We start from the raw sequence: 55,845 nt of genomic DNA, 5'->3' as shown, positions 1-55,845 counted from the left end.
GGCGGTAGGCGTCAATCTGCTCATCGGTGAGTTTGAGTTCCGTCTTGTAGGCGGGGGTAACCACCACACCGGGCGAGACCACGTTGACACGGATGTCGCGGCCCTTGAGATCGGTGGCCCAAGTTCGCGCGAACGAGCGCAGAGCCGCCTTCGTCGCGGCGTAGACGCCAAAGGCGGGCATGCCCTGGATCGACGCGATCGAACCGGTGATCACGATGGCGCTGCCGGGCCGCATCAAAGGCAGCGCATTCTGGACGGTGAACAACGTCCCTTTGACGTTGATGCCAAAGTACTTGTCGAACTGGGCCTCGGTAATCTGACCGAGCGGCGAGAATTCGCCGCCGCCGGCGTTGGCAAACAGAATGTCGAGATGCCCGTGCGCCTCGGACACCGTCAGGAACATTCGCTGCAGGTCTTCCGCCGATGAGACGTCAGCGCGTATGCCGATTGCGCCATGGCCGATGCTTTGGACTGCGGCATCGAGTTCGGCCTGACGCCGGCCGGAAATATAGACGGTTGCGCCTTCGCGCGCGAAGCGCTCGGCGGCGGCAAGGCCGATGCCGGAACTGCCGCCGGTGACCAGAACGATTTTGCCGGCGTGACGGCTTGCGTCGATATGACGGGTAGCGAATGCATTCATTGCGTGCTCCTTATGCGGTGTGAAGGTGAGCACAAGCTTATTCCCCCATCCTGTTCTATAAAGACGTATTCTTTACGTTCTTTATGCACCGATGTGCACAATCAAGGAAGGAAACCGCCCGATGGATCATTTGCAAGCCATTCGGATTTTTGCGCGCGTGGTGGAAACGGGCAGTTTCACCCGGGCCGCGCTTTCGCTCGACATGCCGAACACGACGGTCAGCAAATGGGTCCGCTCGCTCGAAGCTCATCTCGGCGTGAAGCTTCTCGAACGAAGCACGCGACGCGTGACGGTTACAACCGACGGCGCCGCGTATTACGAGCGTACGCGCTTCCTGCTGAGCGAACTGGACGATGTCGAAGCGACATTAGGCCGTGCGCATGGCAGTCCGCGAGGCGCACTCAGGATCGACACCGGCGGGTCGGTGGCGAGCAACATTCTGATACCGGCACTTCCGTCGTTTCGTGCGACGTATCCCGACATCCAGCTCCTGTTGAGTGTGACGGATCGAACGGCCGATCTGATTGCCGAAAATATCGACTGCGCCGTCCGCAGCACGGCGAACGACCCGGCGCTCGTTACACAGCGCGTGGGCACACTGCGCTGGGCGACCGTCGCCAGTCCCTCTTATCTCGCGACGCACGGCACGCCGTCTCATCCACGGCAGATCGTCGATGACGGCCATTCGGTGGTCGGGTACTTTTCGGCAAGCAGTGGTGCTGTCCACCCGCTTAGATTCGCATGCGGTGCCGAACGGGTCACCCTGGACGGTGTGCGCAACGACGTCCTGGTCAGCGAAAGCAACGCGCATCTTGCGACTGCGACTGCAGGTCTCGGCATCATCCAGACACTCGAATTCATGGGGCTCCCGGCGATCGCGCGCGGCGAACTCGTTTCCATCCTCACCGAGTGGAATCCCGAGCCGCTCGACGTTTATGTCGCGTATCCGCCGAGCCGTCGATTCAGCACGAAAGTGCTGGTATTCGTCGATTGGGTTAAAGCGCTCTTCGCTTCGCTGGGTTCCTAGAGTCGTGCTGGACCCGACGCTGGGCAATTGATGGATGAACTGCATCCGACTGCACCCTTGTTCGTCCTTCCGCATGCATCTCTTACCGCCTGCGACGCGCCCGCTCCCCCTTCCCCAGCTACCGAAAATCTGAGCAGATTCGTTTGAGCCGAATGAGCATGTTTTTGAATCGTTCGAGGATTAGCACGACGGACGCCGAACCGTACAGTGGGAACTGTGCAGTGCAACCCAATCCTACTGGACGGCAACGGTGAGCGGCACAAACCGCTAACCTTCACCACTCGCCCGTCCGAACGAGAGACATCATGAAGACGCTTCATATCGATGTGGCTGTAATTGGCGCCGGCAGCGCCGGTCTGCCCGCTCTTCGCGCTGCGAAAGCAGCAGGAGCGAGTGTCGTGCTGATCGAAGGAGGCGCTTACGGAACGACGTGTGCACGCGTCGGCTGTATGCCGTCGAAGCTGCTGATTGCCGCCGCCGAAGCAGCGCATGCAGCGCGCAGCACGGCGCCGTTCGGCGTGCACGTCGACGGCGCCGTGCGGATCGACGGACGCGAAGTGATGGCGCGTGTCAAAGGCGAACGCGACCGCTTCGTGGGTTTCGTCGTCGAGGCGACGGGAAACATTCCCGCTGAGGAGCGGCTGATCGGCTATGCGCACTTCATCGACGACAATGTGCTTCAGGTCGGCGACCACACCCGCGTGCACGCGAAAAGCATCGTCATCGCGACAGGCTCGTCGCCGTACGTGCCGGCGATGTACCGTGCGCTCGGCGACCGCGCGATCGTCAACGACGACGTGTTCGCGTGGGACGATCTGCCGCGCAAGGTGGCCGTGGTCGGCGCGGGCGTCATCGGGCTGGAGTTGGGCCAGGCGCTCGCGTGGCTCGGCGTCGACGTGACGATGCTCGGCGCGCGCGGCCGTGTCGGTCCGTTGAGCGACCCGGCGATCAGGCGCTACGCGCAGCAGGTGTTCAGCGAATCGTTCCATTTCGAGCCGCATGCCCAAGTGGAAGCGGCCACGCGCGAAGGCGACAGCGTGCATCTGCGCTATCGCGACAGCGAGGGCGAACTGCGTGAAGACACGTTCGACTACGTGTTGATCACGGCGGGCCGTCGGCCCAATGTCGACAAGCTTGCCCTGCACAACACGACGCTCGAACTCGATGCGCGCGGCGTGCCCATCTTCGATCCCGTGACGTTGCAAGCCCCCAGGCATCCGGTGTTCATTGCCGGCGACGCGAACAACGTGCTGCCACTCCTGCACGAAGCCGCCGACGAAGGCCGTGCCGCGGGTGAAAACGCAGCGCAGTATCGTGACGCGAATCCGCTCGTGAAGCCGCTCGTGCGCCGCGCGCCGATCTCTGTGGTGTTCTCGGAGCCTGGCATCGCGATGGTCGGCACGCGTTACGCCGATCTCGCCGCCGATTCGTTCGTGACGGGCGAAGTGAGCTTCGAAGACCAGGGCCGCAGCCGCGTGATGTTGCGCAATCGCGGACTGATGCACGTGTACGTGGACAAGGCGACGCGCCGCTTCGCGGGAGCGGAATGGATCGGGCCGGACGCCGAACATATTGCGCATCTGCTTTCCTGGGCGCTGCAGATGCACCTCACTGTCGATGCAATGCTGGCGATGCCGTTCTATCACCCCGTCGTCGAAGAAGGATTGCGTACTGCATTGCGTCATGCCGCGGCCCAATTGCAGAAGGATGAGGAGTGACCGTGGCCATCCCCGTGGGCGAGCCACTGGCCTACTCTCCCACAGAGGCAGGTTGATGCAGAACAGGGAGGCTCTTCCATCGTCCTTCAACGGCAACATGTATTAAACGCTCTTCCACAAACGCCCATTCACAAGTCAGGTTGACTCGGGCTGCTTCATGAAGCCTGGGCCGACATCGAAGCCTAACGCTGTTGACGCGATCATGATCCAGGCCTGACAGCTTCGACTCACGTAGCTGCCGGAACGCCGGACGAGTGCAAGTTCAGATGGCGCAACGCGGCCCCCGCTTGATCGAAGCGATTATCGAGTAATCGTTCCACTGGGCGAAGCGTTCGTTCATGCCTGCCGCGCTAGCGGCGCGGTTATCGTCGCTTCCGAGTTGAACCCGCCACTCGCCCAGCCGAGGTGGCCGAGCGCTACGGTTCCATTCCTTTGTGTCCCCGTACGTCCTTGAGTCGCTCAAGCATTCAAGCCATAGGTCGAATGGCGCCGGATAGCGATTATCAAGGTGCATCGATCGCCAGTGGTCCGGGCGCGACCGCCACGTTCGTCTCCGGAAATATCCTCGGGTAGAGGAAGCCTGCAATGCAGGCTCCGATAAGGGGCGCGACCCAGAAAAGCCAGAGCTGCGACAGCGCCGCCCCGCCGACGATCACTGCGGGCCCCGTTGAACGTGCGGGATTCACAGACGTATTCGTGACCGGAATCGAGATGAGGTGAATCAAGGTCAGGCAAAGGCCGATCGCGAGCGGCGCGAACCCCGAGATTGCTCGCCCGTCTGTCGCGCCGAGAATGACGATTACGAAGAAGAACGTCATCACCACTTCGCATGCAAGGCACGCCAGCAATGAATAATGTCCGGGCGAATACGCGCCGTAGCCGTTTGTTGCAAAGCCGCCTGCCGCCGCGTCGAAGCCGGGCGCTCCATTTGCAATGACAGAGAGCACGAACGCACCGAGTATGCCGCCGACAACTTGCGCGACGACATATGGACCCAGATCACGAATCGGAAGGCGTCCTGCAACGGCGAGTCCGACGCTCACTGCGGGATTCAAGTGCGCTCCGGAAATATGGCCGAGGGCGTAGGCCATCGTCAGGACCGTCAAGCCGAAGGCAAGCGAAACACCCGCAAAGCCTATCCCCGTTTCAGGGAATTTCGCTGCGAGTACGGCGCTGCCGCACCCTCCGAGAACGAGCCAGAAAGTACCGAACATTTCCGCGAGAAAACGCTGTTTCATTTGCATGTTGCGCTCCGATTCGCAAACATCAGAATTACATTGGAAGAGGTGATGTCGCATTCGAAAACGCGATGCACCGGCTCGACTTTGATAAGACTTATTGTTCGCGTGTCGGATCGCTCAATGACATGCAACTGACACGGTGGAAAGCGGCGGGAGATGATTCGTTCGACAAGCGGCGCTGGGTTTGGTTAGCGAACACGCTGGAGACTGATCCTGCAAGCGGATGACTCGCGCTTGTCGACCTGTTCTTTATAGATCATCGATTCGGTTAATCAAGTTCGAAAGTTTATTTCAGCGACGTTGTGATCGATCCATACGCTGGACGCCAATCACCTGAACTTCGACACGGCCGAATTAAGCAAGAACACAGCGAGTTGCACGCAACCTTACGCCAGCACGATCTGTGCAAACGTGCGTCTCACCGCGCCCAGATAGTGAGAAACGGCGATTGGACGTACTTCGGTTTTGTCGCGATAACGCGCCAGATATCATGTGCGCGATGCGAATGTTGCCAGTCCTTCGATTATCACGCAGCCGCGATTTTGCAATCTGGATTACGGCATCGCTCGCCACGCGCTTCAGTGTGATGCGAGAAGCTGCGCGAATATCACGGCTTGACGATTGCGACGGAAACCGTTCGGCACCTGATGAGGCGCAGCTTCTGTTCTCTCTCGCATAACCGCCATTGAGCATCAGGCAAAGACTGGATCGTGCAGCTTCCGCCCGCGGGGGCATGCTGCACGTCCAGTCCTGGAAACAGCCGTTTCGCGGCCGCCTGCCGCCTATACGCCGCTGCCGCCCACGGTCCGAAGACTCTTCCACTGCCCTTGTTCGACCTCGAAAAGCGTATAGGGCGGTTTGATCAGATCGCCGTTCGGATCGAACGTGATCTTGCCCGTCACCCCCGTCACATTGACCTTCGCCAGGCTCTCCACGATCTTGGCGCGATCGAGTGAATTCGCATCGTGAATCGCCTTGATCATGGCCAGCACGGCGTCATACGCGAACGGCGCATACAGCTCGACGTCCTGATTGAAGCGCACCTTGTAGCGCTTGCCGAACTCCTGCGCGGCAGGCAGCTTGTCGAGCGCCGGGCCCGGCTCCAGATCCTGCGTGCCGTTGCCTGCCGCGCCGGCGATCTGCAGGAACGCGTTGCTCTTCAACGCGCCCGCGCCAAAGAGTTGCGCCTGCATGCCGAGCGAGCGCATCTGCTTGACGAGCATCGCGCCCTGCTCATCCAGCCCCCCGAAGAAGATCAGGTCGACGTTCTTGCTCTTGAGCGTGGTCAGGATCGCGCGAAAATCGACGGCCTTGTCGTTGGTGAACTCGCGCGCGACGATGTTGCCGTTCGCTTCCTTCGCGCCTTTCTCGAAGGCGTCCGCGAGGCCTTGCCCGAAGGCTGTCCGGTCATCGATGATGCCGATGCGCTTCGCCTTCATCTGTTCGACCACGAAGTGTCCCGCCACCACCCCGCCCACGCCGTCATGCCCCATCGTGCGGAACACGTTTCTGAAGCCCTGCTTCGTCAATTGGGGATTCGTCGACCCCGGTGTGATCATCGCCACATTGGCCTGATGATAGACCGTCGACGCCGGAATGCTGCAGCCCGAGTTGTAGTGGCCGATCACACCCACCACACCGCTATCGACCATCTTCTGCGCGACCTGGATCGCGACGCGCGGATCGGCCTGATCGTCGTACACATCGAGTTCGAATTTGACCGGCTTGCCGCCGACGGTCGGGTGCTTCGCGTTCTCCTCGTCTATCGCGAGTTGCGCACCGTACTGCAGATCCTTTCCGACGCGTGCGACCGGACCGGTCAGCGGCCCGGCAAAGCCAATCTTGACGACTTCCGGATCGGCCGCCCAGGTTGCCTGCATGGGCGCGACCGCCAGACATGCGGCCAGACTCAAAAGCCAATGACGGCGATTCATGATGCGCTCCTGTATGAGTGAAGTCGCGCGGTGTTGAGGTACGGCTGATTCGATGCGCGACGCGTCGAGGCCGGTGTTTCGGTTAATTCGAAAAGCTGTTCAGCGAAAGCGCGCCGCGCCATAGCGCGTCAGGTCAAGTGGAGGCGTTCGTCGCGCGACCAGATCGGCGACGATGCGGCCGCTCACGCCAGCAAGCGTCAATCCGAGATGCTGATGTCCGAACGCATAGACGATCCGCTCGCTCGCACTGGAATGGCCGAGTACCGGCACGCCGTCGGGCAGCGTCGGACGAAAGCCGAGGCAGTCACTGTCCGGTGTGCCGAGCGCGGGCAGCGCGCGCTTCGACGAAAAAGTCAGCAGGTCGAGGAGCGAACGGTTGCGCGTCTCACTGAAACCGGCGAGTTCGACCGTTCCGGCCACGCGAAGTCCGTCTGCCATCGGCGTCATGTAGAAGCCGCGTTCGGCCCAGCCGACAGGCCGCGAGATCAGTTGCGACGCGCCGGGATAACGAACGTGATAGCCGCGCTCGGTATCGAGCGGCACCTTGTCGCCGCACTGTGCGGCGAATTCGGCGGAGCGGGCGCCCGTCGCGATCACGACGTGGTCGAAGCGCCGGACTGCGCCGTCGACGGTCAGCGTGGCGCCATCTGCGGACGGCTGGACGGCGTTGACCTTCGAGCGTTCAAGCGAAAGCCCCTGAGCCGTGAGCCGTTGGTACAACGTCTGCAAGAAACCTTGCGGGTCCGAGAAATGCCAGCTATCGGTGAACAACACGCCGCGCGCGAAGATCGGCGCGAGTGCCGGTTCAAGCGCGCGGATGTCGTCGCCGCCGAGCACGTTGAACGCGACGCCGAACTTCTTTCGCAGATCGAGCGCGGGCCGGGCGGCATCGAAAGACGCCGCATTCGAATAGAGATAAAGGCACTCGCGCAGGCGCACGAAGCTCGCCAGTTCAGCGTCCGCGAGCAACGGCGCGTAGCCGTCCTGCGCGCATTCGAGCAGCGCCGCCAATGCGCCGACGCTCGCCTCATAGCGGCGCGGCAGCGAACTCATCATGAAACGCGCGAGCCACGGCGCGAGATGCGGCAGATATCCCCAGCGCAATCGAAACGGGCTGTCGCTCGACATCAGAAAGCGCGGCAAATCACGAAACACCGAGGGGTTGTTCACCGGAATGCACGCGTAGTGCGCGAAGGTTCCGGCGTTGCCGAACGACGCGCCCTGCCCGACGCCCGATGGATCGAAGATCGTGACGCGGTGGCCGTCGCGCATCAGCCAGGCGGCGCTCGCGAGTCCGATGAATCCCGCTCCGACAATGGCAACGCTCGACATCACTGGCGCCCTCCGAGCGCTGGCTTCGCGCTCTGCGAGCGGTAGCCGGTGGCCGTGTCCTCCGACCCGCTCGTCCCGGCTCGCGGATGACGCTTCGCCGCCAGCAGATAAGCCGCCGATGCCACTGCCAGACTCGCGAGGCTCGCCATCAGTTGCGGGCGCAGCGCGGAATCGGCACCCATCGCGGCCAGCACGCCGATAATCGCCGCCACCACCGCATACGAAAGCCACGGAAAAAGCCACATCTTCAGCGTCAGACGCTCCGGCGAGTCGCGCTCGATGCGACGGCGGATGCGAATCTGCGCCAGCGCGGTAGCGAGATACACGAACAGCATCACGGCGCCGGACGCGTTCACCAGGAACAGGAACACGCCCTGCGGCGACACGATGGCCGCAACGATCGCCACATAGCCGACGACACTGCTCAACAGAACCGCAAGCCGCGGCACCTTATTGGGCGTCAGGTTCAGCAGCGATTTCGGCGCGTCGCCGCGCTCGGCGAGCCGGAACAGGATTCGCGACGATACATACAGGCCCGAATTCAGCGCGGACAGGACGGCCACCAGCACGATCGCGTTCATGATGTCGGCTGCGCCGGGGATCCGCATTGTTTCGAGCGCGGCGACGAACGGCGAATGTCCGGTGACGATGCTCGTCCACGGCACGATGCAGGCAATCAGGAACATCGAGCCGACGTAAAACGTGATGACGCGCAGGATCACCGAGCGCGTCATCGCGGCGACGCTCTTGGCGGGATCGTCCGACTCGGCGGCGGCGATGGTCGCGATTTCCGCGCCGCCGACCGCGAAGATGACCGTCGGCACGGCGGCGAACACGGACATCGCGCCGAACGGCAGGAAGCCGCGATGGGCCGTGAGATTCGCTGCCGCATCGCCAGCATGGCCGAAGCCGAATACGTACGACGCGCCGATCGCGATGAAAACGATGATCGCGGCGACCTTGATCGACGCGAACCAGAACTCGAATTCACCGTATGACTTCACGGAAAGCAGGTTGACCACGGTCAAGACCGACAGCAGCACGAGCCCGATCACCCAGACCGGAGCCGGAATCCAGCGCTGAAGGATCGCCGCGCCGGCCACGGCCTCGACGGCCACGACGATCACCCAGAAATACCAGTAGAGCCAGCCGCTCGTGAAGCCCGCCCAGTTGCCGAGGCCGATGCGCGCATATTCGGTGAAGGAGCTGACGCCCGGCACCGCGAGCGCCATCTCGCCGAGCATGCGCATGACCATCAGCACGACGATGCCCGCGACGAGATAAGACACGCACGCGGCCGGGCCGACCGAGTTGAGCGTCGCGCTGCTGCCGACGAAGAGTCCTGCGCCGATGATGCCGCCGAGCGCGATCATCGTTACGTGGCGCTGGCGCAGCGCGGAGCCGAGCTTCGGCGGGTTTTCGGATTGATTCGATTCGGAAACGGACATCGGGACGCTCCTGCGAAAGGTTTCAGGCACTGTCCGGCCATACACTCGAACCGGATGGTTCAGGCACACCAGACAAACTCTGATATCAGAATCACACAATATTTTTTTGTGTGCAATTAAAAACCACATTGTGTGGCCTCAGCATTTTCCCTAGACCGCGCCCGGTACGCTGTTTGCCGGCATTGGACACCCGGTTGCCCAATCTGTGAGCCTTGCAGCGAGTCTTATGTAGGTTAGAATCTGCAAAACCTCCGCATGATGCGGACAAAGCATGTTTTGTATGGAGACACGACAGCCCATGGCTTCCAACAAAGATCCGGCGCGCAGCGCCAACGGCGCGCCGGCCACGGCCAAGCGGTCGACGTACATCGAGGTGTCGAGTTCGATCGAGAGCGAGATTCGCAGCGGCGTCTACCCGCCCGGCAGCCGGCTGCCGCCGCAGCGCCAGCTCGCGAGCGAACTGGGCATCAACGTGTCGACCGTGTCGCGTGCGTACAAGGAATTGCAGTTGCGCGGGCTCGTGATCGGGAGCAAGCGGCGCGGCTCGCTCGTGACCGGCGGCGCGATGCCGAGCGTCGAGCAGGCACAGCAGCCTGCAAGCAATGGCGCGATCGACCTGACCGTCAACCGGCCCGCCACCGGCGAGTTCCTTGCGTGCCTCGCCCGAACGCTCGCGGAGTTGCCCCGCGACCCCCGTTATCCGCAGTTGCAGGAATACCAGCCGCCGCAGGGGCCGTCGTGGGCGCGGGCCGCCGGTGCGCGATGGATGGCGGCGCCCGGTTTCTCGCCGGCAACGGAGCACGTAGTGGTCACCAGCGGGGCGCAGCACGGCCTGTATGCGGTGCTGAACAGCCTGATCGGAACGGACGGCGTGATCCTCGCCGACCAGCTCACCTACTACGGCCTGAAAGCGCTCGCGCCGGTATTCCAGTTCGAGATCGTCGGCATCCCGAGCGACCGCGACGGTCTCCTGACCGATGAAGTGGAACGGGTCTGCCGTCGCATGCCGGTGAAGGCGATCTTCACCGTGCCGAACCTGCAGAATCCGACGGTCACGACGATGAGCCTCGAACGCCGCATGGCCCTCGTCGATATCGCGCGACGGCACGGCGTGGCGATCATCGAGGACGATGTCTACGGTCCGCTGGTTTCGCAGCGCCTGCCGACCATCGCGAGCCTGTGTCCCGAACTGACGTTCCATATCGCCGCGACATCGAAGGTGCTCGCGCCTGGCTTGCGGCTCGGTTATCTGCTGAGCCCGCCGGACAATTCGGCGCTCTGTGCGGAGGCCGTGCGCACCACCGCATGGATGCCCGCGCCGATGTCGATGCTGATCGCGTCGATCTGGATTGAGGACGGCACCGCGCAGCACATCATGGATGCCCAACTCGCGGAAATTCGCGCGCGCCAGGATCTGGCGCGCGAACTGTTGCCGCAGGAACTGCTGCAGGCGGACCCGGCGTGCATGTTTGTCTGGCTCAAGCTGCCGCTGCCGTGGCGCGCCGACGATTTCGCCGCGAACGCCAAAGCGCGCGGCGTCGTCGTCATGCCGTCGTCTGCGTTTGCGGTGGATCGTTCGGAAATCGAGCACGGCGTGCGGATCAACCTTGCATGCGCAAGCAGCCGTGAGCAACTTGTGAGCGGGCTACGGCTCCTGGCAAGCACGCTCAAGGACCGTCCGCGTGCGCTATATGGGCGAATCTGATACGCGCGGCTCGTTGGTCGGAGGCGTTCACATCAATTCAATATCTGAAGACGGAACGGCTGCGGTCCCTCATGTGGCTTGAGCGATTTCAGGGAATCTCAAAGAGCAAGCTCCGGCAGCAATGTCTCAAGTGATTCAGGAACGAAACCGTCCGCCTTTAGCATCACCAATCCGTGCAACTGGGCCCACACTGCCGTTGCGGACCCGACAGGCTCCCTACTACCACGCCGCGAGACGCCCGCCAGGAGCAGTTGGTAGCTTTCCTCCGCCGCGCTGCCTAGCGGGCTATCTGGCGGAGCGTCGGGAACCAGACGCGAAGCGAACATCAATCGATAACGTTCCACATTCCGCTCGCCGAACTTGAGGTAGGCGACTGCCATGCACCTGACGCGACTATCGTCGCCTCCAGATTCCGCCGCCCTGCGCAGTTCCGCCGAAAGCTCCTGAAATCCCTCCACCGCTACCGCAATCAACAGGTCATCCCGGTCCACGAAGTGGCGGTAAGGCGCCGACTGGGCGACGCCGGCACGCCGTGCAAGGGAAGCGAGCGTCAGGCTCTGGGCGCCGTTGGTCGCGACCTCTTCGCGTGCCGCGTCGAGCAATGCACGACGCAGATCTCCATGGTGATAGGTCTTTCGGGCCCGCTCGCGCTTCGCGGGTGTCTTTGTCGCGGTGTCTTTGCTCATCGTGGTGTGTCGAAGCGAATGTGATAGGTAATAACTTTTTCTTGACTCGAGGTCTGGAGGCCAGCAAAATGATACCTCATCACATTACGAGTGACCAACCCAATGAACCGCGAACCTGCCCACGACTTCACATCGGGAAGCCCTTACCTGACTGCTAATTTCGCGCCAGTCGAGGTCGAAACCACGGCTTTTGACCTGAAGGTGACTGGAAGCATCCCGGCAGAGCTTGCCGGTCGCTTCCTTCGGATCGGCCCCAATCCGGCGACACCGCCCGATGCGGCGAGCTACCACTGGTTCGCAGCGACAGGCATGGCGCATGGCCTGCGGCTTCGCGACGGCAAGGCCGAATGGTTTCGGAGTCGCTTCGTGAAGGATGCCGCTGCGTCTACGGCCATGGGTCGCGAGCCGATACCGGGCCCGGCGCCGCAGCGCCGCGACGGGCCAGTGAACACCAACTTCACCCGGGTCGGGGACAAGGTTTATGCAATCGTCGAGGCTGGCAGCTTGCCGGTCGAGCTCGACTACGAACTGGAGAGTGTCGCGCGCTCTGACTTCGACGGGACGCTGGAGACCGGCTTCACCGGGCATCCCAAGTTCGACCCCGTCACCGGCGAACAACACGCCCTGACCTACGAACCCGGAGAACCGGTCAGGTATGTTTCGGTCGGCCGGGATGGTCGCGCTACCACCAAAGCCCGCATCGACCTGCCCCATATCCCGCTGATCCACGACGTTGCGTTCACGGCATCCTTCATCGTCGTGCCCGACCTGCCTGTGACCTTTCAGCCGCAGACCGCGCGAACCGCTTTCCCGTGGCTCTGGGATGAAAGTCGCGAATCCAGAATCGGTCTGTTGCCACGCAACGGCGACGTCTCGCGTCTTCAATGGTTTTCAGCGCCTCGCTGTTTCGTCTTCCACTTCGTCAACGGAACATCCGAGGTGCATGACTTCGGCCCCGGCCGGATGACTCTCGAGCCGGTGTTCGTGCGACGCCCGGGCGCCGTGCAGGAGGACGACGGCTGGATCATGTCCTACGTCTACGATGGCAATCGCAACCTGAGCGACGTGGTCATTCTCGATGCACAGGACTTCGCCGGCGAACCCATTGCGACCATCCATTTGCCGGTGCGCGTGCCTTTCGGTTTCCACGGGGGCTGGGCGGCGGATACGCATCTGTCCCGTGAAGCACCTGACGCATCTTGAGGAGCCAGCTAAATGGGAAGCATCAGTGCAGTTGTAGCGGCGGCAGTCGCCTTCGTGGGCAGCCACTTTCTCTTGTCCCATCCGCTGCGCAGTCGCCTGGTCCGCGCAATCGGCGACAGGGCCTTTCAGGGGCTCTATTCACTGGTCGCGATCTTGACGTTCGGCTGGCTGATCCTGGCTTACCGAAAAGCCCCCCTGACGGCAGCGCTATGGCCGGTAGGAAATGGACTCTGGGCGGTGGTGACCGCGGTCATGTTGATCGCGTCGATTCTCCTGATGGGTTCGCTGATCCGAAACCCGGCGCTTCCCACCGGCGGGCGGCCGGGCTCGTTCCCGGAAACGGCACTCGGCGTGTTCGCGGTGACGCGTCACCCGATGATGTGGTCGTTCGCTCTTTGGGGGCTGTGTCACATCGCAGTGTTCCCGGTGGCCAAGAACATCATCGTCGCGACGGCAATGGTCATCCTCGCGCTGGTCGGCGCCGCGCTGCAGGACCGCAAGAAGGAGCGGCTCCAGCCCGATTTCTGGCCAGCATGGGAATCGAAGACGAGTTATCTGCCGTTCGCGGCGATCGCTGCCGGCCGTGCGCGGTTCGGCGGGTTCGGCTTGCACACGCTGCTGGGCGGTCTCGTGGTCTGGCTCGCGGCAAGTTGGGCCCATCTCCCGCTCGCCGGTTGGGGCGCGGGGATCTGGCGCTGGCTGTAGTCGCGCGGGCTCCCGAGCGCCAGCAACACCCCCGCTCACCCACCCACATCGGTTTCAAGAATCGCGCCCTCTTCCTTCAGCGCCCGGATGCGCGCATCGCTGAAACCGTACTCGGCGAGCACTTCCGACGTGTGCTGCCCCAGGAGCGGCGCGGGCCGCGACGATTCCGCGCGGCCATCGGAGAAATGAATCGGCAGTCCGATCCCGCGCATGCGGCCCGCGAGCGGATGCTCCGTCTCGACGATCATCCCGCGCGCAACCGCCTGCTCGTGCGCGGCCGCTTCCGGCACTTCGAGCACCGGCCCCGAAGGCAAACCGATTGCATCGAACAGCGCGAGCCACTGATCCGTCGTCCGCTCGACGAGCCGCGCCGTCAGGATGTCGACGAGCGCGCCGCGATGTTTCAGGCGGCCCGCGTTGGTCTGGAAGCGCTCGTCCGTGGCAAGCCCCGGAATCTCCAGGACGCCGACGAGCCGCTCGTAGTTGCTCTGGTTCGCCGCGCCGATGTTCACCCAGCCGTCGCGCGTGCGAAACGCCTGATACGGCGCGCTCGTCGGGTTCGCGGAACCGGCCTTCGGCAACACGGTGCCATCTGCGAAGTAATTGGCGAACGCCCAGTACATCTGCTGGAGGCCTGCTTCGAAGAGCGACGTGTCGACCATCTGCCCGAGCCCGGTCTTCTGCTTGCCCGCGTAGGCCGCGCAGATCCCGAGCGCGGCGAGGATGCCCGCGTTGATGTCGGTGACGGGCGAGCCCGCCTTGATCGGCGCCTGGCCCGGCTCGCCCGTCATGCTCATCAGTCCGCTCATGCCCTGCGCGATCAGGTCGAAGCCGCCCTTGTCGGCCATCGGGCCGCTGCGCCCGAAGCCCGAGATCGCGCAATAGATGAGGCCGGGGTTGTCGCGTTTAAGGGCCTCGTAGCCCATGCCGAGCTTTTCCATCGTGCCGCGACGGTAGTTCTCGGTGACGACGTCCGCGGTCGCGAGCATCTTGCGCAGCACTTCGCGGCCGCCCTCGGTCTTGAGATTGAGCGCGATGCCGCGCTTGTTGCGATTGACGATCAGAAACGACGCCGATTCGCCGCCTTCGAGGATCGGCGCAAAGCGGCGGCAGTCGTCGCCGCCGGGGACCTTCTCGACCTTGATGACGTCGGCGCCCATGTCGGCGAGCATCATGCCGCAGATCGGCCCCGACATGATGTGCGCCAGCTCGACGACCTTCATGCCGGCGAGCGGTCCTTGTGCGTTGCTGGTCATGTCAGCGTCCCTTGAATTGCGGCTTCACCTTGTCGAGGAAAGCCTGATAGCCGGTGCGGAAATCTTCCGTGCCATAGCATGCGAAGCCTTCGTCGCGTTCCTCTGGCGAGAGCGGCGCAGGGTCCATCACGCGCCTGACGCACTGCTTGTGCCAGCGCGCGACGAGCGGTGCGCCATCCGCGATGCGACGCGCGGTTTCATAGGTCTCGGCGGTGACCTTGTCGTCGGGTACGATGCGCGTGACGAGCCGCTTCTCGAACGCTTCGCGCGCATCGAAAACGCGGCCCTCCAGCAGGATCTCCAGGGCGACCGCTGGTCCCGCGAGCCGCACGAGGCCTTCGATTTCCGCATGCGCCATCACGAGTCCGAGGTTCTTGATGGGCACGCCGAAGCGGCTCGATTCGCCGCAGATACGCAGATCGCACATCGCCGCGATCTCCAGCCCGCCGCCCACGCAAATGCCGTGAATCATCGCGACGAGCGGATGGCGGCAGTCCTTCAGCGCGGAGAGCGTGCGATGCATGATCGCGCCATACGCACGCGCCTGCTCGACATTCGAGCGGTCGGTGCGAAACTCGGCGATGTCGTTGCCCGGTGAAAACGCTCTCTCGCCCGCGCCGCGCAGCACGATGCAACGCAGCGACTCGTCGGCGGAAAGCGTTTCGATGGCGTCGCCGAGTGCATGCCACAAGGGCTTCGTCATCGCGTTCAGCTTCTCCGGCCGGTCGATGACGACGGTCGCGATGGTCTCCTCGCGCTCTATGGTGATGGATGCGTCTGCCACGTTGGCTCTCCCTTCAAACGAACTTGCGCGCGTCGCGGGCCGCCGCTTCTTCGCCCTCGACTTCGAGCGCGCGATCCGGGCGCATCGTGAACGAGAGCACGATGCCCGCCGCCATCAGCACCATCGAGACGGTGAACGGCAGGTTCCAGTTTCCGGTACGGTCGATCAGGAAGCCCCCCACCACCGGGCTGATGATCGCTGCAAGCGCCGAGCCCGAGTTCATGATGCCGCTCGCGGTGCCCGCGTGCTTCGGCGCGATGTCCATTGGCACGGCCCACATCGGTCCGATCGTCATCTCGTTGAAGAAGAAGCCGCCGGACAGGCACAGCGCCGCCATCGTGATCGAGATGTCGGACACGAGCATGATCGGTGCGAGCGAGAGCAGCGTGAGCAGCATACAGACGCCGACCATCACGTTGCGAGCGAGCCGCAGGTTTCCGCTCTTCCTCAGGATGCGGTCGGTAACCGAGCCGCCGAGCCAGTCGCCAAGCACACCCGCGAAGAACACGCCCGAGGCGAAGAGCGCCGACTTGCCGAGCTGCATGTGATAGTTGTGCAGGAAGTACTGCGGTATCCAGCCGAGGAAGAGCCACAGCACCCAGCCATAGCAGAAGTACACGGCGGTGACGGGCGCCATGCGGCCGAGCAACGCGCGCCACGGCACCGGCAACCGCTCCTTGATGCCGGAATAGTTCGAAAGCGTCGCGCATTCGGGTTCGGTGATGCGCGGATGCTCGCGCGGATTGTCGCGGAAGTACCAGATCCAGGCCACCGCCCACAGGAAGCTCACGATGCCCGTGATGATGAACGCGCCGCGCCAGCCCGTCGCGACCATCAGCCAGACGATGAGCGGCGGCGCCACGGCATTGCCGATGCGCGATGCTGCGTGCGTGGTGCCCTGAGCAAAGCCACGCTGGTCGGCGGGAACCCAGTTGGACATGGCGCGCGTCGCAGTCGGGAACGTCGCGCCTTCGCCGAGGCCGAGCAACAGGCGCGCGACGATCAGCGAGACGAAGCCGCCCGCCATGCCCGTCATGACCGTTGCGCCGGCCCAGATGACCGCGCAGACGGCGAGCGTGCGATGCGGACCGAAGCGGTCGCCGACCCAACCGCCGATGATCTGGAACACGAGATACGGATAGGCGAATGCGGAGAACACGAAGCCGATCTCCGTGTGCGACAGGTGCAGTTCCGAGGCGAATGCGCTCGCGGCGGTACTGACATTGACTCGATCGACATACGTGATGAAATACATCGCGCATAGCAGCAACAGAACGCGCGTCGTGGCTCGACGGAACATCGTTGTCTCCTTGGGGCTGCGTGATTCGCGGGGCGCGTGCGTGCGCCTGAAGCGGACTTTCGTGCTCGTGTTGACCTGCTGCGGGTCACTGCATCCGGCGTGCGAAGGTGCGGATTCTGGGTTTGCGCGGTCGTGTCATCGCTTGTCTCCTGTGCTGCTGGTTTTTGTCGATTCAATCTGCCAACGCAGCGGCCAGCACCTGCGCCACGTGCAGCGCATGCTTTTGCGTACCGTCCGCGATCTGATGCCGGCAACTCGTGCCATCGGCGACGATCACCGCATCGCCCGCTGCGCGAACGGCGGGCAACAGCGACAGTTCCGCCATCGCCTTCGATGCCTCGAAATGCTCCGCCTCGTAGCCGAAGCTGCCCGCCATCCCGCAACACGACGATTCCACCACCGACACTTCCAGTCCCGGAATCCAGCCGAGCACCGTCTGCACGGGACGAAACGCGTCGAACGCTTTCTGATGGCAGTGCCCGTGGACGAGCGCTTTCGGCTTGTCGAGCGGCTTGAGCGAGAGGCGCATGTGGCCCGCCGCCCTTTCGCGCACGAGAAATTCCTCGAAGAGAAACGACGACTTCGACAGCCGCACGGCTTCATCGCCATAACCGAAGCCCAGGAACTCGTCGCGCAGCGACAGCAGACACGATGGCTCCAGCCCGACGATCGGCACGCCGCGCTCGACGTAGGGCAGGAGCGCGTCGAGCGTGCGGCGCGCTTCCGCCTTCGCTTCGTCGACGAGTCCTGCCGCGAGAAACGTGCGCCCGCAGCAGAGCGGCCGCTCGTCCGGCTTCGTGTTGAAATGCACCGCGTAGCCGGCCGCTTCCAGCACGCGTTTCGCCGCGCGCGCGTTGTCCGGCTCCATGCAGTTGTTGAACGTATCGACGAAAAGCAGCACTTCCTTCGTGCCGACGGGCGGCTTCATCGGCTGAACCGCGCGTTCGAGAAACGAACGTGTGAAGCGCGGAAGCGAGCGCCCGGCGGCCAGACCGAGCTGTTTCTTCAGCCATGGCATCCTGTCGATCGCGCCGAACAGCGACGGCATGCGGCTCGCATACGGCGCATAGCGCGGCAGGAACGCGACGAGCCGCTCGCGCATGCGCAGGCCGTGGCGCCCGTTCCAGGCAGCGCGCGCTTCGATCTTGATGCGCGCCATGTCGACGCCAGTCGGACAGTCGCGCTTGCAGCCCTTGCACGACACGCACAGGTCGAGCACGTCCTTCACGTCCTGGCTCGCGAGCCCTTCATCACCAAGCTGGCCGGACAAGGCGAGCCGCAGCGTGTTCGCGCGGCCGCGCGTCACATGCTGTTCGTCCTTCGTGATGCGATAGCTCGGGCACATCGTGCCTGCGTCGAACTTGCGGCAATGGCCATTGTTGTTGCACATCTCGACGGCCTTCGCGAGCCCGTTGCTCAGGTCGCCGCCGGAGCCGGGAGCGCCCTCCTCGCCCGTCAGCGGATCGCGCGTCACGTTCCATGCCGACCAGTCCAGTTGCGTCTTCAACGCGCGCTCGCGATACGTCGGCGGGAAACGGAAGTACGCTGCATCGTCCATCTTCGGCGGATTCACGATGCGATCCGGGCTCATCCGGTTGTCCGGATCGAAGAGCGCCTTGATGTCGCGAAACGCCTCGTTGATGCGCGGGCCGTATTGCCACGCGACCCATTCGCCGCGGCACAGGCCGTCGCCGTGTTCGCCCGAATAGGCGCCCTTGTATTCGCGAACCATCGCCGCCGCTTCTTCTGCAATCGCGCGCATCTTCTGCGCCCCGTCGCGGCGCATGTCGAGAATCGGCCGCACGTGCAGCGTCCCGACGCTCGCGTGCGCGTACCACGTTCCTTCCGTGCGGTGCCTGCGAAAGACCTCGGTCAGCCGCCCCGTGTATTCCGCGAGATGTTCGAGCGGCACGGCGCAGTCTTCGATGAAGGACACCGGCTTGCCGTCGCCCTTCATGCTCATCATGATGTTGAGGCCCGCCTTGCGCACTTCCCAGAGCGCCTTCTGCGGCGCCGCGTCGGGCATCTCGACCACCGATCCGGGCAGGCCGAGATCGCCCATCAGTTCGACGAGCTGCGCGAGCTTTGCGAACTGCGTGGCCTTGTCCGCGCCCGCGAACTCGACTAGCAGCACCGCCTGCGGCTCGCCGACCAGCGCCTTTTCGATGACCGGACGAAACGCGGGATTGCCCATCGACAGATCGATCATCGTGCGATCGACCAGTTCGACCGCGACCGGCCCGAGCTTCACGATGTGCTGGGTCATGTCCATCGCGTCGTGGAAGGTCGGGAAGTTCACGACGCCGAGTGTCTTGTGCGCGGGCAGCGGCGCAAGCTTCAGCGTCAACTGCCGGCTGAACGCAAGCGTGCCTTCCGATCCGACCAGAAGATTCGCGAGGTTCGGCTCGTCGCCTGCGCTGAATGGCAGCGGGCTCTGGCAATCGAATAGATCGATGTTGTAGCCCGCCACGCGCCGCAGCACTTTCGGCACGCGCTCGCGGATCTCGTCGCGTTCTCGCTGCGCAATCCGCGCGACGCCTTCGATCAGCGCGCGCGTGCGGGCATCGGCGGGCATCTGCGAGAGTTCGGCGAAGCGCGTCTCGTGACCGTCTGCGAGCACGGCGTCGATCGCCTCGACGTTGTGCACCATGATCCCGTATTCCATCGAGCGCGAGCCGCACGAGTTGTTGCCCGCCATCCCGCCGATCGTGCATTGCGCGCTCGTCGACACGTCAACCGGGAACCACAGCCCATGCGGCTTCAGCCACGCATTCAGGTGATCGAGCACGACGCCCGGTTCGACCGTCACGGTGCACGCGTCCTTGTCGAAATGGACGATGTTGTTGAGCCACTTGCTCGTATCGACGACGAGCGCCTCGCCGACGGTCTGTCCGCACTGGCTCGTGCCCGCGCCGCGCGCGAGCACGGCGGTCCTGCTGTCGCGGGCGATGTCGAGGGCGAGCCTGAGATCGGCCTGGTCCTTCGGCACCACGACGCCGAGTGGCATGATCTGGTAGATCGACGCATCGGTGGCGTAGCGGCCGCGCGCGGCGCGCTCGAACAGCACGTCGCCCTTCAGCTCTTTTTGCAGGCGCGCCGCGAGCGGCGTGAGCGCGGCACGCGCGGACGCGGGCAGCAAGTGGATCGGTTTGACGAGCGCTTCGGAGGTTCGGGTCAGCATGGCTTCAGGCAGCGGCCTTCAACTGAGGCTTCGCGACGTGGCTCGTCAGATAGTCCATCGCGGCGGCCACGCCGCTGCCTTCGAGCTTTACGCCCGCGAGCTTCAGCCCCATCTCGCAGCCGGCGAGCGTCGCCATCAGCGTGAGGTCGTTGCAGTCGCCGAGATGCCCGATGCGGAACATGCGCCCTTTCAGCTTGCCGAGTCCCGTGCCGAGCGACATGTCGAAGTGCTCGTAGATGAGCTTGCGCACCGAATCGGCATCGACGCCTTCGGGCGTCATCACGCCCGTCAGCACGGGCGAATACACCGACGGGTCCGCGCACTGGATCGGCAGGCCCCACGCGTTGACCGCCGCACGGCAGGCTGCCGCGAGCCGCTGATGGCGCGCGAAGACCTGTTCGAGCCCTTCGTCGAGGATCATGTCGAGCGCTTCGGCGAGGCCGTACAGCAGGTTCGTACTCGGCGTGTACGGCCAGTAGCCCTGCTTGTTCATCTCGATGATCTCGTCCCAGCCCCAGAACGCGCGCGGCAGCGTCGCGGTTTCGCTCGCCTTGATCGCCTTCTGCGACACCGCGTTGAAGCTGATCCCGGGCGGCAGCATCAGGCCCTTCTGCGAACCCGACACGGTCACATCCACGCCCCATTCGTCATGGCGGTAATCGGCGGAAGCGAGGCCCGAAATCGTATCGACGAGCAGGAGCGCAGGATGCCCCGCCGCATCGATCGCACGGCGCACGGCGGCGATATCCGAGGTGACGCCCGTCGATGTCTCGTTGTGCACGACGCACACCGCCTTGATCGCGTGGCCGGTGTCTTCGGAGAGGCGCGCCTCGATCATGTCCGGCTGCACGCCGCGCCGCCATCCTTCGATGCCGGGCAGCCCGAGGAACTCGGGCTTGAGGCCGAGGTTCTCCGCCATCTTCTTCCAGAGCGTCGCGAAGTGACCGGTCTCGTACATCAGGACCGTATCGCCCGGCGAAAGCGTGTTGGCGAGCGCGGCTTCCCACGCGCCCGTGCCAGACGCCGGATAGATCACGACCGGCTGCGTCGTCTTGAAGATCTTCCTGATGCCGTCAAGCACCTTCAACCCGAGCGCGCCGAATTCCGGACCGCGATGGTCGATCGTCGGATAGCTCATCGCGCGCAGGATGCGGTCGGGCACCGGGCTCGGCCCCGGAATCTGCAGGAAATGGCGTCCGGCGGGATGAAAGTCGAGCTTGAACATGTTGCGCGTCCTTTTGGCATTTTGCATGCAAAATACTCTAGCTCACGGATCACCGTCCGCAAAGACGTTTCGCTTAGGGGAAAACCCCGCCGTGTCGACTGTCGATATTGGCGTGCGGCGGTGCGGTAAAATCGCGTGAAAAGAAGCGTGGAGTATTGAATGCAAAATGCTGACCTGCCCGAAGCGCAGTTCGAGCTGGCCCTGCCGAAAGTCGAGCGCCAGCGCCTGCACGACACGGTCGTCGACCATCTGCGCACCTTCATCGTCGAGGGACGGCTCGCGCCTGGCGTGAAGCTCAACGAGCGCAAGCTGTGCGAAACGCTCGGCATTTCGCGCACGCCGCTGCGCGAGGCGCTGAAGGTGCTGGCCGCCGAAGGCTTGATCGACATCTCGCCGAACAAGGGCGCGTCGGTTTCGCAGATGAGCGAAGCCGAGATCCGCGAAACCTTCGAGCTGATGAGCGGACTGGAAGCGTTTTCCGGCGAACTCGCGTGCGAGCGGATCACGGCGGCCGAGATCGCGGAAATCAAGGCGCTGCACTACGCGATGCTCGCGTGCCGCCAGCAGAACGACCTGTCCGGCTACTACGCGCGCAACCAGGCGATCCACGACAAGATCAACGAAGCCGCGCGCAATTCGGCCTTGCGGCAGACGTATGTGTCGATCAACCGGCGGCTGCAGGCGCTGCGCTTTCGCTCGAACTTCCAGACGCCGAAGTGGGACAGCGCCATCCGCGATCACGAAGAGATGATCCAGGCGCTCGATTCGCGCGACGGCCGCCGCATGGCGACGATCCTGCGTGCGCATTTGCTCGCCAAACGCGACGCGGTGCTGGCCGAGCGCACGTTGACGACCGTGCGTCCGACGGCCGATCGCAAGGAGCCGTGAAGTAAAACGCGCGGCGTCACGGGTGTTACTCTTGACGAATGACGCTGCCTTTCCCCGAACCCGGCTCGCTGTGGCCCGCCGTCCTGCGGCAGTCGCGCCACGCGCTCGCCTGCGGCGCGCTACGCCCGATCGAGACGGTTCAGGCAACCATCGACGACGCCGGCGTCACGTTTCTCGTGCGGCAGGTATCGAGCGTCGCGCGCAAGGATGAGGACCGCGCGAAGCGCGAGTCCGCGCCGGCGGGTGCGGTGCGGATCAACCCCTTCCTGCCGTGCGACGGCGATCTGGTCGTCGCGGATATCGGCGACAGCCACATTCTCCTGCTGAACAAGTTCAACGTGATCGACCAGCATCTGCTCGTCGTCACGCGCCGCTTCGAACCGCAATCCGCGCTGATCGATCTCGCCGACTTCGTGGCGCTCTTCGCATGCCTCAGCCAGTTCGACGGACTGGGTTTCTACAATGGCGGACCCGAAGCGGGCGCGAGCCAGCCGCACAAGCATCTGCAGATCGTGCCGCTGCCGCTCGGGCGGCCCGGTCCCGCGTTGCCGGTTGAGCCGCTTTTCGCGTCGGCGCGCCTGCGCGATGGAACCGGCATCGTGCCCGGGCTGCCGTTCGCCCATGCGTTCGCCCGCTTCGACGTATCGCGAGGCATGAATGCGCCCGAGACGGCGCAGAGCGCGTGGGAACGATACCGCGCGCTGCTGGATGCGGCAGGCGTGCCGCCCGTGGAAGTCGACGGGAAAGCGCATCAGTCGGCGCCGTACAACCTGCTCGTCGCCCGCGACTGGATGCTGCTCGTGCCGCGATCCGTCGCGCTCGTCGAAGGCATTGCGGTCAACGCGCTCGGCTATGCGGGCTCGCTCTTCGTGCGCGACGAGGCGCAGATGCGCACGATCGAACGTATCGGACCGATGAGCGTGCTGGCACGCGCGGGGCGGTGAACCGGCGTTGCGACATGCTCGTCGTCGCGAACCGCACGCCGCTGTCTTGAAAACATCGCGTCCGCCCCGCATGTCGGTATCCGATTATTGCGGAGCCCCATCATGGGAAGCCGTCCCCGTTTCATCGACGATCTGTCGCGGGGCGCGCCGGACGCAGCCGAACCGCTCGCGCTTGGCGACCTCGCACTCCTCGACGCCTACTCCCGCACGGTCATCGGCGCGCTCGCACGCGTGCAGCAGGCCGTCGCCTTCATCTCCGTCGAACGACGCCTGCCCGGCGACGCGAGCGGCCGCGGCACGCGCGGCGGCACGGGCTCCGGGTTCATCTTCACGCCCGACGGCTATCTGCTGACCAACAGCCACGTCGTGCACGGCGCGACGCACATCCGCGTGACGCTCGCGGATGGCGCGAAGTTCGATGCCGATCTGGTCGGCGAGGACCCCGACAGCGACCTCGCCGTGCTGCGCATCGGCTCACCGGAGCCGCTGCCGCACGTGGAACTCGGCGATTCGTCGCGGCTCTCGGTCGGACAGATCGCGATCGCCGTCGGCAATCCGCTCGGCCTCGCGCAGACGGTCACGACAGGCGTCGTCTCCGCGCTCGGGCGGTCGCTGCGCTCGACCTCGGGCCGCATGATCCCCGACGTGATCCAGACCGACGCCGCGCTCAACCCGGGCAATTCGGGCGGGCCGCTCATCAACTCGGCCGGCCAGGTGATCGGCGTGAACACGGCGGTCATCCAGGGCGCGCAGGCGATCTGCTTCGCCATCGCAATCGATACGGCCAAGTGGGTCATCATGCAGATCTTCGCGCACGGGCGCGTGCGGCGCGCGTATATCGGCGTCGCGGGCACTACGGTGCCGGTCTCTCGGCGTGTGCAGCGCTATTTCGAACTGAACTCGGCGAGCGGCGTGCACGTGATGGAGCTCGTCAAGGGCAGTCCGGCCGCGCTCGGCGGCATTCGCAACGACGACCGGATCGTCGCCATCGACGGTCTCACGGTCGACAGCGTCGATGCCCTGCAGCGGGCGCTCGGCGGATCGCGGATCGGTCGCGCGGTGACCATCACCGTGTTGCGCGGCACGCAGAAGCTCGACCTCGTCGTGACACCCGTCGAACAAAACGCGTAGGCGCGGCCTGAGCCGACGTCATCGGAACCCGGGCGACCGGTCGGCCGGCTCGGCCAGCTTCTCGAGCAGCGCGGCCGCGTGACGGACCACGGTCTCGGTCGCGTCGGGCGACTTCATCAGCGCATGAATGCGCTTTCTCCAGTACTCGGGCTGCATGACGGGATTGTGCGCCGCCAAGCCACGGCGACGCCCCGGCATGCGCTCGAGCTCAGCGATCATCCGCTCGATATGCACGAGCTCCTGCTGCTGAAACGCTTCCGAACTCACGAGCTCCTCCTCGCCGTTTGCGTGCAACGGTAACGCATCGGTTCTGGTTTTCTTGTTCTGATTCCCGCCGGGCCGTCCCGCATGAACGCGATGCGCGAACGCCGGCCCATCCACTAAACGGACGAAGCATCGGCTTTATTCCATGAACGCGGCGCATCCGCGTGCGGTGTCACTCCGAAGGCGACGGCTTCCCTTCGGCGCGCGTATCCGTATGAGCGTTTGTGTGCGCTAGCAGCCGGTATCGGGCGCGGCGCTGCGGCCTAATCCAGTGCAAGCACTCCGGGACGGCAAACCATCGGTCCATGGCGCGTGCCCTCGCGGAAGAAGGCCCTGGAAAAAGGATCGCCATGCCGATACAAACAGACTGCCCGCCGTCCACGCGTGAAGCGTTTCGCTGCACCGGCCAGCAATTCGATGCGATCGTTCGGTTTGCCGAGGAACGAGGACTGGAGCACCAGCCGTTGCAATTCGTGGTCGCGCAGTGGTGCCGCTTGCAACCGCCTTCGTTGTGAAAGCGATGCGCTCAGGGGACGCCGCATTCATTGCCCCGACAGCACGCGCTCCTTCAACACCCAGATGGCAGTCGGCACCGCGTAGTAGCCGCTCACGTTCCCCGTGACAAGCTTGCCGGTCAATTGAATGCGCGAGTTCTCGGTGGGCGTCGTATCGACGATCTGCACGAGGTCGATCGAGCTTTGCTGCTTCTGGCCCGCCGCTGCGCCGGGCGAATTCACGCAGATGGGGCTTGCGAGCGAGAGGACCCAGACGGGCTTGGCCGAGGCTTCGGCGGCGCGCGCGGCCTGGTGCGTGGCGGTGCCTTCGAGCGTGACGATGTCGCCGTCGGAATAACATGGGGCCGCTGAAGCAGAAGCCGTCAGCAGCAAGAATGCATAAGCGCAGGCCTTCCCTGTCATTCCAACCTCGCGTCGATGCGATGAGGGGCTGTGGACTTCTTGATGCAGCACTGCATGGAGCTTAAGTGATCGGGCCCCCGGCCGCAACCCGGCGCAGCCCTCGCACGCGCGAGCTTGCGAACACCAATCCGCCCGCGATCCATGCGATCAATGCCGCTTTCGCAGCGGCGTCAACTATCCGCTCGCAGTTCCTTCGGCAACTCATACCAACCTTTATCGACGATTCTTCGCCCTCGGGAATGCCGGTTGCTTTAGTTCCTCTGACGAAAGGCGGCGCATGAGAGCAGAAAGACGCCGACGCGCCGCATCGGACCGGGCCACCGACAGGCCCGGCCGCGCCGTCGCCAATCGACGTGGGAGGTCGATAATGAATCAGGTCATAGTGGGTGTGTTTGCCTCGTATCGGGATGGACACGAAGCCCTGCGTGCGTTGCAACTGGCGGGGCTCAGGCGCGACGACGCCCACCTTTATCGCGCGGGGCAGCCAGGCGCCCCACAGATCGACGAGGAATGCCTGCCGACGACGGATGCGCACCGCGAGGATGAAGCGGAATATGCCGCTCATGGCGAGCATCAGGGCGTGGTGGGCGCCCGCAACCGCTTCTCGACGGCGAGCGCGAGGCTGCCCGAGCCGCTGCCGGCGAGCGAAGATGCCCCGCCTGCGGAATACCGTGGCCGCACCCTGCTCGTGATCCGCCTGAGTGACGAGATCAAGCCCGGCGCGGTGGGCGAAATGCTGCACGAATACGGCGCCATCGCCGTAAAGGACGGCGCGGGCCACTGGCGCTTCTCCCCTTATCGCAGCGGGTCAAGAACGCCGCGATAGCCAGCACGATCGTGCCAACGCACGATCAGTGATAGCCGGTGCCTCGCTTGACTGCCTCGACCGGACGCACGTCGCTGCTCGTCTCCGGCGCCTCGTGCGTTTCTTCCTGCAACACGGCGTCCGCTTCGGCTTCCGCCGCGGCGAGGCGCATCGCCTCCTGGGTCGCGACTGCACGCAGTGCCCTGCAATGCGCTGCATGCCTCATGTCCGCCAGCATGCGCACGACCTGACGCGTCCTCGTTCTCATCGCTGCCTCCTGCAACAACCGTCCGACATCCTGAGAAATCACTTTAAGTGTAGGTCGCAAATAACCGAACGCAAAGCCTCTTCGCGAAATAGCAACGCTCGTCGAGTCGCGCTGTGCAACGCACCGGATCGCGGCCCGCGCAGACGTCGCGCGAATTAACGATCTCGTACACCCTGCTCCGACGATAGCGGCGCGTGACAGCGGCCGTCGGTGCGCGCGTTCACGTTTCGGTTCGCACGTGTGTTCGTTGCAGCACATCCGAAGGCGTGTGGCTCGCCGTAGCCGAAGGACGCGCCTTGCCTCGCGCGTCCGATCACCGGAGAATCGCGTTGACGCGGCGCCGCCCGTCCGTAGAATGAACCATATGGTTAAATCGGACGCGCGGGCGTGCCCATGCCCGGCGGTCGATCGCAATGCAAGGTGCTTCGCGGGGGAGAAAGCAGATTGACGGACACGACATGGCAGCATTAGAAGAAGGCCGCGCGCGATACCGCATCGATGCAGAAGGGCCCGGCGCCGGCATCGCCATCATGATTCTCACCACGGCGGCGTTCGCGGCAAGCGACTCCACCGTGAAGCTGATCGGCGCGACCGTGCCGCTTCTCGCACTCCTGTGGGTGCGCTATCTGTTCCAGATGATCGTGCTCGGTGTGTGGCTCGCGAAGCGCGGCGCCTTCGGGCTCTTTCGCACGGCGAGCGTGAAGCTGCAATGCCTGCGCGCGGTCCTGCTGCTCACGAATTCCGCATGCACGTTCGCGGGCCTGAGGCACCTTCCGCTGCCCGTGACCACCTCGCTCGCGATGCTCGCGCCGCTCATCTCCACCCTGCTCGCCGCGACCCTTCTGAAGGACAACGTGCCCCGCAGCAAGTGGGCGATGGTCGTGATCGGCTTCATCGGCATGCTGCTCGTCGTGCGGCCGGGCGGCAACGCGTTCAGCTGGACGGTGATTTTTCCGATCGCGGCGGCGACGACCTTCGCGTGCTTCCAGGTATTGTCGAGTCACCTGTCTCGCACCGAAGATGCGATCACGACGAACTTCCTGACCGCGCTCGTCGCGACCATCGTGCTGTGCGTGCTCGTCTGGATGGATCAGGCGGAGACGCTGCCCGCGCTCGGTCAGGTGCGCATCGGAAGCTGGGCGCTCGTCGTGTTGATGGCGTCGATGGCCACGCTCGGGCAACTGCTGATGCTGCAGGCGCTGCGCCGCACGCCGCTGTCCGTGCTGACACCGTTCGGCTATGCGCAGCTCGCATTCGCTTCGCTGTTCAGTTGGGCGTTCTTCGGCCAGGCGCCCGACATGTGGATGTCGATCGGCATGGCCGTGATTGCCGCGAGCGGCATCGGCACGGTGCTGCTGCACGGACGCACGCCGGCGCCCTAGCCGGCGCGCGGATTCTCTCTCGAAGGAGCGTCACATGGACACGCGTTCGATACTCGGCATGCTGCACGCGGAAGAGGCCCTGCTGGTTTCCATCGTCCGATCGATGCCGCCCGACGTGCGCGACCGGATCGTCGGCGACTTTCACGAGCAGGCCTCGATGGCCGAAACGTCGCATGTCGCGACGAGCGAGCGCGAAACGACCGACGCCTTCAAGGCGCATGTGCGACGGCTTTCGAACGTCCTCGCGTCGCTGTCCTAGCGAGCGATTACGGCGTTATGGCACCGCCTGCGATGAATTCGACTGGCCCGTGCAGAGCCAGTGAACGTCGACGTCGAGCGTGCGCGCAATACGCGTGAATGCGGCGAGCGGCGGAACCGTGATGCCGCGCCGCCAGAACTGCACGTCGTGTTCGCTCACGTCGAGCCAGTTGGCCGCTTTCGCGGAACTGACGCCGGCCTTCTGAAGGGTTCTGTCGAGGCGCGCGGCAATCGCGCGCCGAAGTACGTTGTCCTCGTGACTACGTTCGAGGTGTCCGATGGTTTGGGAATATCGCCCCATTTGCTTCAAGTCTCTCGATTTATATTTTTGGCATTGAGCGCCGCGTTTTGCAGCGTCAATTAAATGCTAACTGCCGACGATGACCTCGTCATGACACCGATTAAATCCTACTAATTACACTTTTCTCGCCCGTTCTTACGTGTTTTTCTGGGCTTGCTGCAATGCATGAATTTTCGAGAGCCGGTATGCACCTGTCAACTGCAAAAATAATTTCTAACGATTTCACGCGTAGGTGTTTACTCTCATTGATCTCCAATTACCAAAGCGTGCCGAAAGGCTATCCGGGGAATCCCTGAACAAGCGCTCAAGACCGCGCAGCAAGGGAAATACGACGAACGGCCGTTAATTAATAATCGGCTTCATTCATTGCGGATCTGCATATCAAAGTGTCCCGAGGCCGGTCAAGCAGGGAAAACGCAGTTGACACAAATCGATTAATCCCTAGAATTGATTCTTTCGTTGCGCCGCAACAAACGGCGCGGCACATCACGCTACAAACAGGCCGTTATTTTTAACTGGAGAGTTCACAGATGAGCAGTCTTGCCCCGGAACAAATTGTTGCCTCTCAGAAAGCGGGCTTCGACACGCTGTACGGTCTCGCCGCCAAAACGTTTGAAGGTTTTGAAAAGCTGGTCGGACTGAATGTGCAGGCCGTCCATACGTCGCTGGCAGAAAGCCAGGAGCTGGTGGGCAAGGCGCTGTCGCTTCGCGATCCGCAGGAATTCCTCGCGTTGCAGACTGGCCAGTCGCAGGCTAGCGTCGAGCGCGTGCAAGCCTATTGGCGCGATGTGTACGCCGTCGTGAACGAAACGCGCAGCGCATTCGCCTCCGCGGCCGAAGCGCAACTGAAGAAGTCGCAGGACGACGCCCAGTCGTATGTCGACAGCCTCGCGAAGAACGCGCCGGCCGGCAGCGAAGCGGTCGTGACGGCATGGAAGTCGGCGTTCGGCGCAGCAGCGGAATCGGCGAACTCGGCTTACGAGGCCGCCAAGAAGGCCGCGAAGCAAGTGGTCGAAGCCGCTGAAACCAACGCGAACGCCAGCGCCGCCGCCGCAACCAAGGGCGCGACGCAACTGGTCGAAGCTGGCAAGGCAGCCAGCGCGAAGAAGTAAGCGCGGGCAGTCGCCAGCCACGAAAAAAGCGAGCCGCCCGGCTCGCTTTTTTCTTTTGCGCGGCCCTTCATGGGCCGAGGTTCTTCAGCACGAGTTCGTGAGAGCGCCCGATCCACACCGCGGCGTCGCGATGGTCGCGCAATGCGTCGCCGGTATTGGGGTGCAGGAAAACGTCGAGCAGGCCGTGATTGAGCGTCAGCCATTCGACGATCTCCGCAAAGCGCGCGGGCTCAAACGCCAGCTGATACGACCACATCGGATGCGGGCCGACTGGCCGCTCGTGAAAGCGCCCCATCGTGAGCCTGCCCGCGAAGTGCGCTTCGATCGTCCCGCGAAGCTGCCACGCGGCATCGCGGCTCGCCGCATCGAAGTAGACGTGAGCGTGCCAACTGCTGATCGCCGATGCGTCTGTCGGGGTCATCGTGATTCCTCTTTCAGTGCGATGGCAGGCCGCGTGAAGGGTCCCTGAACCGATTCTAACGATGCTCGCCGACAACCCGCCCGGTTTTTTTCGGCGCCGCTTTTCGTGAGATAGTCGGAGCCTGCCGGAGCGGTCCGGCGGACACGATCTACCCTACTCATCACTCACGTTCAGACGACGCATGAATACATCGAAGCTCTCGTTGCGATCAAGTGCAGTTGCGTTGAGCCTGTTGAGCGCGCTGGGCACACTTGGCGCGCTCTCGTACGCGCCGGCGACCCACGCCGACACGCTCGACGACATCGAAAAGCGCGGCGTGCTGCGCGTCGCTGTACCGCAGGATTTCGCGCCCTTCGGCTCGGTCGGTCCGAGCATGCAGGTGGAAGGGCTCGACATCGACGTCGCCGCGCTGCTCGCGAAGAAGATGGGCGCGAAGCTCGAACTCGTGCCAGTCACGAGCGCGAACCGCATTCCGTATCTGCAAACGAAGAAGGTCGATCTCGTGATCTCGACACTCGGCAAGGACGCCGAGCGCGACAAGGTGATCGACTTCTCGCAGCCCTACTCGCCCTACAACAACAGCGTGTTCGGCCCTGCGAGCCTCAAGGTGGACGGCCCGGCAGACCTCGCCGGAAAGACCGTTGGCGTCGCGCGCGGCACGTTCCAGGACCTGCTGCTCACGAAGAGCGTGCCGCCCACCGCGGTCGTCAAGCGTTACGACGACAACAATGGCATGATCGCCGCCTACGTGTCGGGACAGGTGCCGTTCATCGGCACCGGCGATTTCGTCGCGACCAAGCTAGCCTCGATGATGCCCGCTGACGCGCCGAACAAGCCGGTGCTCAAGTACGTGATCCATGAATCGTCGTGCCGCGTCGGGCTCAACAAGAGCGAGCCGAAGCTCATGACGCGCGTGAACGGCATCCTGACCGACGCCAAGAAGGACGGCGAGCTGAACGCCATCGTGCAGAAGTGGCTACATGTGCCGCTGCCGCAGCAGATGGCGCAGACTTTCGACTGAAGTCGTCAGCTTGAGCGCTCGATTCGCCACGCGACGAGCGCGCCAGTGCCGAGCGTGGACCGCGTGACCGTGAGGCCGCTGGCGAGCGCGAAACGGGCGAGCAGAAAGGCGTCGGCATGCGTCGTCAGTCCCGCGATGACGCTGCCCTGCGACGCCGTCAGGGGTAGCAGGCGGTCGAACCACAACCCGCCGATCTCGTGCCGCAACGGCATCACGCGCGCCCCCGCGATGCGCGCACGAAGCGCGAACGCCCGGCTGTCCGCGATGCGCTCGTCGACCAGTACGGTCAGCCGGGCGCCCTGCGGCTTCGACTGCGCGTCGGACCGGAACATCCACGCGCCCGACACTGCCAGCGAAGCGCCGGCCACGAACTCGCGCCGCGAGCTTCTCATCGTCCGGGCTCCTTCGGATGCGCGGGCCAGATGCCCTGCTTGCCCGGCGACAGAATCCCGTTCGGATCGATCGCCTGCTTGATGGTGTCGGTGAGGCGCATCAGCGCGTGATCGTTGAACCCGTATTGCGAGGCGGCGAGGTCCATGTACGCCAGATGCGTGCGATATTGGCCATAACCCGCCGCGCCCGCGTCCTCGATCAGCGCACGGATCAGCGCGCCCGCGGCGCGGGCCGCTTTCGCATCGTCGCGATCGAAGATGGCCGCGAATGCGTGATGCATGTGGCGCTGGCTCGCCGTGAAGCCGCCGTAGTAATCGAAACCGTATCGTGCGGCGCGGTCGCGGACCATCCGGTATTGCTTCATCGCGTCGCTGCCGCGCGGCGCACACACCGGCGAAAAGTCGACGTGCGCGCCCGAGCCGCCGCGCCAGTTGAGCAGGTTGAATGCTGCAAGGCCCGGTATGCCCACCTGGCTGCGGTCGCCGCCGCCCACGGGTTCGATCGCGGATTCGCGGTACGGCAGTTCGAACAGTTCGGCATCGGCGATGCGCGAGAAGTGCTCGTGAATGCGGTCGCGCCGTGCCTGCACGAGTGTTTTGGGCCCGTACAGGCAGTAACGCAGGTTCCATCGACCGATGCCGATCTTCTTCGCCATCGCGTCGATGGCGGCGTCGGGCATCGCGCCCGGGCCGTCGTACCACTCCTTGCGCGTCGACACGCCGGCGGCCCAGCGCACCGCGCTTTCGATCACCGCGCTGCTCTGGATCGTATCGTCGAGCTTGAGCGGCCGCAGCGTATCGACGACGCGTTCCAGGTCGTCGTCGCGCCGGAACGCATAGCGCGCCAGCAGGTAGCCTTCGGGCTCGGGCATCAGCCACACGCCAAGCTTCGTGACGATGCCGAAGTTCGACTGCATGAACATCGCGTCGTATGACGGTCCGAAGCCAGCCTTGAACACCTGCCAGTCGCGGCTGCCGCTCATCGCACCCATGCCGGTGCGCACGACGTCGCCGTTGGCGAGCACCACTTCCATCCCGCATTGCGCCGCCGCGTGGTCGCCATAGGCCGTCGTGCCGTAGCCGCGCTCGAGCGTGTTGCCGATCACGCTGCCCCAGCCCGCCGCGGGCGGATCGGCCCAGAGCCGCGCGCCGCGCTCCTTGAGCGCTCGATGCAGGTCGTAGTAGCTCACGCCGGGTTCGACGAGCGCAAAGGCGAGCGTCTCGTCGATGTCGAGAATGCGGTTCATGCGCTGCAGGTCGAGCACGACGCTGCCCGAAAGACGCGGCGCTGCGCCGCCATAGGCGAAGTTGCGCCCCGTCGACACGCTCCACAACGGCACGCGAAAACGGTTGGCCACGCCGAGCACAGCTCGGATCTGCTCGACATCCGACGCCATCACGACGGCCGAGGGCCGCCACGTGCGAGCATCGCCGGGTGCGAAAGGATCGAGATAGGCCTCTTGCGCGGAACTTCCGGAAACGACGGCGTCGCGGCCGACAATCCCGGCGAATTCGGCGAGCGCGGATTGAAAATCGCGCTCGGAGACGCCGGGAGGCAGGAGCGGACCGCTCACGGGCCGGCGACTCGCCGCGCGTGCAGGCGCGATGCGGGGAACCGGTCGACCGTCCGGCGAAGCATCAATATCCGCCGCTGCTGCCGCTGCTGGAGCTCGTGCCGGATGAGGTGGACCCCGCGCCGTCGGTCTGGCATCCGGCGAGCGAGACGGCGAGTACCGCAAACACGATCGAAACGATTCGGACGAGCTTCATTCGATTTCTCCAAGGGACAGAACGTGCATGAAGCGACGATGCGCCATGCCCTGCCCTTAGAACGTCGTGCGAGCGCCGAATATTCCATTACGCGCGCGGTTTGAGGTTGATCGGCATCCTGCTCGGCACCATCGTGAAGGCGGAGACTTCCTTGATCGTCGCGGGATCGACGGCCAGCGAGATCTCGAAGTTCGCGGCCAGCATCGACAGCACCAGCCTCATTTCGACGTTCGCCAGGTGGCGGCCCGGACAGACGCGCGGGCCGCCGCCGAATGTCAGGAACGCGCGTGGCTCGTGCGTGCCCCGCGATTCGTCGTGATGATGCATCCAGCGGTCGGGGTCGAATGCCTGCGGCTTCGCGAAGTTCGACGGTTCGAGCATCGCCGGCCGCGTGAGAAAAAAGAGACGCATGCCCGCCGGAATCGCGATGCCGCCGAGACACACGTCCTCGAGCGGCTCGAACGTCTGGATCGCGGCGACCGGGCGCAGCCGGTTCGCTTCGTTGCAGACCGCCTCGCAGAGATCGAGGTTCCTGAGCGCGCCGTAGTCGGGACAGACCGCCGACGCCCCGAGCACCTCGCGCGCATGATCCGCAAGGCGCCGCTGCAGAGCCGCGTCACCGGAGAGGTACATGAGCGCCCAGTTGATCGTGTTGGCGGTCGTGTCCTCGCCGGCCACGAGCAGCGTAAGCACGTTGGCGGCGATCTGCTCATCGGTGATCGCGGAACCGGGAGCATCGCGCGCCATGAGCATCGCTTCGAGCAGATCGTGCGGTTCGCAGGGCTCGTCTCCGGGCGACTGCTGCATGCGCTCGCTCGCACGCCCGATCATCGCGTGGATGTAGCGGTGCACTTCGGCCATCGTGCGATCGAACCTGCGGTCGCGCGGCAAGCGGACGTATCGCCAGTACGGGAACGGCGCGCTCACGCGACGCATGATCTCGGGCAGGATCAGTGCGAGGTGCTCCTGAATGACGCCGTGCTCCTGTTCGAGCGTGTTCGGATCTTCGCCGAACGCGAGCGCGCTCGTCACGTCGACGGTGTAGCGCTTGAGTTCCTCCGTCATCTCAAGCGTGCGCCCTTCCGATGCCGCGCGCTCCAGGCGTCGCCGCAAGCGCTCCGTAATCGCAGCGAGCGCCGGATAAAAGGCCTTGATGTTCGGAATCGACAGGGCCTGCATAACGAGCCTGCGTTGCGGCTCCCACGCGGCGCCTTCGGCGGAAAAGAGACCGTTGCCGCCGATTTCGGCCATCACGGATTCGATCGGCGAAAAGCGGCGATACAGATGCGGTCGTTCGCGCATGACCGTCTGGAACAGGTCGGCCTGCGTCCAGACCGTGACCACCATCGGACCGAGCCGGTAGCGGTACGGCGAGCCATACTCGATAGCCCATCGCTCGAGCACGGTGTGCATCGTGCTCGGCGAAACCTGGAGCGAATTGCCGAGGAGCGGCAGCCCCGGCGGCCCGGGAAGATCGCTCACCTGCTTGACGCCGGCATCGCCGAATTGCTGCACGTCCATCGTCCTGTCCTCGCGTCCGCTACGTGCCTGCTGCGTACGCTCGCGCGCAACGCCGGCCTTCAACCAGCATAGGACATGCGATGGATGCGTAAGCCGGGCATCTGTTCGGGCGCGCGCACCGTGAACATTTTTGCAATTTATTGTTCCACTGGACCACGCGTTTCTGCGGCATTCGACCACAGGCTGTCGTGACCCCTGCTGTCTATTATCTAAGCAGTTCAAGCGAACCTGAATCGCGACGGCCTCAGGTTCATTCGCACACTGGAGGAGGAAATGAGCAGCATCACCAAGGACGAACGCTTCGAGTTGCTGGAAATGATCGCGAGCGAATCGCTCGGCATCACGAGTCTGGCAGCGACCGGCAAACTGACAGCCGACTTTCGCGTGATCGGCGTGGAAAATCTCGCGCGTGCGCTTGAAAGCGCGTATGACCTCGGGCTCGTGACAGGTTATCGCCTGGGCTCGGGGGTCGAATCGTCCGAGGCCGGGCTGGCCGCCTGACAGGCTTCCCGAGAAATTCAACGTTACTTCGATATCCGAATCTTCGGATCTCCGCGAGGCGCATTCGACGCCTCAAAAACTCCTGATTTAAGTACTTCTTGAACCCTTGTCGTATCGGTTCATCCGATCGCGACAATCGTCCGTACACCCAAAAGAACATGGGCTTCATGGGGGATCAAATCTTACGAATCGGCACGTACACTGCCTTCACATTTCAGCTGGTCGAAAGCTCACCCCCGTCAAGCAAGGCCGATGAAGTGCATATTGAAACCCATCAGGAGAAGCAACATGATGAAGAAGGTCTGCATGTCCATTGGTGCTGCACTCATCACGGTGTTCGCGTCGTCCGTCTTTGCCAGCGGTTATGGACCGGCGCCGTTTTATGCTCCGTCGCAAGGCGCGCCGAGTTCGCAACGCGGGATGAGCGAGCAAACGATTGCGGCCGAACAAGCCGGTCAGGGCAACACAACCGATGCGAGACTCGCGAAGGCCCAGCAAGCCGACACGACCGCTCAGGCTCAGCAGTAAGCACGCGCAGGAAAGTGCGTCCGGCGGCGAGCGTCATCGCCGCCGGACGCCGCCTTCGCACCCGATGCTAAACTACTGTACATGCATACAGTAGCCCAACAACCGGACCCTCCCGCCTCGGACGACGCGCCCCGCTACGTCGTCGCGGTCCGCGCACTGTGCGAATTCACCGCCAAATGCGGCGACCTCGATCTCCGCTTCACACCTTCGCCGACAGCCCTCGAAGGCATCGCCGGACACGCGGCGGTGACGGCCCGGCGGCCGGCGGGTTATCTGACGGAGATTGCGCTCGGCGAGGTCTTCGGGCCGCTCCAGGTGCGCGGCCGCGCCGACGGCTACGATCCCGCGTCGAACCAGCTCGAAGAGATCAAGACCCATCGCGGCAAGCTCGATGCGATGCCCGACAATCACCGGCATCTGCACTGGGCGCAGGCGCGCGTCTACGGCTGGCTGCTGTGCAGCAAGCTCGACCTGCCGCAAATACGCATCGCCCTCGTGTATTTCGACATCGCGAGCCAGAAGGAAACTGTATTCGTCGAGACGCAGTCCGCCGACACGCTGCGCGAGCATTTCGTCGAACAATGCGAGCGTTTCATCGCGTGGGCCGCGCAGGAAGTGCGGCATCGCGATACGCGCGACGCGGCGCTCACCGCGCTCGCGTTTCCGCACGAGTCGTTCAGGCCGGGACAGCGCGAACTGGCCGCAGCCGTGTACCGCGCGGCGGTGAACCAGCGCTGCCTGATGGCGCAGGCGCCGACGGGCATCGGCAAGACCGTCGGCACGCTCTTTCCGCTGCTCAAGGCGTGGCCCGCGCAGCAGTTCGACAAGATATTCTTCCTCACCGCGAAAAGCGCCGGGCGGCAACTCGCGCTCGACGCACTGAAGGCGTTGACCGAAGCGTCGGGCCACGCGCCGCTTCGCGTACTCGAACTCACGGCCCGCGAGAAGGCCTGCGAGCATCCGGACCGCGCGTGCCACGGCGAATCGTGTCCGCTCGCGCGCGGCTTCTACGACCGCCTGCCGGAAGCGCGCGCCGCGGCGCTGGCGATCCCGAACCTCGACAAGGCCGCGCTTCGCGAGGTCGCGCTCGCACACGAAGTCTGCCCCTATTACCTGGGCCAGGAAATGTCGCGCTGGAGCGACGTGATCGTGGGCGACTACAACTACTACTTCGACACGAGCGCCATGCTGTTCGCCCTCACTGAAGCGAACCGCTGGCGCGTGAGCGTGCTCGTCGACGAGGCGCACAATCTCGTCGAACGCGCGCGCGGCATGTATTCGGCGACGCTCGACCAGGCCGCCTTCGACGCGATGCGCCGCACAGCGCCCGCCCCGCTCAAGCGGGCGCTTGCGCGCGTCGCGCGGAGCTGGAAGGATCTGGCTGCGGGACAGACGGCCGACTACCTCGCGTCCACGGCGCTGCCGGAATACTTCGTCGACGCCCTGCAGCGCGCGATCTCGCAGATGACCGATTTCGTCGCCGAGCATCCCGACGCCTTCGCGCCCGAGACCCTCTGCTTCTATTTCGACGCGATGCATTTCGTGCGCATCGCCGAGCGCTTCGATACGCATTCGCTCTTCGACATCACGCTCGCCCGCCGCTTTCGCTCGCAGACGCCGAACGCCGTGCTCTGCCTGCGCAACGTCATCCCGGCGCCGCATCTGAAGCCGCGATTCGCGCGCGCGCATTCGGTCGCCCTCTTTTCCGCGACGCTCACGCCCGCGCATTTCTACAGCGACACGCTCGGCTTGCCAGAAACGAGCGTGCGCGTCGAGGTCGCTTCGCCGTTCGTCGCGGATCAATTGCAGGTGCGCGCCATCGCCGATGTATCGACGCGTTATCGCGACCGCGAGCAGTCGGTCGCGCAAGTGGTCGACCTGATCGCCACGCAATATGCGCGCGCGCCCGGCAACTACCTGAGCTTTTTCAGCAGCTTCGAGTATCTGGCGCAGGTGGCGGGCGCCTTCTGCGCGCGTCATCCGCAGGTTCCGGTCTGGGAGCAGGCGCGCGCGATGAGCGAAGCCGACCAGCACGCGTTTCTCGCGCGCTTCGCGCCGGACGGCTGCGGCATCGGTTTCGCGGTGCTGGGCGGCGCATTCGGCGAGGCCATCGACTTGCCGGGTACGCGGCTCGTCGGCGCATTCGTCGCGACGCTCGGCCTGCCGCAGCTCAACCCGGTCAACCAGCAGATGAAAGCGCGCATGCACGAAGCGTTTGGCGCGGGCTACGACTACACGTATCTTTTCCCTGGCTTGCAAAAAGTCGTTCAGGCGGCGGGCCGTGTGATTCGCGGACCCGACGACCGCGGCGTGCTCTATCTGATCGACGACCGCTTCGCGCGGCCCGACGTGCAAAGGCTCCTGCCCGCCTGGTGGCGCGTGGACGTGATGCGGCATTGCGACGCCTGAAACGTTGTGCAGCGGCGCTGCCGCTTTCGATCGCTGGCACCAGCATTGCTATAGCTGGTCACCCACAATCGAGGTGCCATCATGACTACAGTAAAAGCTTCCCCGCAGCCGTCCACCGGGCAGGACGCGCTCGCGATGCTCGAAGCCGACCACCGCGCCATCGAACAGCTTTTCGATGCCTTCGAGCGCGCTCCGAAAGACGACCTCGAACGCAAGACGACGCTCGTGCAGCGCACCTGCGAACTGCTCACGATCCATGCGATGGTCGAGGAGGAACTGCTTTATCCTGGCGCGCGTGGCGCCCTGAAAGGCGACGAAAAGGACGAGGTCGACGAGGCCTATGTCGAGCACTTTCTCGTCAAGACGCTGATCGACAAATTCACCGAGCTGAAAGCCGGCGACGAAGGTTTCGACGCAACCTACAAGGTGCTCTCGGAGAATGTGAAGCATCATGTCGAGGAAGAAGAGGCGACGCTCTTTCCGGAACTGCGCAAGGCCGGAATCGACCTGATGGCGCTCGGCGTAAAGATGGCGGCGCGCAAGGAAGTGCTGCAGAACAGGATCACCGAAGTCGCGACCGCGCACTGAGCGCGGCTGCGCGGGCCACGAGGCCGAACCGGAGTGGAGCGCGATCGATGGCGTACATCGTGTACATGAATACCGGCGATGACGACAACGTGCGCGAGCGCGACCTTTTCGACATCGACGCCGCCGGCTTTCTCGTGGACATGAGCGGCGTGGTGGCCGACGCGTGCGGCATCACCGTGCCCGCCGCGGCGCGTCCCGCGCTGCAACGCGTGCTGCGCCGCGTGACGGCCGGCGACACGTTGCTGATCGCGCGTCTGCACTATCTCGGCAACAGCATCGGAGACGTGGTGATTTCGCTGAAGACGCTTGCGAATCGCGGCGTCGATGTCGTCTGCCTCGAATACGGCCGCTCTAGCCTGACCGCGAGCGGCAGCGACTCGCCGATGCGCGCGCTCGAAATCGCGGTCGAAGTCGAGCGCCTTGCGAAACGCGCGCGGGCGCTGGAGGCCGCGGCAGCGGCCAAGCGCCTCGGATTGCCGCAAGGGCGGCCCGCCTCGCTCACGGACAGCCAGCGCAACCAGGCGCTGCGCGCGCTCGCCGCGGGCAAAACCGTGACGGCGGTGGCGCAGGCGTTCAACACGTCGCGCCAGACGATCATCCGCCTGCGCAACGCGCACTCGCGCGAACAGCCCGATACCTCTGCCGGCTCCTGAGCGCTCGCACATCGAATGTCAGAGCAAGACGCGGATGGTTGGTCCTGCGCTCCCGGATGCACACTGCATGCTTCGAGCAAGGCAGCAGCCTTGCATGGGACCGGAAAAAGGAGCCAAAGCCCCGACTCCGACCGACAGGAGCCATCAATGAAGGTGTTGGAGAACGCGGCGAAGGCCGCATCGGCTGGAGAGCGCGTGGCGGCGGTCGACTGGGTGCGCGTGGAGGATCAACTGGACCGGTTCGGCTGCGCGGTCGTGGAGCAACTGCTGACGCCGCTGGAATGCGAGGCGCTCGTCGAAAACTATGCGCGCGACGACCTCTACCGCAGCCGCGTCGTGATGGAGCGTCACGGCTTCGGACGCGGCGAGTACAAGTATTTCGACTATCCGCTGCCCGACTCGATCGAAGCGCTGCGGAGTTCGGCTTATCCGCATCTCGCGCCGGTCGCGAACCGCTGGAACGAGATCATGAAGATCGACGCGCGCTATCCGGCGCGGCACGGCGAATTCATCGAGCGTTGCCACAGGGCCGGTCAGACGAGACCCACGCCGCTGATCCTGCAGTACCGCGCAGGCGACTACAACTGCCTGCATCAGGACCTCTATGGCGAACACGTCTTCCCGATCCAGCTGGCGATCCTGCTCTCGCAACCCGGACGCGATTTCACCGGCGGCGAATTCGTGCTGACCGAACAGCGTCCGCGCATGCAGTCACGCGCGGAAGTCGTGCCGCTCGCACAGGGCGATGCCGTGGTGTTCGCCGTGCATCATCGGCCCGTGACGGGCACGCGCGGCGCGTATCGCGTGAACATGCGGCATGGCGTGAGCCGGCTGCGCTCGGGGCACCGGCATACGCTCGGCATCATCTTTCATGATGCTCAATAAAGCGCGTTATTCGTTCTCGTCGAAGTAATGCCCGAAGCGCGCCTGCTTCGTCTTGATGTAGCGCTCGTTTTCCTCGCGCATCGGAATGGCAAGCGCGACGCGTTCGCACACCGGGATGTCGTGCTTGAGGAGCGTGTCGAACTTCGACGGATTGTTGCTCATCAGCCGCACCGACTTCACGTTCAATGCGCGCAGGATCGCGGCGGCGGAGTCGTATTCGCGGGCGTCGTCGGGGAGGCCGAGGTGCAGGTTCGCATCGACGGTATCGAGCCCCTGCTCCTGCAGCGCGTACGCGCGGATCTTGTTCGCCAGGCCGATACCCCGCCCTTCATGGCCGCGCAGGTACAGCAGGATGCCGCGGTCTTCCGCCGCGATATAGCGCAGCGCGAGGTCGAGCTGCTCGCCGCAGTCGCAGCGGTACGAGCCGAACACGTCGCCCGTGACGCATTCCGAATGCAGGCGCGTCAGCACCGATTCGCCGCCGCGCACGTCGCCCATCACGAACACGATGTGCTCGATGTCGGTGCGCTTCACGCGATAGACATACGACGCGAACGTGCCGTAGCGCGTCGGAATCGTCGCGGTGGCGGCGAGTTCGACGTCCTCGTTGGGGGCGCACTGGCCGAAGCGGCTCGCCCCGTCCTGCGCGTTCTGCCCGGTCTGTGCGTCTTGCACGGCTTGTGAATCGGAAGCGGTTTTCATGTTTGTTTCGATGAGTCGGGGGCGTCCGCGTGGCCTGACCGCGCGCCGCGGCGCGATGTCAGGTGGCGGCATTTTGCGGCTGCCCGGGACGTCATGTTAAAGCCCCTCGGGAAAGTTTGCAGCTTTTCGCCCTGACATGCAGGGTTTCTGCCGCCGATAGGGCCAGATTGCCGCCCCTGCGGCTATCGAAAGCAGAAAGCAGCGCTTCGTCCGAAATTCATCGCTTGGTAGAGTACGGGGCGGCATCCCAACCACCATTCGTGCAAAGAAGTAAAAATGATCCGTTCACGTTCATCGTTGCGATTCAAGGCGCTCGGCGCCGTCGCTGTCGCGCTTGCCAGCCTTGCCGCCGCGCCTCAAATGGCATCGGCCGCGACCAAAACGCTCGTGTTCTGCTCCGAAGGCAGCCCCGCCGGCTTCGATTCCGCGCAATACACGACCAGCACCGATTTCGATGCAGGCGCCCACGCCGTCTACGATACGCTCGTGGAGTTCAGGCGCGGCGCGCTCGATCTCGTGCCGGGACTCGCCGAAAAGTGGGACGAAGCGCCCGACGCGAAGAGTTTCACCTTCCATCTGCGACACGGCGTCAAGTTCCAGTCGACGCCCTGGTTCACCCCGACGCGCGACTTCAACGCCGACGACGTCGTCTTTACGTTCAAGCGCATGGTCGACCCGAACGAGCCGTTCCAGAAGGCGCATCCGGTCGGTTTTCCTTACCTGACCGACCTCGGGTACGACAAGAACATCGCGTCGGTCGAAAAACTCGACGACTACACCGTGCGCTTCACCCTCAAGACGGCGGACGTGGTGTTCGTGCGCAACATCGCGATGGAGTTCGCCTCGATCGTCTCCGCCGAGTACGCGGCGCAGTTGCTCAAGGCCGGCAAGCCCGAGGACATCAACCAGAAGCCGGTCGGCACCGGCGCGTTCGTGTTCCGCGACTACCAGAAAGACGCGACGATCCGCTACGACGCGAACCCGACCTACTGGAACAAAAAGGACGTGCACATCGACAAGCTCGTCTTCTCGATCACGCCCGATGCCGCCGTGCGCATGCAGAAACTCGCGAGCGGCGAGTGCCAGCTGACGTCGTTCGCGCGTCCCGCCGACATCGTCGCCGCGCGCAAGGATCCCAAGCTCGCGGTTCTTTCGGGGGTCGGCTTCAATGTCGCGTACGTGGGCTACAACACCACGCACAAGCCGCTCGACAACGTGCTGGTGCGTCGCGCGCTCGACATGGCGGTCGACAAGCAGGCGATCATAAAGAACGTCTACGAGGGCGCTGCGACCGTCGCATCGAACCCGATGCCGCCGTCGCAATGGTCGTACAACAAGGCGCTGAAGGACGCCCCGTACGACCCCGCGAAGGCGCGCGACCTGCTGAAGCAGGCCGGTTTCCCAAACGGCTTCTCGATCACGCTCTGGGCGATGCCCGTGCAGCGCGGCTACAACCCGAACGCGCGGCTGATGGCGCAGCTGATCCAGTCGGACTGGGCGAAGATCGGCGTGAAGGCGAACATCGTCAGCTACGAATGGGCCGAGTACAACAAGCGCGCGAAGCAGGACTGCGAGCACGACGCGATCCTCTACGGCTGGCTCGGCGACAACGGCGACCCGGACAACTGGCTCGGCACGACGCTCGGCTGCGACGCCGTGCACGGCAGCAACATGGCGAAGTGGTGCAACAAGCAGTTCGACGACCTGCTCGCGAAGGCGCGCCTCATCACCGACCAGAACGCGCGCACGAAGCTCTACGAGGAAGCGCAGGTCGTTTTCAAGGACCAGGTGCCCTACACGCCGATCGCCCATGCGAACGCCTATCAGCCGATCTCGAAGCGCGTGCACGGTTATCTGATCAGCCCGCTCGGCGGCCACCGGTTCGACGGCATCACGCTCGACTAGGTCACGCAGGGTTGACGAAGTCCCCGGGACTCTGGTCGGTCGCGCGCCATTCCGGCTTGCGAACCGGATCGGCCTTCTGCAGCGCGGCACGCACGCCTTCGGCGTCGAAATCGCCGGTGTAGACGGGCGTCGCGGGCTGCTGGCGCCAGGAATCGTCGAGCGTGCCGGCGTCGACCGCATCGAATCCTACTTCGTCAACGAGCTTCGTCACCACTGCCTTCGCCTTCGCATCGTCGCCTGCCACCGGCAGCGCGATGCGCCCCGGCGTGCCGTGCGGCGTGCCCTTCCTGCGCAGGTGATCCGCGTAGATGTTGTTGAACGCCTTCACGACCGGCCGCTCGATTTGCCCCTCGACCCAGCGGCTTTCCGTCGATCCTTTTTCAATGCCCGCGATTCGCCCGTCCCGCTGACGCGGATAGTAGTTGCCGGTATCGATCACGACGGTGCTCGCCGGCACGCCCGCAAACAGGTCCTTCGGCAGGTTGGGCACCTTGGCTTCGGGGATCGTCACGACGATGACGTCCGCGTCCTTCACCACCTCCTTCACTTCGGCAGGCGTCGCGCCGGTTTCGCGCTCGACGTCGCCGAGCGTACGGGGCCCGCGCGAGTTGCCGATCTTCACCTGATGCCCGTGTTCGACGAAACGCAGCGCCAGCACCTGCCCGATATTGCCCGCTCCGATGATGCCGATTTTCATTGCGACTCTCCGTTGGATTGCCCGGTGTTACCGCGCGCGCAAGGCGCCGCGCCGGTCGTACCGATCTTACTGCCGGTGCGTTTTCCGAGCAGAACTCGCGCCCCGGTCGTCGCTAACGCCTTGATCCGGTGGAGAAAAAAAGGGCCATAGAGTGACCGTATCGCGATGATTAAATTAATCGATTTCTTAAAATCGATAGTCGAAATGCATACTAGGTCCACTTCTTCAACACACCACACGAGGACTTACCGAATGCCGATCATCAACAGCCAAGTCAAACCCTTCAAGGCAACCGCATATCACCACGGCGAGTTCGTGCCCGTCACCGAAGAAAACTTCAAGGGCAAGTGGTCCGTCGTCGTGTTCTATCCGGCCGACTTCACGTTCGTCTGCCCGACCGAACTCGGTGATCTGGCCGACCGTTACGCTGAATTCCAGAAGCTTGGCGTCGAGATCTACGGCGTGTCGACCGACACGCACTTCACCCACAAGGCATGGCACGACACGTCGGACACGATCGGCAAGATCAGGTATCCGATGATCGGCGACCCGACCCTCACCCTCTCGCGCAACTTCGACGTTCTGATCGAAGAAGAAGGAATGGCGCTGCGCGGAACGTTCGTGATCAACCCCGAAGGCGAGATCAAGCTGTGCGAAATCCATGACAACGGCATCGGCCGCGACGCTGGCGAACTGCTGCGCAAGGTGCAGGCAGCGCAATACATCGCAGCGCATCCGGGCGAAGTCTGCCCCGCGAAGTGGACGCCGGGCGCCGAAACGCTGACGCCGTCGCTCGACCTGATCGGCAAGATCTGAGCGTTAGCTTCAGGTAGTCATCGCACGACGCGGGCCGGCTTCGACGTGAGCCGGTCCGCTCATCACACGCCTTGTCAGGAACGCCATGCTCGACGCCAATCTCAAGACTCAGTTGAAAGCCTATCTGCAAAAGGTCAGCCGGCCGATCGAAATCGTCGCGTCACTCGACGATGGCGACAAGTCGCGCGAATTGCAGGTACTGCTCGAAGAAATCGCGACGCTGTCGGACCGTATCACGGTGATCGAAACGCATAGCGACGACGAGCGCAAACCGTCGTTTTCCATCAGCGAACCGGGAAGGACGCGGGCATCCGCTTCGCCGGCATTCCGATGGGCCATGAATTCACGTCGCTCGTGCTGGCTCTGCTGCAAGTCGGCGGCCACCCGGTCAAGCTCGACGATGCCGAGATCGAACAGATCCGCAATCTCGACGGCGACTACGAATTCGAAACCTACATCTCGCTCTCATGCCAGAACTGCCCGGAAGTCGTGCAGGCGCTGAACGTGATGAGCATCATCAATCCGCGCATCCGTCAGGTCACGATCGACGGCGCGCTCTTTCAGGGCGAAGTCGAAGCGCGCCAGATCATGGCCGTGCCGACCGTCTACATGAACGGCGAAGTGCTCGGCCAGGGTCGCACCGGCGTGAAGGAAATCCTCGCGAAACTCGACCGCAACGCAGGCGCACGTGCCGCGAAGGCACTCGAAACGAAGCCGGTGTTCGACGTGCTGATCGTCGGCGGCGGGCCCGCTGGCGCGGCCGCTGCGATCTACGCGGCGCGCAAGGGCATCGCGACGGGCGTCGTCGCGGAACGCTTCGGCGGACAGGTGCTCGACACGCTCGCGATCGAGAACTTCGTTTCCGTGCAGGAAACCGAAGGGCCGAAGTTCGCGACCGCGCTCGAACAGCACGTGAAAAGCTATGACGTCGACATCATGGACGTGCAGCGCGCCGACGCGCTGATCCCCGGCCGCATCAACGAAGTGCGCCTGGCGAATGGCGCCGTGCTGAAGGCGAAGACGATCGAGCTCGCGATTGGCGCGCGCTGGCGTGAGATCAACGTGCCGGGTGAGCGCGAATATCGCAATCATGGCGTCGCGTATTGTCCGCACTGCGATGGTACGCTCTTCAAGGGCAAGCGCGTCGCGGTGATCGGCGGCGGCAACTCGGGCGTCGAGGCCGCGATCGATCTGGCCGGCATCGTCAGCGCGGTGACACTGATCGAATTCGGCGCGGAACTGCGTGCGGACGCCGTGCTGCAGAAGAAGCTGAAGAGCCTTAGGAACGTGACGATCGTCACGGAGGCGCAGACCACCGAGATTACCGGCGACGGGAAGAAGGTGAACGGGCTCGTGTACAAGGATCTGCGTTCGGGCGAAACGAAACGCATCGACCTGGAAGGCGTGTTTGTGCAGATCGGTCTCGTGCCGAATACGGAATGGCTCAAGGGCACCGTGGAACTGTCGCGCCACGGGGAGATCGTCGTCGATGCGAAGGGCGCGACGTCGGTGCCCGGCGTGTTCGCTGCCGGCGACGTCACGACGGTGCCGTTCAAGCAGATCGTGATCGCGGTGGGCGAAGGCGCCAAGGCATCGCTCAGCGCGTTCGATCATCTGATCCGGCAGTCGGTGGACGAAGAGGAGCGGGTTGAGGAAGTGGTTGGTTGAAGGTTGAGCCGAGTTGTTGAACAAAGCCGCGAGCCTTGGGTTCGCGGCTTTGTTGTTTGCTCTTCACGAACGCACCCTTCTGATATTCAGTCTGGCGAAGTGCCCGGCGGAAGAGCGTCGAGCGGTTCCAGTGGAGTCACACGCAAGTGCTGCTTTAGCGAAGGGTTGTAGATCGCGAGAATCTCGAAGGCCGTCGTTCCCAAACGTCGCGCGATTTCGTCGTCGATCTGATGCTCCATGCTGGCGACGGGCCACTCCACCTTCAACGCATCCGCGATAAACCCGTCAATATCCGATCGGTTGAGCGCGCACACGACCAGTTTCTCTTCCTCCTCGTCGTAGGACACCACAAAGGAGCGAATTGGAAGCGTCGGTGGCATGGTCAGTATCCTCTGCACTGGTTGTATCGATTGAAGGCTTGCTGCTTGCAAGACACGTAGGTATAGGGATCGCGAGTCATGCGCGAGTACGCGTTGCATTCGATCAGATCAGCCTCATACTGCGAAAAACATTCGGCCTCCTGCGCCTCGCCGACTCCGCGCGCTGCTATACCGATAACATCGTCGGATACTGTACTCTCACCTAGCTCGAACGGCAGGGCATTGGAGAGTGGAGTTGGCGTTTCGCCTTCATCCGAATCACTGGCGCCATCCATATCGGCAGCCCGGTTCCAAGTCGACAAGTCAGGCAACCCGTATTTGCTGATCCAGCCTGCTCGAGCAAATGTCGGCAACGTCCCGAGCGGATCGGCCAGAACCGCCGCGTGCATGAACTTCTGATTGATGCTGTCGTTCATCGCCTGGATTTCGGCCCAAGGCGTCTCATTTGCCTGTAATTCTGCGATCTGCGCCTGGTACCTTTCCTGCACGCTCGCGTAGCGCGGCGGATCGAAATTTTCGACGCCCCAGAACGACACTGCGCCATTGCTCGCGTGCTTCCCAATGCCACCACTGCGTACCGGTTCCTCCGGAATCACCACGACGCTGCCGCTCTGCACCATGCCCATGAGCGTTCGCACGACTTGAAGGTCAGTGCCGCTCTTCGCGAACCGCTCATGCCAGTGGACTTTTCCGCCGAGGAAAGCGCGCACACGCTCGACCAGTTCGGCATCCTTGGCCCACACATCAGCAGAGGCCAATGAGGTGAATGTCCTGCCCGCTTCGACCGCTTCATTTCGCTTCTCTTCATCCTCAAGCGACATATATGGCTCGCCGCTTCGGTACAGCATGTAGCGATGCCACGCGTCCGATTTCAGTTCCGTCGCCATTCAACGTCCGTCCACTTCCGTCTTTTGATATCCAACGATACCGGATTACTAACAGTATCTTGAAGTCCGCTGGCGCGCCACTTCGAAAGAAAGACCTCATTCACGAAACGTTCGACGATCCGCACAAACGCCGGCCGCAATTCCCTTGCCCTCAAAGCCCCCCATTACGCGCCCTCCTTAAGAGGACTGTGCGTAAGCCCACAGCCATCTTAAATTTCACCCACGCGCTTCACGGTGCGTGCGGGTTCAAAAAAACGACGACAGGTCGCGTCAATCACCCCTCGTCATCGCACGCATCGCACCGTATCGCGCAATGTTCACACACAACCAAGGCCGGAACGGCGCGCCACATCGCGCCAGGAACCGGCATCCGTACGCTTTACGTCGATGCGCGCGGATATCCGGCAGCGGGATGTCTGCCGGCTATCACCGGGGCCGCCATCGGGAAAGCGCGATATCCAGCCGGGCGGGGTCACGGGCGAATGCCATCGGATGACCGCGCGCACACGAAGGAGCTTCACATGAACGCAAGACTGATGATCGCGGCAGCCGCCGCGCTGACATTCGCCACGATGAACGTGAGCTACGCACAGGAAGCACAGGACGACGCCATCGCCGCCGCTTTGCGGGAAGCCGCAGAAGCCGCGACGCCAGCCAGCGACGCCACTTCCTACGGCGGAATTCAACAGGGCGACGTCGTGTCGGCCGCACGCCGGCAGCAGACGTGCGGCGTCATCCCGCAATGCGACGTGCCCTTCGGACAATGAGCGGCGGTCACGCTTCGGGATTCAGCGTCACTTCCCAGAGCGACTTGCCGTCGAGATCGTGTAGCGACACGGTCATCGCGCGGCTTGCCGGATCGATCTTCGCCCGGCCGTAGTATTGCTGGCGCGCAGCCGGCGACTGGTTCTGCGGATTGTCCTTCGGAACGCTCACGTAGCGAAGCTCGGGGCCGAATGTCGTGTCGAGTTCGTTCGGGCCGAAGGTGCCCGCATTGATCGGCCCGCCGACGAATTCCCAGAACGGCTTGAACTCGGTGAACTTCGCCCGCGTCGGATCGTAGTGCGTCGCCTGCGCATAGTGCACGTCGGCCGTCACCCATACGACGTTCTCGATGTTCTCGCGCTTGATGAAGCGCAGGATCTCCGCGAGTTCCAGCTCGCGCCCCGACGGCGCGCCGTCGTCGGCGTTGGCCCACGCTTCGTAGGTGCCTTTCGGCACGTCGGGATTCGCGTCGGGCACGACGAGCGAGATCGGCATGTCGCTCGCGATCACCTTCCAGGTCGCCTTCGAACTTTTCAGCGATGCCTTGAGCCACGCGGCCTGCTGCGGCCCGAGAAACGCCGACTCGCTATCGAGCCGCGCCTGCCGGTTCGGCGAATTAGGTCCGCGATACGAACGCTCGTCGAGCATGAAGACATCGAGCAATGGCCCGAACTGGAAGCCGCGATACACCTGCTCGGGATCGAACTGGTTGATGCGAAACGGGTTGTATTCGAACATCGCCTGCTTCGCGCGCGCCGCGAGCAGCGACACCGCGCGCGTCGTGTAGCGCTGTTCCGCCGCGCCGATTCTCTGGCCCGGATACCAGTTGTTGCGCACTTCGTGATCGTCCCATTGCACGAGGAACGGCACCTCCGCCATGAAGCGGCGCTTGTTCACATCGAGCTGGTTGTACGCGAACGCGCCGCGATAGTCGTCGAGCGTCTGCGCGACGTGCGACTTCGCTTCCGTCACGAGATTGGTCCACATGGTGCCGTCTGGCAGCTTCACTTCGGCCTGGATCGGGCCGTCGGCGTAGATCTGGTCGCCGGAATGGATGAAGAAGTCGGGCGATTCGCGGCGCATCGCTTCATACACGCGATAACCGCCGAAGCGTTCGTTGATGCCCCAGCCCTGGCCCGCCTCGTCGCCGGAAAAGACGAAGGTGACCGGCTTGTCCGCGCTCAGCGCGGCGGTGCGCAGGCGGCCCGTCACCGGCTCGCTCAGCACCTTTTCGTCGGCGAGATCCTGAAAGCGCACGCGATAAAACAGATCGGCGCCCGGCGGAAGTCCTGTGAGGTCGAGTCGCGCGGTGAAATCGCTGCTTTCGAGCGCCGCCGGCCCGATGCGCCGCTCGAAGGTCTGGAAGCGCTCGCTCGTCGAATAATCGACGATCATCCGCGACGGCCGGTCCGTCCGGCTCCAGACGATGCCGCTCGTCGCGGTGACGTCGCCGCTCATCACGCCGCCCGGCAGTTGCGGGCGCAGCTTGTCGGCAGTCACGACCGCCGGCGCGACGCCCTGGGCCAGCACGTCGCCGATACGCGAGCCGGCGAGCGCGAGCCCCGCGCCGCCAGCAAGACTTTTGAGAAGAATTCGGCGCGACGGCCTCTCGACAAACTCTGACATGAAACGATTCCTCGGATGATGGGGGATGTCACGAGGCTGTCGATAGTAGAGGCAAACGATGTCGGTTTTGTTTCAGGCCGCGCGGCCGGATGGGTCGGGGGGATTCGCTTCGCCATCCACTTCGAGCGTCACCGGAAACACCACTTCGAACACGCTGCCGCTGCCCTTGAACGACTGGAAGTGCAACTCGCCCTTGAGCGCGCGCGACAGTTCCTTCACGATCGCGAGCCCGAGCCCGGTGCCGGGGATGTCGTCGGAGGCGGCGCGCTCGAATTCCTCGAACACGCGCTCCTGATCGTCCGCGCCGATGCCGACGCCCGTGTCCGCCACTCGCAGCTGCCACTGTCCTGCGGCGACTGCGGTCATCGTCAGCGAGACTTCACCGGACGACGTGTACTTGATCGCGTTCGACAGCAGGTTGTAGGCGACCTGCTTGAGCTTCAGCCGGTTCGACGTGATCACGGAAAGGCCCGGGTCGATATGCCCGGTGAGCTTGAGGCCCTTCGCCTCGGTCGAGCCCCGGCTCACCTGCATCAGTTCGTCGAAGAGGCCGGTCAGGTCGAACGGCTCGACGGTCAGGACCGCATCGTCGTTGAGCACCTTCGAATATTCGACCATTTCGTCGACGAGCATCGTCATGTCGGCGACCTGCCGGTTCGCGAGCGCAAGCGCCGCGTCCCTCTTGGCGGGCGCGCGGCCCGCGAGTTGCAGCGCGGTGGAGAACACGTTCAGGAAATTGCGCAGGTCGTGGGCGACGCGCCGCGTCACCTGCATGCGCGATTCGTAAAGGTCGCTGATGAGCCGCTGGCGCAGAGTCAGTTCGTGATTCGCGCGCTCGAGCATGCCGGTGTATTCGTCGATCTTGCGGTCGCGCTCGCCGACCGCCTCGCGGATCGAAGCCAGCGTGACGAAACTCACCACCTCGTCGGTCATCAGCCGCGCGCGTTCTTCGGCCTCGCGGGGGAACTCGGGATGCCCGCTGGCGTATTCGCCGATCGCCGCGAGCAGCACCTGACGAAAAAGGTCGAGCTCGCGCACCAGTTCGTCGATGCGGTAGCCCTGCTGCCAGCGCCACTGGCCGTGCTGCCGCGCATTGCGCTCGATCGCGCCTTCCTGGTCGCGCAGGTTGCGCCGTTCGAGCACGATGCAGATTTCTTCGAAGATGCTGGGCAGATGGTCCGCAAGCTGGCGATACGTGAGCTGATCCGAGTGTTCGACTTCCGTGTCGCCGAACACGAGCTTCATCCACCGTTCGGTGAGCGCCGTCTGCTGTGCGCGCAGCGTCGCGACAAGCCCTTTCAGTTCGCCGGCAGATGTGTCACTCATGGCCGCTTCCGCTCGCTATGGCGCCGCTGGCGCCTGTGTCCGTTCGTTGATTTTCGCGCAGTGCGTGCTGCCGCCGATTGCAACTGTCGGTAGCGGCATTTCGGTTCCCGACGCGTGTCGAAAGTATAGGCGCGTGCAGCGCACGATCGGCTTAAAGTCGACTAATCCGGGTTAAATAACTCCTTAATTGCCGGCAACCTGCCTGGGCGCGCGATTTTGCTCGCGAACCAGCTGCACGAACTGCTTCGCGGGCGGCGAGAGCACGCCGCCCTTGCGCGTCACGATCCCGAAAGTCTGCGACTTCGACCTGAGCCTCACCGGCAGGATGCGCAGCATGCCGTGGCGCGCGAAAAGTTCCGCGACGTCGGTCGGCAGGATGGAGACGAGATCCGTGCCCTCCTGCAGGAGCGCGACGGTGGCGAACGTGGAGGCCGTGGAAATGCGGCTGGCGGGCGCGGCCACGCCCGCCAGGTCCATCTCGCGCGCGAGCAGCGCGTTCATCGGCATCGAACCCGGATACGTGACCCAGCGATGCCCCGCCAGATCCGCCAGCGTCACGACGCCTTCCGCCAGCGGCGGATGATCGTACGCGACGACCACCGAAAGCGGTTCGTCGTCGAGCGCCTGATAGTGATACTTCGAAGGCTCCGCGGCCACGCTCGCGCGTCCGATCACGAGATCGAGGTGGCCGTCGTCGAGCAGCGTGAGCATGCGCACGCTCGTGTCTTCGACGATCTCGATCGACAGTTCGGGATGGCTCGCGTTGAGCGCGTTGACGATCGGCGCGACCACCTTCGGCACCGCGCCCATGATCGCGCCGACCGCGAGCCGCCCGCCCGTCCCCGAGCGGATCTGCGCGACCTCCTGGCAGAGCGACACGAGGTCGGTCGCGAGCACGCGCGCGTGGCGGATCACGCAGCGGCCGAACTGGTTCGGGATCAGGCCGGTCTTCGCGCGCTCGAAGAGCGGCGCCTCCAGCATCGATTCGAGTTCCGCGAGCGCCTTGCTGGCGGCGGACTGCGTCATCGCCATCGCGCCCGCGGCCTTGTGCAGGGACTTGTGGTCGTCGAGCGCGATGAGCAGTTGCAACTGCTTCATCCGCAGGCGCGACATGAGGACGTCGGGGGTGTTTTTCATGGAGCGTGGGTGAGTCGCAAAAGCGATCATCCGATGGAAAGGTTTCACTATACAGCGGTGCTTTTCGAGCCGTATAGTCGGCGCAGTCCAACAAACACAGGAGACAGTCTCATGGCACAGCAGCCCTATCGCGGCGTGTTCCCGGTCGCGCCGACCATCTTCGACGACGCCGGCCGCCTCGACCTCGAAGGCCAGAAGCGCGCGATCGATTTCATGATCGACGCCGGATCGAACGGCCTGTGCATTCTCGCGAACTTCTCGGAGCAGTTCGCGCTGACCGACGACGAGCGCAGCGCCGTCCAGAAGACGGTGCTGGAGCACGTCGCGGGCCGCGTGCCGGTGATCGTCACGACGACGCACTTCAGCACCCACATCTGCGCCGCGCGCAGCCGCGCCGCACAGGACGCGGGCGCCGCGATGGTGATGATCATGCCGCCGTACCATGGCGCGACGATCCGCGTCGGCGAGCGCGGCATCCGCGAGTTCTACGGCCAGGTGTCGGATGCGATCGACATCCCGATCATGATCCAGGACGCGCCCGTCGCCGGCACGCCGCTTTCGGCGCCGTTTCTCGCCAAGCTGGCGAAGGAAGTCGAGCACGTGTCGTATTTCAAGATCGAGACGGCGCAGGCGGCCTCGAAGCTGCGCGAACTGATCGAGCTGGGCGGCGACGCGATCGTCGGCCCCTGGGACGGCGAGGAAGCGATCACGCTGATCCCGGACTTCGACGCCGGCGCGACCGGCGCGATGACAGGCGGCGGCTATCCGGACGGCATCCGCAAGATCGTCGATGCGTATTTCGCCGGCGACACCGAAAAAGCCGCCGACCTCTATCAGCAATGGCTGCCGCTCATCAACTACGAAAATCGGCAGTGCGGGCTCGCCGCGTGCAAGACGCTGATGAAGGAAGGCGGCGTCATTGGCTCCGACGCGGTGCGCCATCCGTTCGCGCCGATGCATCCCGCCGTGCGCGAAGGCCTGCTGAAGGTCGCGCGCCGGCTCGATCCGCTGGTGCTGCGCTGGGGCAAGTAAGCGGCGCGCGGGAGGCGTAGAAGGCCCGGCTCAGGCCGACGCCGCGACGGGCGCGACGGCTTCTTCCATCCACGGAAGCGGCCGTCCGATATGAAAGCCCTGCGCGTAGTCGACGCCGATCTCGCCGAGCGTCCGGAGAATGCCGTCGCTCTCGACGTATTCGGCGATCGTCCGGCATTTCATCGAGTGGCCCATCTCGTTGATCGCGGCGACCATGTCGCGGCTGACGGAATCGTGCTGGATGTCCATCACGAAGCTGCCGTCGATCTTCAGATACTCGACCGGCAGGTGTTTCAGATAGCCGAACGACGACATGCCCGCGCCGAAGTCGTCGAGCGCGAAGCGGCAGCCGAGCGCATTCAGTTCGCGCATGAAGCGCGCCGCCGACGCGAGATTGGCGATCGCCGCCGTTTCCGTGATTTCGAAGCAGATCAGGCTCGGCGCCACGCCGCTCGACGCGAACTGCTCGCGCACGAAACCGAGAAAACGCTCGTCCCCGACCGACGCGCCCGACAGGTTGATCGAATATTCGTCGAAGTGCTTGCGTTCGGCGTTCGCGAGTACATCGAGCGCCGTGCGGACCACCCAGCGGTCGATCAGCGTCATGAGGCCGTAGCGCTCGGCGGCGGGCACGAAGAGATTCGGCGCGATCACGCCCGCGCCCGGCTCCTGCATGCGCAGCAGCAGTTCGGCACGACGCGGCTCCTGTATGCGCCCTTCGCCCACGGCCACGATCGGCTGAATGTAGAGGCAGAAATGCTCGTGCTCGAGCGCCTTCTTCAGCCGCCGTCCCCACGACACCTCGTTCGCGTGCCGGACGAGTTCGCGGTCGCGCAGGTCCGCCATCTGCACCCGGTCGCGGCCGCGCTCCTTTGCCATGTAGCACGAGATGTCGGCGAGGCGCAGCGCTTCCTCGACGCTCATGCGCGCCCCGCAGAGATCGACCACGCCCACGCTCACGCTAGTCGTCAGCAACTGCGCTTCCCAGTTGAACGCGAAGTCGTTGAGGCTCGCGCGCAGGCGTTCGGCGACCGCCTCCGTGCGCGCCGGATCGCTGCCCGCGAGCAGCACGGCGAATTCGTCGCCACCGAGCCGCGCGAGCGTATCCGCGCGGTTGATGGCGCGTTCGAAGCGCGCCGCGACTTCGCGCAGCATCGCATCGCCGGCAGCGTGGCCGCAGGTGTCGTTGACGGCCTTGAAGCGGTCGAGATCGAGGAAAAGCAGCGCCGACGCCCTCTGTTCCTCCTGCGCGCCGTCCGCGAGCGCGCCCGCGAGGCGCGCTTCGAATTCGGCGCGGTTCACGAGGCCCGTGAGCGCGTCGTGGGTCGCCGCCCACGCGAGGCTCTCGATGTATTCGTGCTCGCGCGTCATGTTGCGCAGGATCAGCACGAAGCCCATCTCGCTCGACCCGGCTGCGGCGGCGCCCGGCCGGCCCACCGCCGAGTCGCTGATGCGCGAGCTGACCGCCTGCACGAAGATTTCGTCGCCGTCGGGACAGCGCAGCACCCATTCGGCGTGCCGCCCGAAATGCGCCTGCGCGAGCGGATCGACCGGCTCGCGGCTCGCTTCGTGCAGCAGCAGAAAGCTCTCGACCAGTGGGCGACCGAGGCAATCCGCCGCGCGCACGCCGGCAATGCGCTCTGCCGCCGGATTGACGAACTCGACGATGCCCGTCGGCCCCGTCGCGATGACCGCCTCGCCGATCGAGCCGAGCGTCGCCTTCGCGCGCGCCTCACTCTGCGTGAGCGCGGCCTCGATGCGTCCGCGCTCGCCAATCAGCCGCCGCACGTGCACGGCACACAGCAGCACGAGCGTCAGCGTGGCGATCAGGTCCGCCGCCAGCAGGAGCGACGCGGTGCGCCTGAACGCCGTGCCGAGCACGACGGAAAAGCCGAGCGAGTCGGGCGCAATGTCGGCATTGATCTGGCGGATCTGCTGTTTGAGCGGATCGACGATCGCCGCATCGCGGGCGCCGTCCTTGAGCTGTGCATGCAGCGCGTGCGCCACGGTATCGAGCTGCTCCAGCCTGGCGTCGGCGCGCGTCCAGTGGCCGAGCGCTTCGTCGAAATAACTCACGCGGCGGAACATGCGAACCGCCCAGATCATGTCGTCGATGTCCGCCGGATAAATGCCGCCCGCGAGCAGCGCGCTGCGTGCCGTGGCGTCGTCCGGCGGATCGCGCTCGAGCGCCTCGCGCGCGCGCCGCAAATTCTGCGGGCCGGCAACGGCGGCACGATACTGGCGATATGCGGCGGGCTCGCCGGGTTCGGCGTAGAGATCGAGATAGAAGACTGCGTCCTTCTGGCTTTTCGACCAGGTGCTTTCGCCGCCGATATAGGCGCGCACCGAGGACATGATGTCGATGCTCAGCATGGCGAGCGCGACGAGAATCAGGATGACGGCCAGAAACGGCCAGATGACACCGATGAGTTGCGCGTTGCGGTCCCGCGACGGACTTCCCATGCACTCCCCCCGTTCTTCGCCTCAGGATTGCCCACATCTTCGGGATCTGACGCGAAAGAATTGCTTGTAAACGCGTAGCGTCAATGTTAACTTTCGT

Annotated in this window: 52 protein-coding genes and 1 pseudogene (1 of these 53 only partly in view); 24 read left to right on the top strand and 29 right to left on the bottom strand. The window is 64.2% G+C overall.

The window, feature by feature from the left end; all coding sequences use genetic code 11:
• On the bottom strand, positions 1–640 hold the 5' portion of the coding sequence (locus AWB81_RS21705; RefSeq protein WP_062638616.1) for a glucose 1-dehydrogenase. 143 nt of this gene lie to the left of the window's left edge; only the first 640 of its 783 coding nucleotides appear in the window; it begins with the start codon at positions 638–640; the stop codon falls past the left edge of the window.
• Positions 641–761: 121 nt separating this feature from the next.
• On the opposite strand from AWB81_RS21705, the gene AWB81_RS21700 reads away from it, so the two are divergent.
• A complete protein-coding gene (locus AWB81_RS21700) occupies positions 762–1,667 on the top strand; it encodes a LysR family transcriptional regulator (RefSeq protein WP_062638615.1) in 906 nt (301 codons plus the stop codon).
• Positions 1,668–1,972: 305 nt separating this feature from the next.
• Positions 1,973–3,385 (top strand): dihydrolipoyl dehydrogenase, encoded by a 1,413-nt coding sequence (locus tag AWB81_RS21695; RefSeq protein WP_062638614.1) that lies wholly within the window; start codon positions 1,973–1,975, stop codon positions 3,383–3,385.
• A 503-nt stretch (positions 3,386–3,888) separates the two neighbouring features.
• Here AWB81_RS21695 and aqpZ read toward each other — a convergent pair.
• The 4 genes from aqpZ to AWB81_RS21675 form a co-directional block, all read right to left on the bottom strand.
• A complete protein-coding gene (gene aqpZ / locus AWB81_RS21690; RefSeq protein WP_062638613.1) occupies positions 3,889–4,629 on the bottom strand; it encodes an aquaporin Z in 741 nt (246 codons plus the stop codon).
• 779 nt (positions 4,630–5,408) lie between these two features.
• Complete coding sequence (locus AWB81_RS21685) at positions 5,409–6,560, bottom strand: branched-chain amino acid ABC transporter substrate-binding protein (RefSeq protein ID WP_062638612.1); 1,152 nt, start codon at positions 6,558–6,560, stop codon at positions 5,409–5,411.
• Positions 6,561–6,659: 99 nt separating this feature from the next.
• A complete protein-coding gene (locus AWB81_RS21680) occupies positions 6,660–7,892 on the bottom strand; it encodes an NAD(P)/FAD-dependent oxidoreductase (protein WP_062638611.1) in 1,233 nt (410 codons plus the stop codon).
• Positions 7,892–9,340: an amino acid permease gene (locus AWB81_RS21675; RefSeq protein WP_062638610.1), complete on the bottom strand. Its 1,449-nt coding sequence runs from the start codon at positions 9,338–9,340 to the stop codon at positions 7,892–7,894. Before AWB81_RS21675 ends, AWB81_RS21680 begins: the two co-directional genes overlap by 1 nt.
• Positions 9,341–9,638: 298 nt before the next feature.
• On the opposite strand from AWB81_RS21675, the gene AWB81_RS21670 reads away from it, so the two are divergent.
• Positions 9,639–11,045, top strand: coding sequence for an aminotransferase-like domain-containing protein (locus tag AWB81_RS21670; protein ID WP_062638609.1), 1,407 nt, complete (start codon positions 9,639–9,641; stop codon positions 11,043–11,045).
• A gap of 98 nt (positions 11,046–11,143) precedes the next feature.
• Here the strand turns inward: AWB81_RS21670 and AWB81_RS21665 are convergent, their stop codons facing one another.
• Positions 11,144–11,731, bottom strand: a complete 588-nt coding sequence (locus AWB81_RS21665; RefSeq protein WP_062638608.1) for a TetR/AcrR family transcriptional regulator — start codon at positions 11,729–11,731, stop codon at positions 11,144–11,146.
• 102 nt (positions 11,732–11,833) lie between these two features.
• Here AWB81_RS21665 and AWB81_RS21660 point away from each other — a divergent pair, with 102 nt between their 5' ends.
• On the top strand, positions 11,834–12,934 hold the full coding sequence (locus tag AWB81_RS21660; RefSeq protein ID WP_062638607.1) for a carotenoid oxygenase family protein: 1,101 nt from the start codon (positions 11,834–11,836) through the stop codon (positions 12,932–12,934).
• A gap of 12 nt (positions 12,935–12,946) precedes the next feature.
• The gene (locus AWB81_RS21655) at positions 12,947–13,639 is read left to right on the top strand and encodes an NnrU family protein (protein WP_062638606.1); all 693 of its coding nucleotides are present in this window, start codon (positions 12,947–12,949) and stop codon (positions 13,637–13,639) included.
• 35 nt (positions 13,640–13,674) lie between these two features.
• On the opposite strand, the gene AWB81_RS21650 is transcribed toward AWB81_RS21655, so the two are convergent.
• The 5 genes from AWB81_RS21650 to AWB81_RS21630 all read right to left on the bottom strand — a co-directional run bounded on the left by AWB81_RS21650 (position 13,675) and on the right by AWB81_RS21630 (position 21,385).
• Entirely contained in the window at positions 13,675–14,895 is a 1,221-nt protein-coding gene (locus tag AWB81_RS21650) for a CaiB/BaiF CoA transferase family protein (RefSeq protein WP_235025856.1), read from the bottom strand.
• A 1-nt stretch (position 14,896) separates the two neighbouring features.
• Positions 14,897–15,679 (bottom strand): enoyl-CoA hydratase/isomerase family protein, encoded by a 783-nt coding sequence (locus tag AWB81_RS21645; protein ID WP_062638605.1) that lies wholly within the window; start codon positions 15,677–15,679, stop codon positions 14,897–14,899.
• 13 nt (positions 15,680–15,692) lie between these two features.
• Positions 15,693–16,979 (bottom strand): MFS transporter, encoded by a 1,287-nt coding sequence (locus AWB81_RS21640; RefSeq protein ID WP_062638604.1) that lies wholly within the window; start codon positions 16,977–16,979, stop codon positions 15,693–15,695.
• 172 nt (positions 16,980–17,151) lie between these two features.
• Positions 17,152–20,160 carry an FAD-binding and (Fe-S)-binding domain-containing protein gene (locus tag AWB81_RS21635; protein ID WP_062638603.1) on the bottom strand — a complete coding sequence of 1,003 codons (3,009 nt, stop codon included), beginning with the start codon at positions 20,158–20,160 and terminating at the stop codon, positions 17,152–17,154.
• 4 nt (positions 20,161–20,164) lie between these two features.
• Entirely contained in the window at positions 20,165–21,385 is a 1,221-nt protein-coding gene (locus AWB81_RS21630; RefSeq protein ID WP_062638602.1) for a pyridoxal-phosphate-dependent aminotransferase family protein, read from the bottom strand.
• A gap of 159 nt (positions 21,386–21,544) precedes the next feature.
• Here AWB81_RS21630 and AWB81_RS21625 point away from each other — a divergent pair, with 159 nt between their 5' ends.
• From AWB81_RS21625 to AWB81_RS21615, 3 genes are all read left to right on the top strand, one after another.
• Complete coding sequence (locus AWB81_RS21625) at positions 21,545–22,273, top strand: GntR family transcriptional regulator (protein ID WP_062638601.1); 729 nt, start codon at positions 21,545–21,547, stop codon at positions 22,271–22,273.
• 38 nt (positions 22,274–22,311) lie between these two features.
• Positions 22,312–23,217 carry an ATP adenylyltransferase family protein gene (locus AWB81_RS21620; protein ID WP_062638600.1) on the top strand — a complete coding sequence of 302 codons (906 nt, stop codon included), beginning with the start codon at positions 22,312–22,314 and terminating at the stop codon, positions 23,215–23,217.
• A gap of 102 nt (positions 23,218–23,319) precedes the next feature.
• Positions 23,320–24,348, top strand: a complete 1,029-nt coding sequence (locus AWB81_RS21615; protein ID WP_062638599.1) for a S1C family serine protease — start codon at positions 23,320–23,322, stop codon at positions 24,346–24,348.
• Between the two features lie 18 nt (positions 24,349–24,366).
• Here the strand turns inward: AWB81_RS21615 and AWB81_RS21610 are convergent, their stop codons facing one another.
• The 3 genes from AWB81_RS21610 to AWB81_RS21605 form a co-directional block, all read right to left on the bottom strand.
• Positions 24,367–24,615: a hypothetical protein gene (locus tag AWB81_RS21610; protein WP_143753576.1), complete on the bottom strand. Its 249-nt coding sequence runs from the start codon at positions 24,613–24,615 to the stop codon at positions 24,367–24,369.
• Between the two features lie 260 nt (positions 24,616–24,875).
• Positions 24,876–25,112, bottom strand: coding sequence for a hypothetical protein (locus AWB81_RS44810; protein WP_144444161.1), 237 nt, complete (start codon positions 25,110–25,112; stop codon positions 24,876–24,878).
• Between the two features lie 42 nt (positions 25,113–25,154).
• Positions 25,155–25,529, bottom strand: coding sequence for a hypothetical protein (locus tag AWB81_RS21605; RefSeq protein WP_062638597.1), 375 nt, complete (start codon positions 25,527–25,529; stop codon positions 25,155–25,157).
• Positions 25,530–25,896: 367 nt separating this feature from the next.
• Between AWB81_RS21605 and AWB81_RS21600 the strand changes: the two genes are divergently transcribed.
• Positions 25,897–26,355, top strand: coding sequence for a hypothetical protein (locus AWB81_RS21600; protein ID WP_062638596.1), 459 nt, complete (start codon positions 25,897–25,899; stop codon positions 26,353–26,355).
• 25 nt (positions 26,356–26,380) lie between these two features.
• On the opposite strand, the gene AWB81_RS21595 is transcribed toward AWB81_RS21600, so the two are convergent.
• Entirely contained in the window at positions 26,381–26,602 is a 222-nt protein-coding gene (locus AWB81_RS21595) for a hypothetical protein (RefSeq protein ID WP_062638595.1), read from the bottom strand.
• A 458-nt stretch (positions 26,603–27,060) separates the two neighbouring features.
• On the opposite strand from AWB81_RS21595, the gene AWB81_RS21590 reads away from it, so the two are divergent.
• Complete coding sequence (locus AWB81_RS21590) at positions 27,061–27,984, top strand: DMT family transporter (RefSeq protein ID WP_062638594.1); 924 nt, start codon at positions 27,061–27,063, stop codon at positions 27,982–27,984.
• Between the two features lie 34 nt (positions 27,985–28,018).
• Positions 28,019–28,243 carry a hypothetical protein gene (locus tag AWB81_RS21585; protein WP_062638593.1) on the top strand — a complete coding sequence of 75 codons (225 nt, stop codon included), beginning with the start codon at positions 28,019–28,021 and terminating at the stop codon, positions 28,241–28,243.
• A 15-nt stretch (positions 28,244–28,258) separates the two neighbouring features.
• Here the strand turns inward: AWB81_RS21585 and AWB81_RS21580 are convergent, their stop codons facing one another.
• Positions 28,259–28,543 carry a helix-turn-helix domain-containing protein gene (locus tag AWB81_RS21580; protein WP_062638592.1) on the bottom strand — a complete coding sequence of 95 codons (285 nt, stop codon included), beginning with the start codon at positions 28,541–28,543 and terminating at the stop codon, positions 28,259–28,261.
• A gap of 530 nt (positions 28,544–29,073) precedes the next feature.
• On the opposite strand from AWB81_RS21580, the gene phaP reads away from it, so the two are divergent.
• Positions 29,074–29,655, top strand: a complete 582-nt coding sequence (gene phaP / locus AWB81_RS21575; protein WP_062638591.1) for a TIGR01841 family phasin — start codon at positions 29,074–29,076, stop codon at positions 29,653–29,655.
• 67 nt (positions 29,656–29,722) lie between these two features.
• Here phaP and AWB81_RS21570 read toward each other — a convergent pair whose 3' ends face one another.
• Entirely contained in the window at positions 29,723–30,076 is a 354-nt protein-coding gene (locus AWB81_RS21570) for a DOPA 4,5-dioxygenase family protein (protein WP_062638590.1), read from the bottom strand.
• 181 nt (positions 30,077–30,257) lie between these two features.
• Between AWB81_RS21570 and AWB81_RS21565 the strand changes: the two genes are divergently transcribed.
• A complete protein-coding gene (locus AWB81_RS21565) occupies positions 30,258–31,097 on the top strand; it encodes a transporter substrate-binding domain-containing protein (RefSeq protein ID WP_062638589.1) in 840 nt (279 codons plus the stop codon).
• A gap of 5 nt (positions 31,098–31,102) precedes the next feature.
• Here the strand turns inward: AWB81_RS21565 and AWB81_RS21560 are convergent, their stop codons facing one another.
• The 4 genes from AWB81_RS21560 to AWB81_RS21545 form a co-directional block, all read right to left on the bottom strand.
• A complete protein-coding gene (locus tag AWB81_RS21560; RefSeq protein WP_062638588.1) occupies positions 31,103–31,489 on the bottom strand; it encodes a hypothetical protein in 387 nt (128 codons plus the stop codon).
• Positions 31,486–33,063 (bottom strand): FAD-binding oxidoreductase, encoded by a 1,578-nt coding sequence (locus tag AWB81_RS21555; RefSeq protein WP_200822529.1) that lies wholly within the window; start codon positions 33,061–33,063, stop codon positions 31,486–31,488. The genes AWB81_RS21560 and AWB81_RS21555 overlap by 4 nt, the downstream gene beginning before the upstream one ends.
• Before the next feature lie 64 nt (positions 33,064–33,127).
• Positions 33,128–33,259 (bottom strand): hypothetical protein, encoded by a 132-nt coding sequence (locus AWB81_RS48310; protein ID WP_268811758.1) that lies wholly within the window; start codon positions 33,257–33,259, stop codon positions 33,128–33,130.
• 87 nt (positions 33,260–33,346) lie between these two features.
• Entirely contained in the window at positions 33,347–34,780 is a 1,434-nt protein-coding gene (locus AWB81_RS21545) for a cytochrome P450 (protein WP_062638586.1), read from the bottom strand.
• A 273-nt stretch (positions 34,781–35,053) separates the two neighbouring features.
• Here AWB81_RS21545 and AWB81_RS21540 point away from each other — a divergent pair, with 273 nt between their 5' ends.
• The 6 genes from AWB81_RS21540 to AWB81_RS21515 all read left to right on the top strand — a co-directional run bounded on the left by AWB81_RS21540 (position 35,054) and on the right by AWB81_RS21515 (position 40,344).
• A complete protein-coding gene (locus tag AWB81_RS21540) occupies positions 35,054–35,281 on the top strand; it encodes a DUF6900 domain-containing protein (RefSeq protein WP_062638585.1) in 228 nt (75 codons plus the stop codon).
• 288 nt (positions 35,282–35,569) lie between these two features.
• The gene (locus AWB81_RS21535; protein WP_087135098.1) at positions 35,570–35,809 is read left to right on the top strand and encodes a hypothetical protein; all 240 of its coding nucleotides are present in this window, start codon (positions 35,570–35,572) and stop codon (positions 35,807–35,809) included.
• Between the two features lie 81 nt (positions 35,810–35,890).
• Positions 35,891–38,218 (top strand): ATP-dependent DNA helicase, encoded by a 2,328-nt coding sequence (locus tag AWB81_RS21530; protein ID WP_062638584.1) that lies wholly within the window; start codon positions 35,891–35,893, stop codon positions 38,216–38,218.
• A gap of 81 nt (positions 38,219–38,299) precedes the next feature.
• Positions 38,300–38,806 (top strand): hemerythrin domain-containing protein, encoded by a 507-nt coding sequence (locus tag AWB81_RS21525; protein ID WP_062638583.1) that lies wholly within the window; start codon positions 38,300–38,302, stop codon positions 38,804–38,806.
• Between the two features lie 47 nt (positions 38,807–38,853).
• Entirely contained in the window at positions 38,854–39,459 is a 606-nt protein-coding gene (locus AWB81_RS21520; protein ID WP_062638582.1) for a recombinase family protein, read from the top strand.
• Positions 39,460–39,606: 147 nt separating this feature from the next.
• Positions 39,607–40,344, top strand: a complete 738-nt coding sequence (locus AWB81_RS21515; RefSeq protein WP_062638581.1) for a 2OG-Fe(II) oxygenase — start codon at positions 39,607–39,609, stop codon at positions 40,342–40,344.
• Between the two features lie 6 nt (positions 40,345–40,350).
• On the opposite strand, the gene ribA is transcribed toward AWB81_RS21515, so the two are convergent.
• The gene (gene ribA, locus AWB81_RS21510) at positions 40,351–41,046 is read right to left on the bottom strand and encodes a GTP cyclohydrolase II (RefSeq protein WP_062638580.1); all 696 of its coding nucleotides are present in this window, start codon (positions 41,044–41,046) and stop codon (positions 40,351–40,353) included.
• Positions 41,047–41,322: 276 nt separating this feature from the next.
• On the opposite strand from ribA, the gene AWB81_RS21505 reads away from it, so the two are divergent.
• Positions 41,323–42,951: an ABC transporter substrate-binding protein gene (locus tag AWB81_RS21505; protein WP_062638579.1), complete on the top strand. Its 1,629-nt coding sequence runs from the start codon at positions 41,323–41,325 to the stop codon at positions 42,949–42,951.
• Position 42,952: 1 nt separating this feature from the next.
• Here AWB81_RS21505 and AWB81_RS21500 read toward each other — a convergent pair whose 3' ends face one another.
• Positions 42,953–43,648, bottom strand: coding sequence for an NADPH-dependent F420 reductase (locus AWB81_RS21500; RefSeq protein WP_062638578.1), 696 nt, complete (start codon positions 43,646–43,648; stop codon positions 42,953–42,955).
• Positions 43,649–43,900: 252 nt separating this feature from the next.
• Here AWB81_RS21500 and ahpC point away from each other — a divergent pair, with 252 nt between their 5' ends.
• Together ahpC and ahpF are read left to right on the top strand one after the other, a co-directional pair.
• Positions 43,901–44,464 (top strand): alkyl hydroperoxide reductase subunit C, encoded by a 564-nt coding sequence (ahpC, locus tag AWB81_RS21495; RefSeq protein ID WP_062638577.1) that lies wholly within the window; start codon positions 43,901–43,903, stop codon positions 44,462–44,464.
• An 85-nt stretch (positions 44,465–44,549) separates the two neighbouring features.
• A pseudogene (gene ahpF, locus AWB81_RS21490) lies at positions 44,550–46,132 on the top strand (alkyl hydroperoxide reductase subunit F).
• Positions 46,133–46,218: 86 nt separating this feature from the next.
• Here the strand turns inward: ahpF and AWB81_RS21485 are convergent.
• Both AWB81_RS21485 and AWB81_RS21480 read right to left on the bottom strand, forming a co-directional pair.
• Entirely contained in the window at positions 46,219–46,512 is a 294-nt protein-coding gene (locus AWB81_RS21485; protein WP_062638576.1) for a hypothetical protein, read from the bottom strand.
• 2 nt (positions 46,513–46,514) lie between these two features.
• Complete coding sequence (locus AWB81_RS21480) at positions 46,515–47,399, bottom strand: hypothetical protein (RefSeq protein ID WP_062638575.1); 885 nt, start codon at positions 47,397–47,399, stop codon at positions 46,515–46,517.
• Positions 47,400–47,920: 521 nt separating this feature from the next.
• Here AWB81_RS21480 and AWB81_RS21475 point away from each other — a divergent pair.
• The gene (locus AWB81_RS21475; RefSeq protein WP_062638574.1) at positions 47,921–48,166 is read left to right on the top strand and encodes a hypothetical protein; all 246 of its coding nucleotides are present in this window, start codon (positions 47,921–47,923) and stop codon (positions 48,164–48,166) included.
• A gap of 7 nt (positions 48,167–48,173) precedes the next feature.
• Here AWB81_RS21475 and AWB81_RS21470 read toward each other — a convergent pair whose 3' ends face one another.
• From AWB81_RS21470 to AWB81_RS21460, 3 genes are all read right to left on the bottom strand, one after another.
• The gene (locus AWB81_RS21470) at positions 48,174–49,790 is read right to left on the bottom strand and encodes an alkaline phosphatase D family protein (protein WP_062638573.1); all 1,617 of its coding nucleotides are present in this window, start codon (positions 49,788–49,790) and stop codon (positions 48,174–48,176) included.
• A 72-nt stretch (positions 49,791–49,862) separates the two neighbouring features.
• Positions 49,863–51,116, bottom strand: coding sequence for a sensor histidine kinase (locus AWB81_RS21465; protein ID WP_062638572.1), 1,254 nt, complete (start codon positions 51,114–51,116; stop codon positions 49,863–49,865).
• 183 nt (positions 51,117–51,299) lie between these two features.
• A complete protein-coding gene (locus tag AWB81_RS21460; protein ID WP_062638627.1) occupies positions 51,300–52,253 on the bottom strand; it encodes a LysR family transcriptional regulator in 954 nt (317 codons plus the stop codon).
• Positions 52,254–52,364: 111 nt separating this feature from the next.
• Here AWB81_RS21460 and AWB81_RS21455 point away from each other — a divergent pair, with 111 nt between their 5' ends.
• Complete coding sequence (locus AWB81_RS21455; protein ID WP_062638571.1) at positions 52,365–53,285, top strand: dihydrodipicolinate synthase family protein; 921 nt, start codon at positions 52,365–52,367, stop codon at positions 53,283–53,285.
• Between the two features lie 30 nt (positions 53,286–53,315).
• Here the strand turns inward: AWB81_RS21455 and AWB81_RS21450 are convergent, their stop codons facing one another.
• Positions 53,316–55,748 carry a putative bifunctional diguanylate cyclase/phosphodiesterase gene (locus AWB81_RS21450; protein ID WP_062638570.1) on the bottom strand — a complete coding sequence of 811 codons (2,433 nt, stop codon included), beginning with the start codon at positions 55,746–55,748 and terminating at the stop codon, positions 53,316–53,318.
• Positions 55,749–55,845 lie beyond the last annotated feature (97 nt).

Source organism: Caballeronia arationis, from assembly GCF_001544975.2.
Lineage (GTDB): Bacteria > Pseudomonadota > Gammaproteobacteria > Burkholderiales > Burkholderiaceae > Caballeronia > Caballeronia arationis.
This window is presented reverse-complemented; position numbering and strand designations above follow the sequence as displayed.

Excerpts from the sequence above, each read along its gene's own strand:
- AWB81_RS21560 (WP_062638588.1), bottom strand. The coding sequence starts at position 31,489 with ATGAGAAGCTCGCGGCGCGAGTTCGTGGCCGGCGCTTCGCTGGCAGTG.
- AWB81_RS48310 (WP_268811758.1), bottom strand. The coding sequence starts at position 33,259 with ATGAAGCTCGTCCGAATCGTTTCGATCGTGTTTGCGGTACTCGCCGTC.
- AWB81_RS21615 (WP_062638599.1), top strand. The coding sequence starts at position 23,320 with ATGGGAAGCCGTCCCCGTTTCATCGACGATCTGTCGCGGGGCGCGCCG.
- AWB81_RS21505 (WP_062638579.1), top strand. The coding sequence starts at position 41,323 with ATGATCCGTTCACGTTCATCGTTGCGATTCAAGGCGCTCGGCGCCGTC.
- ahpC (WP_062638577.1), top strand. The coding sequence starts at position 43,901 with ATGCCGATCATCAACAGCCAAGTCAAACCCTTCAAGGCAACCGCATAT.
- AWB81_RS21695 (WP_062638614.1), top strand. The coding sequence starts at position 1,973 with ATGAAGACGCTTCATATCGATGTGGCTGTAATTGGCGCCGGCAGCGCC.
- AWB81_RS21600 (WP_062638596.1), top strand. The coding sequence starts at position 25,897 with ATGAATCAGGTCATAGTGGGTGTGTTTGCCTCGTATCGGGATGGACAC.
- AWB81_RS21535 (WP_087135098.1), top strand. The coding sequence starts at position 35,570 with ATGATGAAGAAGGTCTGCATGTCCATTGGTGCTGCACTCATCACGGTG.
- AWB81_RS21580 (WP_062638592.1), bottom strand. The coding sequence starts at position 28,543 with ATGGGGCGATATTCCCAAACCATCGGACACCTCGAACGTAGTCACGAG.
- ribA (WP_062638580.1), bottom strand. The coding sequence starts at position 41,046 with ATGAAAACCGCTTCCGATTCACAAGCCGTGCAAGACGCACAGACCGGG.
- AWB81_RS21470 (WP_062638573.1), bottom strand. The coding sequence starts at position 49,790 with ATGTCAGAGTTTGTCGAGAGGCCGTCGCGCCGAATTCTTCTCAAAAGT.
- AWB81_RS21530 (WP_062638584.1), top strand. The coding sequence starts at position 35,891 with ATGCATACAGTAGCCCAACAACCGGACCCTCCCGCCTCGGACGACGCG.
- AWB81_RS21520 (WP_062638582.1), top strand. The coding sequence starts at position 38,854 with ATGGCGTACATCGTGTACATGAATACCGGCGATGACGACAACGTGCGC.
- AWB81_RS21570 (WP_062638590.1), bottom strand. The coding sequence starts at position 30,076 with ATGACCCCGACAGACGCATCGGCGATCAGCAGTTGGCACGCTCACGTC.
- AWB81_RS21540 (WP_062638585.1), top strand. The coding sequence starts at position 35,054 with ATGAGCAGCATCACCAAGGACGAACGCTTCGAGTTGCTGGAAATGATC.
- AWB81_RS21480 (WP_062638575.1), bottom strand. The coding sequence starts at position 47,399 with ATGGCGACGGAACTGAAATCGGACGCGTGGCATCGCTACATGCTGTAC.
- AWB81_RS21485 (WP_062638576.1), bottom strand. The coding sequence starts at position 46,512 with ATGCCACCGACGCTTCCAATTCGCTCCTTTGTGGTGTCCTACGACGAG.
- AWB81_RS21625 (WP_062638601.1), top strand. The coding sequence starts at position 21,545 with ATGCAAAATGCTGACCTGCCCGAAGCGCAGTTCGAGCTGGCCCTGCCG.
- aqpZ (WP_062638613.1), bottom strand. The coding sequence starts at position 4,629 with ATGCAAATGAAACAGCGTTTTCTCGCGGAAATGTTCGGTACTTTCTGG.
- AWB81_RS21525 (WP_062638583.1), top strand. The coding sequence starts at position 38,300 with ATGACTACAGTAAAAGCTTCCCCGCAGCCGTCCACCGGGCAGGACGCG.
- AWB81_RS21585 (WP_062638593.1), top strand. The coding sequence starts at position 28,019 with ATGGACACGCGTTCGATACTCGGCATGCTGCACGCGGAAGAGGCCCTG.
- AWB81_RS21590 (WP_062638594.1), top strand. The coding sequence starts at position 27,061 with ATGGCAGCATTAGAAGAAGGCCGCGCGCGATACCGCATCGATGCAGAA.
- AWB81_RS21700 (WP_062638615.1), top strand. The coding sequence starts at position 762 with ATGGATCATTTGCAAGCCATTCGGATTTTTGCGCGCGTGGTGGAAACG.
- AWB81_RS21565 (WP_062638589.1), top strand. The coding sequence starts at position 30,258 with ATGAATACATCGAAGCTCTCGTTGCGATCAAGTGCAGTTGCGTTGAGC.
- AWB81_RS21465 (WP_062638572.1), bottom strand. The coding sequence starts at position 51,116 with ATGAGTGACACATCTGCCGGCGAACTGAAAGGGCTTGTCGCGACGCTG.
- AWB81_RS21515 (WP_062638581.1), top strand. The coding sequence starts at position 39,607 with ATGAAGGTGTTGGAGAACGCGGCGAAGGCCGCATCGGCTGGAGAGCGC.
- phaP (WP_062638591.1), top strand. The coding sequence starts at position 29,074 with ATGAGCAGTCTTGCCCCGGAACAAATTGTTGCCTCTCAGAAAGCGGGC.
- AWB81_RS21630 (WP_062638602.1), bottom strand. The coding sequence starts at position 21,385 with ATGTTCAAGCTCGACTTTCATCCCGCCGGACGCCATTTCCTGCAGATT.
- AWB81_RS21635 (WP_062638603.1), bottom strand. The coding sequence starts at position 20,160 with ATGCTGACCCGAACCTCCGAAGCGCTCGTCAAACCGATCCACTTGCTG.
- AWB81_RS21655 (WP_062638606.1), top strand. The coding sequence starts at position 12,947 with ATGGGAAGCATCAGTGCAGTTGTAGCGGCGGCAGTCGCCTTCGTGGGC.
- AWB81_RS21545 (WP_062638586.1), bottom strand. The coding sequence starts at position 34,780 with ATGGACGTGCAGCAATTCGGCGATGCCGGCGTCAAGCAGGTGAGCGAT.
- AWB81_RS21680 (WP_062638611.1), bottom strand. The coding sequence starts at position 7,892 with ATGTCGAGCGTTGCCATTGTCGGAGCGGGATTCATCGGACTCGCGAGC.
- AWB81_RS21660 (WP_062638607.1), top strand. The coding sequence starts at position 11,834 with ATGAACCGCGAACCTGCCCACGACTTCACATCGGGAAGCCCTTACCTG.
- AWB81_RS21500 (WP_062638578.1), bottom strand. The coding sequence starts at position 43,648 with ATGAAAATCGGCATCATCGGAGCGGGCAATATCGGGCAGGTGCTGGCG.
- AWB81_RS21605 (WP_062638597.1), bottom strand. The coding sequence starts at position 25,529 with ATGACAGGGAAGGCCTGCGCTTATGCATTCTTGCTGCTGACGGCTTCT.
- AWB81_RS21450 (WP_062638570.1), bottom strand. The coding sequence starts at position 55,748 with ATGGGAAGTCCGTCGCGGGACCGCAACGCGCAACTCATCGGTGTCATC.
- AWB81_RS21460 (WP_062638627.1), bottom strand. The coding sequence starts at position 52,253 with ATGAAAAACACCCCCGACGTCCTCATGTCGCGCCTGCGGATGAAGCAG.
- AWB81_RS21640 (WP_062638604.1), bottom strand. The coding sequence starts at position 16,979 with ATGTTCCGTCGAGCCACGACGCGCGTTCTGTTGCTGCTATGCGCGATG.
- AWB81_RS21475 (WP_062638574.1), top strand. The coding sequence starts at position 47,921 with ATGAACGCAAGACTGATGATCGCGGCAGCCGCCGCGCTGACATTCGCC.
- AWB81_RS21685 (WP_062638612.1), bottom strand. The coding sequence starts at position 6,560 with ATGAATCGCCGTCATTGGCTTTTGAGTCTGGCCGCATGTCTGGCGGTC.
- AWB81_RS21665 (WP_062638608.1), bottom strand. The coding sequence starts at position 11,731 with ATGAGCAAAGACACCGCGACAAAGACACCCGCGAAGCGCGAGCGGGCC.
- AWB81_RS21595 (WP_062638595.1), bottom strand. The coding sequence starts at position 26,602 with ATGAGAACGAGGACGCGTCAGGTCGTGCGCATGCTGGCGGACATGAGG.
- AWB81_RS21650 (WP_235025856.1), bottom strand. The coding sequence starts at position 14,895 with ATGACCAGCAACGCACAAGGACCGCTCGCCGGCATGAAGGTCGTCGAG.
- AWB81_RS21670 (WP_062638609.1), top strand. The coding sequence starts at position 9,639 with ATGGCTTCCAACAAAGATCCGGCGCGCAGCGCCAACGGCGCGCCGGCC.
- AWB81_RS21620 (WP_062638600.1), top strand. The coding sequence starts at position 22,312 with ATGACGCTGCCTTTCCCCGAACCCGGCTCGCTGTGGCCCGCCGTCCTG.
- AWB81_RS21455 (WP_062638571.1), top strand. The coding sequence starts at position 52,365 with ATGGCACAGCAGCCCTATCGCGGCGTGTTCCCGGTCGCGCCGACCATC.
- AWB81_RS21675 (WP_062638610.1), bottom strand. The coding sequence starts at position 9,340 with ATGTCCGTTTCCGAATCGAATCAATCCGAAAACCCGCCGAAGCTCGGC.